The following is a 57,671-nucleotide window of genomic DNA, read 5'->3' as shown; positions in this document are numbered from 1 at the left end:
GCACCAAGTGACTTGAGTAAGTAAGGAGTTTCACCTTCACCGGATAGCTTGTAGACATACGCATTGCCCCAAGGGTCGTTTGGTATCGCTTTCGGAAGATAAGGGCCGTTCCAGCGTTTATTCGAACTACTCCGTAACTCTTCCAATTTTGAAGGATAACTTCCAACGTCTAACCTGTATGTATCTAATGCAGTTTCAAAAGCGGACATTTGAGCGGCAGCGATTTTCCGCTCAGACGAACTCAACTGGGCAAAAAACTTTGGTGCAACAAGTGACATTAAAAGACCTAAAATGACGATAACTATCAGTAGCTCCATCATAGTAAAACCAGCTTGTTTATTTTTCATAATTCACACTACCTAAAATTTATTTCGTTTATTGCGTAAATAGCCAACTCTTAGCTTTCTTACTGTTCTCGCAATGCGCCAACAATGCTGAAGGCACCAAGTATACCCCAAGAAAATTCCAAAGAAACCCGCAAGCATCAGACTTTCAGGTACAGCAAAAGTTTCCCCAATAATACCTAATGTGCTCATAACTACAGAAAAAGTGACTATAACGTATAAAGATTGTCTTGCGTTAAGACCAAATCGCAAAAAGATATGATGTAAATGGTCTCTATCAGCGGTGAGAGGTGATTGCCCTTTTCTGAGCCTGCGATAAATAATGGCGACCATGTCCATCAAAGGAACAGCTATGATCCACAATGCAGTAACAGGTCTAAAATCTTGCTCTGTTTTTTGGCTTCCCATCATTAAAAACCAGATCACTGAGAGGCCAATAAACATTGAACCGGCATCTCCCATAAAGATCTTCCTACGATTATGGCCAATAATACCAACATTAAATGCAAGATATGGAACTAAGCTTGAGACCAAGATAAGAGGAACATACTGTAAATCTTGATTCCCGTTCAACCACATCAATATAAATATCGAGCTGAAAGTAACAATACTTAAAGAGCCAGCTAACCCATCAATACCATCTATCATATTGAATGCATTGATACATGCGATAACAGCTACAACTGTAAAGGCAATTCCACCCCAGCCTAGATTCAGCTCACCTACAGTGAATAAGTTACCCAAATTCTCTATATATACACCAGAGCCATACATCATTGTGAGCGCAACAACTGTCTGGATCAATAATCTAAATTTAGCATCAAGATCTTTATAGTCATCCACAACACCCAAAACCACAATAACTAAAGCACTTATCAAATAGGCGGTTATTGATGATGAAATTGGTAAAAACAATAATATGCATGCCGCAGAAGCAAACGATATAGCGATACCTCCAATCAACGGTATCGCTCCTTGGTGCTTCTTTCGCTTAGTTGGTAAATCCACTAAACCGAACTTTAATGCTATGGGTGTTGTTGCAAATATGCTTAAATAAGACAATGCAACAGCACAAACAATAACGAGGTACTCTAATCCCATCACGTTGCTCTCCAATGCTCTACAACGAGCCTATCGCAGCGGCAGCGACACCTATTTGATATACGATTTGAGTTGCAGTACTCCATAACGTCAGTTGATCCATATACTCCGAGTCTAGTGGTACGACAATGGTATCACCTGCTTCTATTTCAGTACTATTACTCACAGCAAACCAAGACCCTCTATTTGGTACTTCTACAGACCCATTTGCTTTTATAATGTATATACGTTCAGAATCTGCTCTTTGTTTTAACCCTCCGCTAATACGCAGATAGTCATCAAGTGTCAAATTTGCATTAAATAAGTGTGCTGTGGCGACATTAACTTCACCAATAACACTGACAGTGTGTTGTTGTGTCGGAACATATAAAGTGTCGTTGTTACGGAGCTCAATTTGTTGCTTTTTAGCAAGTACTTTTTCTAGGTCAATAACCAGTCGACCTAAAGCATCAATATCAGCGAGGTCATTTAGCAATTTATCCATATCAGCATAGCTTAACTTTGAACTCGTGATTGAGCTTTGGAAGCTACTCGAAGCGATATCCCTTCTTAAGCGTTCTGACAAGTCCTTTATCTGCTTCTGTTCATTTTCGCGAATAGATTCCCTAGTGAAAATTGCTCCTTCTGTAAAAGCAAAATTAGTTACGCCACCGGCTCTTTCAATCACTTCAGCAAGCGTCTCACCGCGTTTAATTGTGTAAACGCCAGGAAATTTCACTTCCCCGATAAGATTAACCTTGATGTTTTGGTGCCAATTAGGTTTGGGCATTATATTGATAGAGTCTTTGCTTTTTACCGCAGTCGAGTTTATACCTTTACTTAATTCGGCCTCTAAGTTTAGTTGTATATGTGAAACTTCTGCATCTACATCTGATGTTAAGCGAGTTATTTCTGCTTTTTTCAAGAAAGCAGATTCTTTTAGACCTCCGGCTGCAGCCACCGCATTTCCTATACTTGCATTAACGGGTAAAGGGTAGATACCTGGGTGCTTTACTTCGCCGTTAATATCAAATATTTTCAGCTCATTATAAATGCTAGCTTGTTGTTCTAATCTTAAAATCAAAGGCTCTAACAATCGCTTGCGACTGAAAACACTATAATCTTCATCCTCTAGCTCTTTTTTCTGGCCTTTAAGAATTGCTTCTACACTGCCGAGTACCACTTCCTTCTCATTTGCTTTTTCTAATTCCTTTTCTAACATTGAATCTAAGTTTATAAATTCATAGAATTTACTTCTCTCATACTCTTTCCAAAGCTCTATTTTTTCATTTAGCTGAAGCTCTTCTTTAGTTAGCGCGAGTTTTGACAGTTGTTTTTCCTCAAGCGCTTTTTCTTCAAAGCGACTGAAAACAATTATAGTATCCCTTGGTTCTAGCTTTAGGTCATGTAAGGGATTTTTTTCAACCGCTTCTGTCGGCGAAAACTGATAAATTTCAATTTCCCCAGCTTGGCTTTTTTCTCTCAAAACCAGTGCGTAAAAGTAATCAGCAATCGGTAATAGATCAGCTCGAAGTGAAGAAATGACATTTGAGATTGTTTTTTCTGGAGACCAAGCGTAGTGGCCTGGGTGAGTTACAGCCCCGAGTAACGTTATCGCATTATCAAACTCACTAGATGAATTTGGGATAAAAACTTCATCTCCAGCTTTCAATTCGACCAGTTGGTTGTTTAAGTCTGCTTTAATTACTGTTTTAAAGCTTTTTCCTGTGAAACGCTCAATAACTCCTTTCGATAATAACGCACCAGGTTTCAATCCGCCTGACATTACTAACAGGTCATCTAAGTTATCATTGTCTCGCAATTCATAAATGGCAGGTCTACGAACAGCACCAGAAACACTGACTTGCTTTCCTACAGGAGGTATAAAAACAACATCACCGTTTTGTAATGCGATATCACTAGTGCTATCGCCAGCAAGCAATAGCTTATACAAATCAAGGTTTGATACAACCTTTGAGCCGCGCTTTAACTGGATATCACGCAATGATCCTATCTGAGAAATTCCACCACTACTAAAAATTGCATGTGTTATAGAAGAAAGGGCTGGCAAACTGTAAGAACCAGGGTATTTTACTTCTCCAACAACAACAACTCTTACTGTTTTTAGCTCAGAGATTGAAACATGAGCGTCAACACCAATAAACTTCTGCGCAACCTTTTTCCTAATCACATCTTTCATTTCAGAGAACGTCATTCCAATCACACTGATTGGTGTTAAATTAGGTAGCGGTAACTTTCCTTCAGAATCAATTTCAATTTCTCTATCAAGGTTTTCTTTTCCAAAGTAGGAAATGTTGAACTTATCCCCCACGCCAACCTTGTAGTTACTCGGAACAATAGGAGTTTCAGATGGCTGAAAATCATTTACCACCTCGGAGAATAACTCGTAACCAAAAGGCTTTAGTTCTTCTTGCTCAGGTTTGAATTTCTCTTCATCTGTCTTTTCTTCGGTTTCAGAAGCTCTCCGAGAGTTATTCCTCTCATTTTTTTTTGATTTGTCGGCATCTTTGTCTGAGTCATCTTCCTCAAGCAATGAAAGGTCAATACCGTACTTTTCAGCCAACATAACCTGCTGGTTTTTAGGAAGCTTTTTAAATTGCTCAATCTGCTGTTTTGTAGGCTCTAAGGCTAAAGTTGGAGCTGAGAACACAAAAACTGCGATCAATAAAAGTAATACATGGCGAGATAGAGACACAAACAAACCCTTTCAAATACTATCCAGTTATAACCGATGAATAATACAGCATTTAAAAGCTAAAAAAAATGGGGTTTGACACCCCATTTTTGTATTACTTTGTAAATTTAGAAACTGTAAACCAAAGTAAGTGAGGTTTCCGTATCAGTATTTTCTTTATCGTCTGCTACGTCTGAGTTGTGGATGATGTTGTATGCCACTTTCATCTGGAGAGAGCCGTTGATTTTAGTCAACAATGCTGTTTCAGACGTTGTCTTGGTGTTGGTATCACCATATTCAATCGCGATAAGCTGCGTAAAGCGTGCGTTTTCTGAGATCTGCCATTGGTAGTCTAGTTTGCCAACACCGATGAACTCGCTTTCAGAAGTACCAGCAAGTAATTCACCGTCATCGTCAAGTTCAGTGCTATCGTCTTGGTGCTCAAAACGTTTTACACCAGGACCGATTTCAGCGTTAAGATACATGTCATCATTTTCGAATAAACGTTGACCGTAACCCACTGAAATAACAGCTTCACTGCGGTAAGCACCAAAGTAGTCTGAAACATAAGAGCCAAACACGAATAAATGGCTGTTATCTTCATTTAACTTGTAGTTACCTTGAACTGATGCTGAGTATTTTTCGTTAGTACGAGATGTAACATCTACACCGGCATCGTTTTCACGCGTGTCTTCTTTGTAGAAGCCATCTAACTTGTACTCATTATTCCAGTTAGTTAGGTTGTGCTTAGCTTTGATCCCACCTTTTAGGGTTGTTGTTTCTGTGTTACCACTGGTGATAATCGCACCCACTTCACTGGTTACATCCCAAACTTTCTTTGGCTTCTTAGCTTTGCTTTCTGCCGCTGCATTAGCGCTTGCTGCAACAAGAATACAACAGGTTAAAACCTTTAATTTCATTTCTAACTAACCTTTTACTGATCTTTGTGTAGGTGAACATCCATTTGCGGGAATGGAATGGTGATATCGGCTTCGTCTAGCGCAATTTTAATATTTTCCACAAGAGTGAAATACGTTGGCCAGTATTCTTCTGTTTTAACCCAAGGGCGAACGACAAAGTTAACACTTGAATCCGCAAGCTCTAGTACCGCAACATTGTATGCTGGTTCTTTAAGAATTCTTGGTTCATTGTCTAGTACAGACTTTAATACTGCTTTTGCTTCTCTTAGATCTGCGTCATAACCAACACCAATAACAAGGTCAATACGACGTGTTTTTTCACGCGAGTAGTTAACGATTGCACCAGACATAATCGAAGAGTTTGGCATTACAATCACTTTGTTATCAGGAGTACGTAGCTCAGTAGAGAAGATTTCTATCTTTTGTACGCTACCCGCTCTACCGCCAGCTTCAATATAGTCACCTGACTTGAATGGGCGTAGCATAATAATAAGTACACCAGACGCAAAATTAGAAAGTGAACCTTGCAGCGCAAGACCAACAGCCAAACCTGCTGCACCGAGAATAGCAATGAATGAGGTGGTTTCGATACCAACCTGAGATAATGCCATAAGCAGTGTCGCGGCAAACACAATCGCATAAGCAATATTGGCAACGAATGAGCCTACCGCTTTATCTACTTTGCGTTTACCAAATGCTTTTTCGGTGAGATCAGCACTGAGCTTAGCTAGTTTTAAGCCAACGAAGAAAATTATTAGTGCAATAACGCCTTGAAGCACATAGTGTAAGATTAAATCTGAGTTCTCATTAACCCATTTCCAAACAGCTTCCATACTCATCCCCCTTTTTATATTAAGCAGTGATTTATCATTAGATCGGCTGGATCATACATAGGATATATGAATATTTGCTGTATGCGGAAATAATCTCCGAAAAAAAACTTTTATTAAGTTTTTTCGATATTTCCCTTTGCATTTGGAAAAAACTTATGTATTATGCGCGCCACACCAGACAAGGTGTTCAAGTCTTTTGTGGCGGCTGTAGCTCAGTTGGTAGAGCCCTGGATTGTGATTCCGGTTGTCGTGGGTTCGAGCCCCATCAGTCGCCCCATTCTTTCTATAAATGTATTCCACATTTTTTATTTTTACGCACATAGCCCCCCTACACACTAAACAGCAAGCACCAGACATCTGCGTAGCAGCAATTTTACATCGCGACTGAGAATAAAACCCTCGCTACATAAAGTAGCTCCTACCAAACTACAAGCACCAGATTCAACGTAGCAGCAATTTTACATCGCGACTGAGAATAAAACCCTCGCTACATAAAGTAGCTCCTACCAAACTACAAGCACCAGATTCAACGTAGCAGCGATTTTATATCGCGACTTAAGAATGAAACCCTCGCTACATAAAGTAGCTCCTACACGACAAACACCAAACAACAAACAACAAGCACCTGACATCTGCGTAGCAGCGATTTTATATCGCGACTAAGAATAAAACCCTCGCTACATAAAGTAGCTCCTACACGACAAACACCAAACAACAAGCACCAGACATCTGCGTAGCAGCGATTTTATATCGCGACTAAGAATTAAACCCTCGCTACATAAAGTAGCTCCTACACGACCAACACCAAACACCAAACACCAAACACCAAGCAACAAGCACCAAACATCTGCGTAGCGGCGATTTTATATCGCGAATAAGATCTCAGCATTAAGCCGGTTTTGCAGATAAGGGAGTGATTTAGGCATAAAAAATGCCACCTTATTCAGGTGGCATCACACACGGGATTATTTCTACATACATAGAAATTCTGTATTACTTCCAGCTTCTCATTTTATGACCCTTCAATGCATAGAAGAGAATAAATAAGTAGCTAGGTAGCATTAAACTGTACGCACCTTGAGCACCTAGTCCAGCAACGTTGCCTAAACCGATAAGCAATGGTCCAAGTGCGCCACCGGCAATACCCATAATAAGTAGGCCTGATGCAGTGCCTGTTAAGCGCCCTAAGCCATCAAGTGCTAAAGGCCAAATTGCAGGCCATACCATGGCATTAGCAAAACCCAACAACGCAATACACAATAGCGGATCTGGTAAGTGAGGTCCACCAAAAGGTACCAATAGTATATTCGATAGGAAGTATGACTCATTACTGCCTAAAACAACAGCAAAAACGGTGATTATACCTGCAATAGCTGACATCACGAGCGCAGTTTGCTGTGACATAAAGCGTGGAATAGTCGCGATCCCGATCGCATAACCGATTAACATACAGCCCATGGTATATGACGTCATCACAGAGTAATCAGCGATCCCCAGCTGCAATGCATATGAACCTATTGTATCAGCAGCAATAACTTCCACTGCAACATATAGTGCAATACCAATGACACCTAATGCTAAGTGAGGGTGACTAAGCGCTTCTTTTACTTCACCCTTGCCTGTTGAAGCTTCTTCTTCAAATACGAGATCTGGAAGTGGTGATACTTTTGCAAATAAAGCAAATAAGAAGATTAAACCTGCGATACTCATATAAGGAGCAATCAAGCTGTTTGCCATCGCGTCCTTTTGAACTTGTGACAGTGCTTCACCTTCGTTTACTACGCCGCTGACCACAACAGCTGCAAACACGATAGGTACGATTACACCCGCCGACTTATTGAGTAAACCCATAATACATACGCGTACAGCCGCTGATTCTTCAGAGCCCATTTTTACCACATATGGATTTACAGCGGTTTGCAACACAGTTTGACCAACACCTATCATTAACTGAGCAAATAGGAAGATTTCGATCATTTGCATTTTTGCAGCAGGAATATACATCAATGCAGATAAAGCCATAATCGCGCAACCGATAGCCATACCATTTTTGTAACCGACTTTTTTGATCAGCATCGCTGATGGGATACCTGCGATCGTCACTGCAATATAGAAAGAAGAAATGATAAATGAAGCTTGGAGCGGTGATAGCTCCAACATCTGTTGTAAGAATGGCGTAATAGCCCCATTTAACCAAGTAATGCAGCCCAATATGAAAAACATTGACCCTGCGAGTGTCATAGGTAGCCAGACGCTTTGTTTGGCGAGTTGTTCTTTATCCACTGTCGCTTCCATAAAACTCTTCTTGTTGCTAGGAGTACATTGCAGTTTTGAAGCAAACTCAGCAATGTACAAAGTTAATTTGGATTATTATTTTTTGCGCTTTATGTGCTCAATTTGGCATAGATCCAGAAAAATGACAGCGCTGACATTTAACTTTACGTTAAAATCTATTTCATTACCAGTTAGAATTTGAGCAAAATTATCACCAAAAAAGGGCCATTGCCCTTTTTTGCGATAAACTGAATACGAGGGTTTATTTCAACCCTGTGACACGGCTCGTATTTTTTTCTCCGGCTCGCGTTCTCAACAATACCTTACTTTCATCTGAGATACTCATCTGATCAGTATAAGGCAGCCAAGATTCACCATTGTCTAAGCTCACTTCAATTGCAAGATAAGGGAACGCACTATTCGCTTCAAGTTTACCCAACACCACCTTGGCACCAGGAACCGGAAGGTTTGGCTTAATGCCATCGTTTTGCAACTTTGCAATTTCTTTTAAAGACAAGGCTGCGGCAAAGGTTGAGAAGTCCTTATTTAACTCTTTTTGGTTAATACGACGCCCTTCCCAATCCGCTTTATGCCAAGCGCGCTCCGCAAGCGAAAGCAAACGAGGGAAAATCAATCGTAGCACTTGGTCTTCCGAGCGAATGGTCTCACTCCATATTTGCCCTTGCATACCAAGGATATTTTGCGGTCTTTTAAGCGCAGGTAACTCTCGACCAACTAAGGCTTCTAGATTCACGATAGGCTCACGGTTTCGCGTGAAGTCCGCATTTGCATAAATATTATCTGGCATATACGAAAATGCTTTTTTCGTATCTGTGTAACGAGTTGCCCAATAATAGCCGCGCTCTTCAGGGTGTGCTTCATAAGGGTGATCAAAGTACAAATGTGTACCGTGAGACAAAATAACTTGGTAATTGTTGTTTGCAAAACGGTGAGCTCTGTCTGCAACACCCCACTCCCAAATGTTATCCCAAGTATTTACCAAAAACTGTGGATTTGGGAATTCATCACGTTTAAAGGTCGTCGTGGTGTTATACATTAAACCATCTTCCCAAGCGGCAGGGGTGATCCCACGCTTAGCAAGCAATTTCGCAACTTTTTGAGTAAAGTATGGTTTTAAATCATTGGGTCCAGCCACTCCGTTGTCGGCGACCGCAAATAGATCATTACATGCAGGTGATTCAGTCCATGATCCCTTTCCAACCTCGTCGCCACCAAAATGGACTGTCGTTAGCATAATACCAGCATCGCGATACATTTCTTGCAGCTCATATACCACCTTCTCCATAAAGGCATAGCTTGAGTCCAAGCATACATTAATAGAGTTATCAGTATAGAGTTGCACGGTTAGATACTTTGAAGTGTCATCAATATCGTTCAGGAGATAGGCTTTGGCCTCTTGCACTTTACCTGCTTCCATCAATTTGTGATAACGCGCTTCCATCGACTTAATCGCAGCACGAGCATGCCCGGGACTTTCGATTTCTGGAATGATCTCGATATGACGCGCAGTGGCAAATTTAAGTAACTCGACAAAGTCTTCGCGAGAAAGGTAACCATTTCCACTTCCCGTTTTGAAAGGACCTGTGCCCAGTTGAGTCAGTAAGCACTCACGCTCTTGTAAATCAAAACAACGGAATGCGCCGACTTCTGTTAACTCCGGAAGTCCTGGTATCTCCAAGCGCCAACCTTCATCATCTGAAAAGTGCCAGTGGAACTTATTTAATTTATAACGCGCCATCTGTTCAATTAATTTAAATAACGCATCTTTACCATGATAGTTGCGGGCATTGTCGTAATGCATACCACGCCAGCTAAAGCGTGGAGAGTCTTTGATCTCTACGTGAGACAAGGTAATTTCATTTTTACTATCGGCTGGAAATAGCGCAAGCAAACTTTGAATACCGTAAAACACACCGGCGTTATCAATACCCGTGATTTCAATCACGTCATCATCAATATCTAATGTATATGATCCGGCTTGGTTGTAGTCATAATCGCGCCCTAGACTTTTCGCAACTTTAAGGCGGATCGTCGGGATATTCCCTTCAGGCACGTGATTAGCTTCCGCTTTTAAATCCAGGCCATACTCTGATAAGTCTTCTTGAAAAACGGCGACTTCTGACTTCAAACGTCCGGCAAAACGGATCTGCCAGTTTTTGTTAAGGGTGATTTCGCCACGACTAAAGTCGATATGCTCAGGCTTTGGAATGATACGTCTTAGCGCATCTTCTTTTGAGACCGAAATATTGCTTTGATTACGTTCAAAACGCAGCGCTGCGTTCGCTATCTGCGTGTAATCGGTAGGTGTATTGTATCTTTTCAGCTGGTTCTCACGCTCAAATGGCGCAACGAACTGCGTCATGTCTTCTGTATCAGTATTTGCAAAAATGACCGGTTTATTTTTACCTGACACAATAAAGGCACGCGGCATAAAGTCGCTGTATGCAGCAACCCAAGCCGAACCATCAAAAGCTAACTTGAGCTTTTCACCGGCTTTTAAGCCAGCAAACGAATCGGTAGGAGTTATACGATGAAGGTCGCCATTAATATGCTCAAAGCGCAAACCTTCAGCTGTTTCCGTTGAAATATGACGAACTGAGTGCAAATAGATTTGCCAATCGCTTTGTCCTTTTGGTAGATCAACTTTTGAATTGTTAGTCAGTGTAATAGCACCGCTAAAGCCCCCAGCACCATTACTGAAGTTATTTTCTACCGCAAATTCAAAATGCGTGTCACTTGCAAATTGCGCTAACTGCTGCTGCGTAAATGATGCGTGTGTATAGAACGAGCACCCAGCAATTATCGCCCCAAGCAAAGTCGTTTTTATTCTCATCTTTTGCTCCCAGTCTTCATGTTCAATTCAAAATGAACATCATTTAATCACTTATTGTTCCTAAACATCATATAAAAGTTAAAATGACAGCGCTATCATTATTTTTTCATATCCTTGTGTTAGACAAAATGAAGCTACTCTGATTTGGCTGTAAATACCATCAAATAGCGATGAACTTGACCTTGGAGATAGCGAGTGCTTGTAGAAAGTGCTGAATTGAGTGTGATATTTTGTCGGAAGTTTAGAGGGTTGCAATTGGATGTCGTAAAAAAACGGCGGCTTTACTGAAAAAACACAATAAAACCGCCACGAATTCAAAATGTGAAATTACCAGATTTTCACTCTGTCTTCTGGTTTAAGATACATCTTATCGCCTTCTTTCACATCAAATGCCTTATAGAATTCAGGCATATTCGGCAGCACACCAATCACTCGATAATGACTTGGTGAATGCGGATCTGTCATCAGACGATTACGCAGCTCTTCATCGCGGTATTTGCGACGCCAAATTTGTGACCAGCCCATAAAGAAGCGCTGCTCTCCAGTGTAACCGTCAATAACAGGCGCTTTTTGATCGCCTAGTGAAATTTGGTACGCTTTATAAGCGACAGTTAATCCGCCTAGATCACCAATATTTTCACCCAGTGTCAGTTGACCATTAACACCCGCATCTTCAAATGGTTTAAAACCATTAAACTGCTCAACCAGCTTTTGGCTACGCGCTTCGAATTGTGAAAGGTCAGACTCACTCCACCAATTACGTAGGTTACCATCACCATCGTACTTCGCACCTTGGTCGTCAAAGCCGTGACCTAATTCGTGACCGATAACCGCACCGATTGCACCGTAGTTTACTGCATCATCCGCTTCTAGGTTAAAGAATGGTGGCTGTAAAATCGCAGCAGGGAATACAATCTCGTTATTCACTGGATTATAGTATGCATTCACCGTTTGTGGTGTCATCAACCACTCGCTACGGTCCACAGGCTTGCCTAATTTATCGATCATTTCCTGATTAGCAAATTGGCTATAGCGTACATAGTTACCGACTAGATCATCAGGGCTTACTTCAAGTGCTGAATAATCTTTCCATTTGTCAGGATACCCAATCTTTGGCGTAAACTTATTGAGCTTGTCTTTTGCTGCTACTTTTGTTTCAGCACTCATCCACTCTAGGCCGTCAATTGCTTGATCAAAACCTTTAATAAGGTTAGCAACCAACTCTTCCATACGCGCTTTCGCTTCTGGTGGAAAATAAGACTTTACGTAAATCTTGCCTAACATTTCACCTAGCACAGAATTACTTGCATCTACCGCTTTTTTCCACGTTGGCGCTTGTTCCTCTACACCCGTTAATGTTTTACCAAAGAACCCAAACTTAAGGTCAACTACATCTTTACTTAGTAACTCAGCGTAGTCATTGGTAAAGTGGAACGTTAAATAGTCTTGCCAAGCTTCTAGCTTTGAATCAGCAATGATTTTTGATAGCCCTTCAAAGAAACTAGGTTGGCTTACAATAAGTGAATCTGCTTTGATACCAAGCGCAGTTAGAAATGCTGACGTATCAAAGTCTGGCATTAATTGATTAAACGCATCATTGCTTAGCTTGTTATAGGTTTTAGTCGCGTCGCGGCTTTCAACACGTGTCCATTGCGCCTCGGCAATTTGCTTCTCTAACGCTACAATATTCAGTGCAGCTTGGCCTGGATTTTTATGACCAGCCTTTGCCAACAACTGTTCAATGTAAAGCTGATACTGCTCACGGATCTTACTGAATTTTTCGTCATCTTTCAGATAGTAATCGCGATCTGGTAAACCAAGCCCTGACTGGAACATATAAAGTGCATTTTCGCTTGAATTTTTGGCATCATTATTAACGTACCAACCAAACGGTGTACTTGCCCCCGTTAAACGCATTTTAGCAAAGATAGCTGGTAGCTCCGACTTACTCTTCAAGTCTTGAATTTCTTTCAGATAAGGCTTAACTGGGTTTAAGCCCAGCTCGTTTCTCGCCCCTTCATCCATATAGCTTTGATAAAACGCACCCAGCTTCTGTTCATCGCTACCCGCTTTTGCAGATGCATTATTTGCAGCATCTTCCAGTACTTTACGCAGTGCTTTTTGCGACTCATCATAGAGCTGCGAGAAAGAGCCATAATTTGACTTATCTGCAGGGATTTTGGTTTTTTCTAACCAGTGACCATTCACATGAAAATAGAAGTCATCTTGTGGGCGCACTGATTTATCAATATTTTCTAATTCGATACCAGAATTCATAGCAGCCTTTTGTGCTTCGGCTTGTTCCGCTGGCTGTTGTTGTGTTTGCGGTTGTTCACTACAACCAATCAATCCCAATGCAAGTGCAACACTTGCAGCAGTCAGTGATAATTTCTTCATTTTATTCCCCTGATAGAGTTTCGCTTGTAAACGTCGAATTCCATTCATCTAGATAAAATAATGCTCAAATTACTTATCCAAACCTCAGCTTAAATAATCAAGCAGGTCAATTGCATCATAGATGAATGTAATATAGACATATCCTTTGTGGCTTGAAAAGAATTCCTTCTAGCTGTGTTTCCTATCAAACCTCAGAGTAACGAGAATCGTTGGCTGATGTTTATTTACACGTAAGCGGTCATTCACTAGTCTACCTATGCGCATAGTGAATGACTATGACTCAGAGTGCTGAATTTAGTAACAAAGTTTGTCACTTACTTTAGCGGGCTTGTAGTAACTCAACGATTGCTCTATTGGCCTCAGGAAACGCGAGCTCATGTAACTGCTCGACTGCAACCCATTTAGAAGGCTGCCCTTCTGCGCCATGAGCTTCACCGGAAAAATCCTCAACATGATGAATGTATAAGCATACCGCCTTATCAGCATAGTCATGCTCAATGCGCATTAGCTCAGATGAGTTATAGATCTCAATGCCAACCTCTTCTTGTAGCTCACGTTTCAATGCCGAAAACACATCTTCGCCCACTTCCATTTTCCCGCCTGGGAATTCCCAAAGTCCACCTTGATGTTGCTCTTCACCTCTTAAGCAGACAAAGATTTGCTGATTTTTTTCAATCACACCAACAGCGACTTCAACACGTTTTTTTTGCATCATTTTCTCCATAAAAAAAGCGACTTAGCGTCGCTTTTTATACAAATTTAGATTTAGCCAATTATTTTAGTTTGCCGCAACACTGCTTAAACTTCTTGCCTGATTGACAAGGACAAGGATCGTTACGACCTACTTTTGGCTCATTTCGATGGGCAACAGACACGCCTTCCGGTGCATCACCACCTACGCGCTCAACCTCTTCATGTTGATATTCACGCGGTGCTTGCTCACTCTTACGATGTTGTTCTTCAACCTTCTCAACATCTTCCTCCGCACGAACCTGAACTTTACTTAGTACGCCAACAACGTCAATCTTCAAGTTTTCAAGCATTTGTGAGAATAACTCAAACGACTCACGCTTATATTCTTGCTTCGGATTCTTCTGCGCATAACCACGTAAATGAATACCTTGGCGAAGATGATCCATTGCCGCTAAGTGATCTTTCCAATGCTGATCTAGGCTTTGTAACATAACCGCTTTTTCGAAGTGACGTAGCACATCTGGACCTACCATCTCTTCTTTTTGCTTGTACGCTTTATCCACGTCTTCTACGATACGATCGCGTAGCATTTCTTCATATAGTTTGCTGTCTTCTTCAAGCCATTTAGCAATCGGAAGCTCAACATGGAAGTCGTTTTTCAAGCGTTCTTCAAGTGCTGGGATGTCCCACATTTCCGCCAGACTTTGCGGTGGAATATACTGATCAATAGTCGCATTCAATACATCTTCACGAATAGCGGTGATAGTCTCTGAGATATCGCCTTCTTCAAGTAGTTCGTTACGTTGTTCGTAAACCACTTTACGTTGATCGTTCGCAACGTCATCGTATTCAAGTAATTGTTTACGAATATCAAAGTTACGCGCTTCCACTTTACGCTGGGCGTTTTCAATTGCACGGTTAACCCATGGGTGTTCAATGGCTTCACCACGTTGCATACCTAGTTTACGCATCATGTTAGTCATACGCTCACCTGCGAAGATACGCATCAATGCGTCATCCATTGATAGGTAGAAGCGGCTTGAACCAGCATCACCTTGACGACCTGCACGACCACGTAGCTGGTTGTCGATACGACGCGATTCGTGACGCTCTGTACCAATAATGTGTAAACCACCAGAAGCCAGTACTGCATCATGGCGCGCTTTCCAAGCAGCTTTAATTTCTGCTATTTGCTCTTCCGACGGGTTTTCTAATTTTTCAACATCCGACTGCCAGCTGCCACCCAGTACGATATCCGTACCACGACCAGCCATATTCGTCGCAATCGTTACTTTGCCCGGTAGACCCGCATCCGCGATAATATCTGCTTCTTGGGCGTGGAATTTCGCATTCAGTACGTTATGGTCAATTTTTTCTTTGCGAAGGAAGTGAGAAAGATACTCAGAACTTTCGATAGATACCGTACCCACCAACACAGGCTGACCACGTTCTTGGCAAGAACGAATGTCTTCAAGAATGGCTTCAAATTTCTCTTCTTGTGTCAAATATACAAGATCCGCACGGTCATCACGCACCATAGGTTTATTGGTTGGGATAACGACCGTATCTAGGCCATAGATTGACTGGAACTCGAATGCTTCAGTGTCTGCAGTACCTGTCATACCTGCAAGCTTGTTATATAAACGGAAGTAATTCTGGAATGTGATTGAAGCCAAGGTTTGGTTTTCGTTTTGAATACGAACCCCTTCTTTCGCTTCAACGGCTTGGTGAAGGCCCTCAGACCAACGACGTCCTTCCATCGTACGGCCAGTGTGCTCGTCAACAATGATAACTTCGTTATCTTTTACAACGTAATCAACGTCTTTTTGATATAGCTTGTGAGCACGAAGTGCTGCGTAAACATGGCTAAGTAATGAAATATTACCTGCCGAGTAAAGCGAGTCACCCTCTTCAATCAAACCACGTTCAGTCAGTAATTCTTCAACTTTGATTTGACCACGCTCGGTAAGGTGAACTTGTTTACCTTTTTCATCAATGGTGAAATCACCATCGCCTTCCACGCCTTCTTCATCTTCTTTTTCTTGTTGCACAAGATCAGGAACAATTTTATTGATTTCGGCATAAAGCTCAGAGCTATCTTCAGCAGGCCCAGAAATGATAAGTGGTGTACGCGCTTCATCGATTAGGATTGAATCCACTTCATCCACAACCGCATAGTTAAGTGGACGTTGTACACGTTCATCGACACTAAACGCCATGTTATCGCGCAAGTAATCGAAGCCGAACTCGTTATTGGTGCCGTAAGTGATATCCGCAGCATAGGCTTGTTTTTTCTGCTGTGGCATCATGCCTGGCACGTTACAACCTACAGTAAGGCCTAGGAATTCAAAGAGTGGACGGTTGGTCTCAGCATCACGCTTAGCTAAGTAGTCGTTGACGGTAATAACGTGAACACCCTTGCCTGAAACCGCATTTAAATACGCAGGCAATGTTGCTGTTAGTGTTTTACCTTCACCCGTTCTCATTTCTGAAATACGACCTTGGTGAAGCACCATACCACCAATCATTTGCACATCGAAATGACGCATTCCAAATACGCGCTTAGATGCTTCACGCACCGTAGCGAACGCCTCTGGTAATAAGTCATCTAGCGTTGAACCTTGCTCAATACGCTGTTTAAATTCAGCCGTTTTTGCTTTTAGTTCATCATCGCTTAATTTGCCGTACTGTTCTTCTAACGCATTGATTAAAGCGACTGTTTTTCTTAGGTTTTTGATGGTGCGATCATTACGACTACCAAAAATTTTGGTAAAAATATTTGCTAACATGTTTAAACCGTTTCACTCTGTGTATTGGCTGACCCATCTCTCTAAGCCAATGTTGTTAAGGTTGGGTCGCGCTTGTCCTGTTGGCGACAAAAGCCTTCCTAAATTACGGTTTTCACTTTGCCAATTTAGGAGTAAGCATTTTGTATCTTGCCGAGTTAAAATTATGCCCTATCATACCAGACTCTTTGTTTCTGCAAACCTTATTGGGTAAATAATACCAAGTTCAATTGCAAGAAACCTTTACTGTTGGAGCGTAAGCGTACCGTTGCAAGTGATAAAGTTTAGTTAGCACCTAACTCGACTCATTTATTCGAGTACTGAGCTAAGCGCTTTCGACAACAAATGTTGGTACTTTTGGATTTCTCAAAAATTTGTCTCTGATATACTTAGAAGACTGAGAAACCACCAGTACGGAGTTATTTGACTCCGTATTATCCCGATATGGCGGTTATTTTTTATTTTTCAACCTATGGGAAGTAAGTCATTGGCTAAAAATCGCTACAATCCAAAACCGCTTGATGAAGTGATGGGGGGGTGGTCAGATAAGCTCAATCAATATGGCCAAAAAAGTGCCCAAGCGGCACAATTACAGAGCTGTTTGGAAGACACGCTAGGCCCTATTTTGAGTAAGAAATGCCGTGTCGCTCACTACAAAGAGGGAACACTGACGATAGAAGCGGCTTCTGCAACGCTTGCTACTCGGCTAAACTTTTTGAAAATGGATATTCTCAGTGCATTTAGAAAAGTTGGGTTACATGACTGTGCATTGGTTAAAATTACCACTAATCCAGAAGCCCAACAGCGTCTCACCAACAAGGTGGAATCCCAATCTTCGACCTATCAAGCCAATCGAAGTATGAGCCAAGCCACTGGCGAGCATTTGCTAGCGCTGGCGCAGTCCGCACCACCATCGCTTAAGGCGAAACTAGAAAGACTCGCTAAACACGCAAACACAACGCAAAAAAAAATGACGCCTTAGCGTCATTTTTCATCAAACTGTATTAGCCTAAAAGCCTTATGCCGTTGCGGTATTGATACCCGCTTCCATTCCTGGCGCTGGCATACTGACTGGCTCTTCGAATGTTGCCCACTCCCATGCTGACTCAGTTGCCATGATTTCACGAAGCAACATATTGTTTAGGCCGTGGCCTGATTTATAGCATGAGATCTTACCTAAAATGTTGTGACCTGCCATAAACATATCACCCACACAGTCTAAGATCTTGTGTTTAACAAACTCATCCGCATAGCGTAGGCCATCAGGATTTAATACTTTAAACTGGTCTAAAACAACCGCATTATCCATGCTGCCACCTAAGGCTAGGTTGTTTGCATGCATGTATTCGATATCACGCATAAAACCAAAAGTACGAGCACGACTGATCTCTTCAGTAAAGCTTTGAGCTGTAATGTCTAATCCAATACGTTGGCGGCTAGCGTTGATCGCTGGGTGATTAAAGTCGATTTCAAAGTCGATGTGGAAACCATCGTAAGGCTCAATTTCAGCCCACTTATCGCCATCTTCAACACGCACTTTTTCTTTGATGCGAATAAAGCGCTTGGCAGCGTTTTGCTCTTCAATACCGCCTTTTTGAATTAAGTAGATGAATGGCAATGCACTGCCATCCATAATAGGCACTTCGGCGCTGTCTAGCTCTACGATGAGGTTATCAATCCCAAGCGCAGCCACCGCGGCAATCAAATGCTCGGTAGTAGACAAGCGAACGCCGTCTTTATTTGTTAAACACGTACACAGTTGCGTGTCGCCCACAGCTTCCGGTGTTGTTTCAAAATCAACAACAGGGTCTAGATCAACGCGGCGAAATACAACACCTGTATTCACACCAGCTGGTCGGAGAGTGATCGTGACCTTTTCACCTTTGTGTAAACCTACACCTGTGGCTTTAACGACTTGTGCAATCGTACGTTGTTTAATCATATATTCGCCCACTTAAATTCTAGATAGGCGGCGGAGTATAACATAGTTCCACCAAACTGCCAATCTTTGTTTATTTTTCATACCAACTTTAGTCTGACTGCTTACGTAAAAAAGCCGGAATATCGAAGTAGTCACCTTTTTCTTTACTGTCGCTGCCTTTTGCACTTGCTGAACTAGAAGCTTGTTGTGGCTTCTGCTCTTGTACTTGTGGTGCAGGCGCTTCAGCTGGTTGCTCAGGTTCTGCCGCTGACGTTTGTGGTTGCGTAAAGCTTGGCACATACATGCTCGTTTGTGAGCTAGTTTGTGTTCCACCTACCGCATCTGAGCCTGAAGCTTGTCTAAAGCCATTGTCTACAATACCAAATTGCGGACGACGGTCACCACCTAAGCCTGTAGCAACCACGGTCACTCTTAGCTCTTCGCTCATTTCAGGGTCAATAACAGCACCTACTACCACAGTCGCGTTCTCTGACGCTAACGCTTTAACATGGTTACCAACGACCTCAAACTCTTCGATAGTAATGTCCATGCCAGCGGTGATATTCACCAAAATACCTTTCGCGCCAGTTAGGTCAACATCTTCTAAAAGTGGGCTAGAAATCGCGGCTTCCGCAGCTTCTTGTGCACGATCAGGACCTGTTGCCGAAGCTGTCCCCATCATTGCAGTACCCATTGCCGACATCACAGTTCTCACATCCGCAAAGTCAACGTTGATTAGACCTGAACGTGTGATCAACTCTGCAATACCTTGTACCGCGCCATAAAGCACGTCATTTGCTTTTGCGAAGGCATCTAGCAGTGTAGTCCCTTTACCAAGAACTTTAAGCAATTTGTTGTTTGGAATTGTAATAAGTGAATCTACAATTTCTGACAACTCAGCAATACCTTGCTCAGCCGCAGCCATGCGCTTTTTACCTTCAAGATCGAAAGGACGCGTTACTACAGCCACAGTTAAAATACCTAGTTCTTTTGCTGCACGAGCAACTACAGGTGCGGCACCGGTACCTGTACCGCCGCCCATACCGGCTGCGATAAATACCATGTCTGCGCCTTCAAGGCTGCTCTTGATTGTTTCTAGATCTTCTTCTGCTGCGCTGCGGCCCACTTCTGGGTTTGCGCCAGCTCCAAGACCTGAGGTGATCTGAGTACCCAGCTGTACGGTAATATCCGCAGACGACCGACGTAACGCTTGTGCGTCAGTATTCGCAACGATAAAACGTACACCTTCAATTTCTTGGTTTACCATGTGTTCTACGGCGTTACCGCCGCCGCCACCGACACCGATGACTTTAATGACAGCTTCTTCGCTGTGCTGTTCCATAATATCAAACATCTTCACTCTCCGACTTGAGTATTAAAACTCGCCTTGGAACCATTTTGTAACACGGTTCCACCAACTCCCCTCTGCATCTACTTTCGACTTCTGTGCATTCATCGATTGTAGTGAACGGCCGTATTGTAACAAACCTACCGCCGTTGCATATGCAGGGTCATCCACATAATCTGTTAATCCCTTAATGCCAATTGGTTTCCCTATTCTTACTGGCATTTGGAATATATCTTCTGCGACTTCTTGTGCACCTTGCATCTTGGCACTACCGCCAGTGATAACAAGACCCGCCGCAATTTGATCTTCAAAACCTGAGCGACGTAATTCTTCTTGTGCAAGCTCAAACAGTTCTCTAAATCTTGGCTCTACCACCTCAGACAAAGTATGACGAGACATTACCCGCGCAGGACGCCCACCAACACTTGGTACTTCGATAGTTTCTTCACTTGATGCCATTTGGCTCGACGCGAAGGCATATTGTACTTTCAGAGACTCGGCATGCGAAATAGGTGTTCTAAATATTTTTGCTATATCGCCCGTGACCTGATTACCCGCAACCGGGATCACGGCAGTATGACGCAGCGCCCCATTCACATAAATAGCAATATCCATGGTGCCACCACCAATATCTAATACCGCAACACCAAGCTCTTTTTCGTCTTCAGTCAACACCGAGTAACATGACGCCAAGGCGTTAAACGTTAATTGGTCTACCTGTAAACCACAGCGTTCAACACACTTTTCAATATTCTTTGCCATGTCATTCGAACACGTGATGATATGTGCTTTCGCTTCCATCCTTACGCCACTCATACCTAGCGGGTTTTTGATCCCCTCTTGCATGTCGATGCTATATTCTTGCGGCAATGAGTGCAGCATTTTGCGTTCGGCAGACATAGGCACAGAGCGTGCAATGTGAATAACATTGGCAATATCATCGTCTGTAACTTCAGCATTATTTATTGCCACCACGCCACTTTCGTTTTGACACTGAATATGTTTGCCTGAAATCCCCAAATAAACCGAGCTTATTCTGCAATCAGCCATTAGCTCTGCTTCATCTACAGCGCGTTTAATAGACTCAGAAACGAGGTCTAAATCGTTTACCCCGCCCTTATCCATGCCGTGAGACTCCTGGCGTCCGACACCGACAATACTAAGTTGATTGTCCACAGTGATCTCCCCAACTGTGGCGACGACCTTTGATGTGCCAACATCTAATCCAATCACTAAGTTTCTTTCTGCCGACTTTGTCATGCTTCACTCTTGTTATTTTGTTGTTCTTGCTGCTCAGTAGGTTCTTTCCAACTCACTGCCAGTCCCGTGTCGTAGCGTAAATCAATGACATCGATTACTTTACCTTCAGGGCGTTCCATACGTGGATACACGTCGATAAAACGTTGTACTCGTTTGGCTTTATCTTCACGCCCTAAATTTAAGCGGATCCCATTGTCCAGCCATAGCTGCCAAGCAAATCGTTCTGAAAGCGCTAAACTTTCCAACGTAAACTGATTTACCGCCAACAAAGCTTTAAACTGCTTAAATGTTTGCCATGCTTCTTCAGCACTTCCTTCAGGGCCATATAATTCAGGTAGCCCTTGCGGCAATTTGTTACTACTCGCTTGGAATACTTCGCCATCATCATTGAGTAATGAATCGCTATTCCAATGCGCAACCGGCTTATGTTCCACTACATAGACTTGCAGCGTATCCGGCCATTGTTTTCTGACTGACACTGTCGCAATCCAAGGTAAAGACTTTACTGCTTTGTGGACTGCTTTTACATCAAGCTCAAAAAAACTATTTAAATCTGCGGTTTTAATTGCCGCCACAATGTCATCTTCATTGGTATAATGCGGTTTACCGAGCACTTTGAGTGTTTTTATTTGCGCATCATGATGTGCAACTAACCAATCACTTACCCAGTATGTTCCTCTTACCAATGTAAAAATCACCACAAAGAAGAAGCTAAGTCCCCAAAAAAGGGGCCAGTTCACTCTTGAACCGATCAGCTTCAACCCTGCCAAAAATGCTCGCATATTAAAGCGTTTGCTCCAAAATGCGAACAACTAATTGTTCAAAACTTACACCCGTTGCTTTTGCTGCCATCGGCACCAACGACTTTTCGGTCATACCAGGTACGGTATTTACCTCGAGTAGATAGAAATGACCTTGCTCATCTTGCATGGCGTCAACACGTCCCCAACCAGTGGCACCAACCAATTCAAAAGCGTGCTTTGCCATCACTTGTAATTGCTCAGTGTGTGCAGCGCTAATATCCGCCGGACAATAATACTCTGTACTGTTAACTTGGTACTTCGCTTCATAATCATAAAAACCACGAGGCGTACGCATTTCAATAACAGGCAATGCCTCTTTACCGAGCATAGACACGGTAAACTCGCGTCCAGTGATCCATTGTTCAACGAGAACTTGATCGTCAAACGTAAAGGCATTATTTAATGCCCCAGTCAGGGTCTCTTCGCTGTCTGCCTGAGCCATACCTATGCTTGAGCCTTCGTGACTTGGCTTTACCATGACTTTGCCAAACTCAGCGATTAGCGCCTTAGCATCAAAACCCATCTCTTTGCTTACAACAGCATAAGGTGCCGTACTTAACTTGGCAGACTGAAATAGATGCTTACAGCGAACTTTATCCATTGCAAGCGCACTACCAAGTACACCGCTTCCTGTATATGGTATTCCCATAAACTCAAGCGCACCTTGAATAGTGCCATCTTCACCGCCACGGCCATGTAGTGCAATGAATACGCGATCCACACCTAGGTCTTTAAGTTGCCATAAATTACGTTCTGCGGGATCAAAAGCAATCGCATCTATACCTTGATTGACGAAGGCATTTAACACTGCATTACCGGATTTTAGCGACACCTCTCGCTCTGCTGAACTACCGCCAAGTAATACGGCTACTTTTCCAAACTGACTACTCATAATTCACTCTGTTTTAACTGCGCTATCGATAGCCCGGTAGCGGCTAACTGCTTCACGATCTGACCTATATTGCCGGCCCCTTGCGTCAACACTAAATCACCATCTGCCATGGTGCTTGCCAACACTTTCGCCAATTCACCATGGTCACTGATATGGATCGGCTCAACGCCACGTTGACGGAGACTACGGCACAAACTTTTACTATCCGCACCAACGATAGGCGCTTCACCGGCACTATATACATCTAACAGCAGTAGTTTATCAACATCGCAAAGCACTTTTACGAAATCTTCATATAAATCGCGTGTTCGACTATAGCGATGTGGCTGATAAATCATAACCAAACGCTTATCAGGCCAACCAGATTTAGCTGCTTTTATCGTCATCGCAACTTCAGACGGATGGTGACCATAATCATCAACCAGCATCACCTCACCCACTTCATTATTGAATGAGCCGTAATGCTGGAAGCGACGTCCTACACCTTCAAAATTGGCTAGCGCCTGATAAATCGCTTCATTTTCAATATTGTGATCTTTTGCAACCGCAATAGATGCCAGCGCGTTCAATGCATTGTGCTTACCTGGCATATTTAGCTTCACTTCAAGTAACTCACCGTCTTTGGTTCTGACTTTAAAGTGTGATTCACTTTGTGTTTGCTTGAAGTCCAGTAACTGATAATCCGCATCGTTAGCCTCACCATACGTGATTGTCGGCCTTGCAAAACGTGGCAATAATTCTCTCACGACTGGCGAATCGATACACACCACCGCTAGACCATAAAATGGTAAGTTATGGATAAACTCGATGTAGGTGTCTTTCATTTTTTCGAAGTCACCGTCGTAAGTATCCATGTGGTCTTCTTCGATATTTGTTACCACCGACACCATCGGCTGCAAATGCAAAAACGATGCATCGCTCTCGTCCGCTTCCGCGATAAGGTATTCACTGCTGCCCACTTTGGCATTACTGCCAGCACTATTGAGCAAGCCACCAATAATAAAGGTTGGATCCAGCTCAGCCCGCGCAAAAATACTCGCGATTAGGCTCGTCGTTGTGGTCTTACCATGTGTTCCTGCCACTGCAATCCCGTGACGAAAGCGCATCAACTCGGCGAGCATTTCGGCGCGACGAACGATTGGCGTACGGTTTGCCTTCGCCGCTTGGATCTCTGGGTTTTGGTCGTTGATGGCACTTGATACCACAACCACATCAGCCATTTTTACATTTTCAGCTTGGTGGCCGATAAAGATCTCGGCGCCCATATTTGTTAATCGCTCTGTCATCGTACTTTTAGCGATATCTGAGCCTGTAATTCGGTAACCTTCAAAGGCCAGCACTTCTGCAATCCCACCCATACCAGCACCACCAATCCCGATAAAGTGGATGGTGTTGATACGTCGCATTGCTCTTCTGCTTGAAGCTTCCATTTAATATCCTAGTTCGATAATTCTGTACAAATTTGGGCAACTTTCGCTGTTGCCTCCGACTTACCGCATTGTCTCGCTTTTGCTGCCATGGTCGCAATTTTTTGCGGCTCAATAACAAGTGGCTGCAGTGTAGTTGCTAGCATTTCTGGCGTCAGTGCAGTTTGCTGCAATATAAAAGCTGCCCCAGCCGACACTAAAAATTGCGCGTTAGCCGTCTGGTGATCGTCAACGGCATGTGGGAAAGGCACAAAAATCGCCGTTTTCCCAGCTGCGGCTATTTCACTCACGGTAAGCGCACCGGCACGGCAAATAACCAAGTCAGCCCAAGCGTATGCGGCATCCATATCATGAATGAACTCGCTGACCTCAGCATTAATGCCTGCACTTTCATATCGTTGTTGTGTATCGTCTTGGTTATGTTTACCGCTTTGATGACGAATATTTAATCCGATACTGGCCACCTGTTGCTGAAGTAACTTAAGTCCTTCTGGCACGGTTTCATTCAGTGCTTTTGCTCCCAATGAACCACCGACAATTAATAGATTTAACGGCACTGAAACCGGTTTATCGCTAATCTCAGCAACACTTGCACGTACCGGATTCCCCACAACCTGAGCGAGCTTTTCACTGAATGCGCCGGGAAAACCAGCCAGTACGCGACTTGCAATTTTCGCCAGCAACTTATTGCTCATACCCGCAACCGCATTTTGCTCATGGATCACCAAAGGGATCCCAAGCAGTTTCGCAGCAACACCTACCGGGCCAGTTACATAACCGCCCATGGCTAACACCACATCAGGTTTACGCTGTTGTAAAATACGCTTTGCTACAAGTACCGCTTTTAAAACCATAAATGGCGCGGTTAGTAATCGTTTGACTCCGTTACCACGTAAGCCTTTCATGGCAATGAAATCAATTTCAAAACCGTAACGCGGCACCACATCCGCTTCCATTCTGTCCGCAGTGCCAACCCAGCTCACTTGCCAAGCCTGCGCTTGTAAAAATTGTGCCACTGCAATACCTGGAAAAATATGTCCACCTGTACCGCCCGCGACCACTAGAAGACGTTTTGTCATCGTCTACCTCCACGGGATGTTGCCTGCCTTGTCGACATTTTTGTCTCAAAATCTATACGTTGTAGAATGCCCGCCGCAATTGTCATCACCCAAAGGCTAGAGCCACCGTAAGAAACAAATGGCAGTGTTAAACCTTTAGTGGGTAAAATGCCAGCGCTCGCACCAATATTAACGACTGCCTGAAAGGCAAACCAAATACCAATGCCCAAGGCAAAATACCCTTCGTATTCTTTGCCTGCTTTAAGGGCCTTTTGCCCGATAAAAAGCGCTCGAGTAACCAATATTCCGAGTACAATAATTATGCTAAATACACCAATAAAGCCCAGTTCTTCCGCTATTACAGCAAAAATAAAGTCATTATGTGCTTCCGGCAAATACTGTAGCTTTTGTATGCTATTGCCCAAGCCTTGACCAAACCAGCCACCTTGGCCGTATGCCATTAATGATTGTACCAATTGATAACCAGCGCCAAATGGATCTTCCCAAGGGTTTAAAAAGCCCACGACACGCTTCATACGATATGGCTCAATGATGATAAGCAGTACCACCAAAGAGACACCAGTAAGCATTAAGGTAAAAAACTGCCAAAGCCTTGCACCGGCTAAAAACAACAGGCCTACGGTCGTCACAAACATGACCACCACAGTACCTAAATCCGGCTGCATCAAAATTAAGAACGCATACACCGCAAACACAATCATTGGCTTAGCGAAACCTTTGATGTTTTCTTGTACTTCATCGCGTTTACGTACCAAGTAGCCGGCAATATAGCTGAAGAAAAATAGCTTAGATGCCTCCGCTACTTGCAAACCAAAAGGACCAAGCGGGATCCAGCGCCTTGCACCATTTACTTCGCGACCAATAATGAGTACCGCCACTAACAGTACCAAACCAAAAAGCAGCAAATATGGATTACTGCGTTTCCACCAAGTCATTGGCACACTCGTCGCAAACCAAAAGAGAATAAACGAGCCCACTAAAAAGATAACGTGGCGAATGGTAAAGTGAAAAGGGTTATCAAACAGTCGCTCGGCAACCGGCATAGAAGCACTTGTCACCATCACAAATCCCACTCCAATAAGCATGAGCATGCAGTACATCAAAGGTACGTCAAATAAGCTTTCGGACTGGCGAGGCGTTAGCGCCTCTTTGATATCAGCGACGTTAATCAAGCATGTTCCCCCACTAAACGGACGAACTCATCCCCACGCGCCATATAGTTTGGATACATATCTATGCTGGCACAGGCTGGTGCTAATAGCACAATATCACCATTGGTCGCTATCGTTTTTGCCGCCAACACGGCTTCTTCTAAATTGTTGACCTGATGGCTATTGCGCAGCAGTGGCATAAACTGTGCGCCGTCTTGTCCGAAACAAAATAGCACTTTGCAATGCGTAGTGAGTGGTGTCTTGAGCGGTGAAAGGTCTGCCCCTTTCGCATCACCACCCACAATCAAAATAATGTTTTTTCGGCCTGAAGCCAAAGAATCAATAGCGGCGACCGTCGAGCCAACATTCGTTGCCTTTGAATCGTTGAAGTAACGAACCCCTGCAACATCGGCAACTAACTGACAACGATGAGGTAACCCCGTGAAACTCGCAAACGCGCTGGCAAATGCCTGCATAGGTAATTGCATCGGCGCTAATAACGCTAATACCGCCAAGGCGTTAAATTGATTATGTCGCCCCACCATCGCCAACGTTTTTACCGCTAGCAGTGGTGTTTGTTTGTGTGCAAAATGCGGTTCACCGTCAAAGGTCATTAAGTGATAATCCCCCTCAGTGAGGGATACACTGCTGCCTTGCCCATGCTGCGCAAAGGTATAATGATCTTCAGCATTAAAGACAATATGTTCAACATGCTGGTAAATACGTTGCTTCGCTTCAATATAAGCTTGAAAATCAGGATAGCGATCCATGTGATCTTCAGTAATATTGAGGATCATTGCCGACAAACAAGCCAAGCTATGCGTGGTTTCAAGCTGAAAACTAGACAGCTCGAGCACATAAACATCATGCGGCTGCTCTAACAACGACAGCACAGACGTGCCAATATTGCCGCCAAGCCCAACTTTTAAGCCTGCGGCTTTCAATACTTCTGTCGCGAGCGTAACAACGGTGGACTTACCGTTAGAGCCCGTAACGGCAATTACAGGGCGGGTATTAAGGCGTGCAAATAGCTCGATATCGCCGATGACTTCAACGCCTTCGGCAATGGCTGCGGCAACGCTTTGTTCAAATAACGGGATCCCTGGGCTGATGATAATCAGATCCGTTTGCGCCAAAGCGGCATCAGCAAGATTGCCAAATACCGCTTCACATTCAGGTGCGTTGTGACTTAGCCAATCCGAGCCCGGAGGCACTGGACGACTATCAACCACTTTTGGATTAATACCGTGCGACAGCAGAAAACGCACAATCCCCTGTCCTGTGACTCCAAGTCCCAGTACCGTGACATGCTTTTTCTGTAATTGCTCAATATACGTCATTATCTAATCTTCAACGTCGCAAGACCGGCCAGAACCAAGATAATCGAGATGATCCAAAAACGGACTATCACGCGTGGCTCAGGCCATCCTTTTAATTCGTAATGATGGTGAATCGGGGCCATTCTAAAGATCCGCTGACCTCTGAGTTTGTAAGACCCTACCTGTAAAATCACGGATAATGCCTCCATCACAAATACACCACCCATAATGATCAGCACTAACTCTTGGCGTACTAAAATAGCGATGATCCCGAGTGCACCACCCAGCGCCAATGAACCAACATCGCCCATAAAGACTTGTGCCGGATAGGTGTTAAACCATAAGAAACCAAGACCTGCGCCAACAATCGCCGTACATACCACAACCAATTCACTTGTGAGTGGCAAATGAGGAATATGAAGGTAGCTTGAGAAATTAGCGTTACCAGTAACGTAAGCAATAATAGCGAGTGCTGAGGCAACCAAAATGGTCGGAACAATGGCAAGACCATCCAAGCCATCAGTCAGGTTAACTGCGTTTGACGTACCCACAATCACAAAGTAACTCATGACTAAATAGAACAAACCAAGTTGTGGTAATACATCTTTCAAAAATGGCACGACTAACGTGGTTTCCGCAGCGCTGGTGGACGTAAAGTACAAAAATGCCGCCGTAGAGATCGCAATAACCGACTGCCAGAAGTACTTCCAACGTGCAATTAGGCCTTTACTGTCTTTTCTGATCACCTTGCGGTAATCATCCACGAATCCAACAATACCTAAGCTACCAATGACAAATAACGTCACCCATACATATTTGTTGCTAAGGTCGCCCCACAGTAGCGTACTGGTAAAGATCGCAGCCAGAATTAACAGTCCACCCATAGTTGGCGTACCCGACTTGGACAAGTGCGATTCAGGACCATCATCACGTACGGTCTGACCAATCTGCATGCGCTGTAATGCAGCAATAAGTTTAGGGCCAAAATACAACGAAATCATTAAGGCCGTTAAAATGCCTAAAATCGCCCTCAGGGTAAGGTAAGAAAATACGTTAAACCCAGAATAATATTGGGTAAGATACTCGGCTAGCCAAACTAACATGATACTTCTCCTGTCTCGCTATCCGACTGGCCAGCGTTTACTAATTCTTCAACGAGCAGTTCCATCCGCGCACTACGTGATCCTTTAACGATAACGGTGCATTGTCCTGATTGCTCGGCCAATACAACCCGTAACGCCTTCATTAAATTCTCGCGAGTCGAGAAATGACGATTTGGCTTTTCAAATACATTGCTAGCGCTACTACTCAGCACCCCCAATGAAAACAATTCATCAATGCCTTGCTGCTTAGCGTACTCGCCGACTTCACGGTGATATTCGCGGGCATCTTCACCCAGTTCTGCCATATCGCCCAACGCCAATACTTTATAGCCAGACATAGACGCCAGTAAATCAATCGCCGCGTTGACAGATTTCACGTTTGCATTGTAGGTGTCATCGACGACACGCAGTGTGTCCGAGACTTGGATCATGTTGACACGGCCCTTTACTTCAGCCATTTGTTCAAGACCCGTTACCACCTCACTTAAGCTTGCGCCCAGTTCAGTTGTCAATGCTGCCGCAATCAACGCATTGCCAACGTTGTGCTGGCCACTAAGCGGTAAACTAATGGTGGTACGCTCTTCACCTTGGCATAGCGTGAAGGTCGGGCGAGCTAGCTCATCCAACTCAATTGCTTCCACCCAAATATCAAGCTGAGCATTTAAGCTATAACGTTTCACTTTAGAAACAGCTAAGCTTTCCTGCCACATCTGAGCATAATCACTATCCGCATTGATGACTGCGACACCGTCAGCTTTGAGGCCTGAGAAAATCTCACCTTTCGCTTTTCCTACGCCATCAATTGAACCAAACCCTTCGATATGGGCTGGTGCGACGTTACATACTGTCGCCACGTCTGGACTTACTAATGCAGTGGTATAAGCAATTTCACCCAAGTGGTTAGCGCCGAGTTCTATCACCGCATATTCATCATCTTCACTTAAGCGCAATAGCGTCAACGGTACCCCGATGTCGTTATTAAAATTACCTTTCGTCGCAAGGACTTTGCCTTTTTGCGCCAAAATCGCCGCACACATTTCTTTCACTGTGGTTTTACCGACACTGCCGGTAATTGCAATGGTTTTAGGGGCAACGGTTTCAATTACTGCTCGGCCAATTTGGCCTAAAGCAATGCGCGTATCTGCAACCACAAACTGTGGTAAATCGATATCTTCATCATGCTCAGAAACAATAGCTGCAATAGCACCTTGCGCTTTGGCCACATCCAAGAAGCGGTGGCCGTCAAAGTTAGGCCCTTTAAGTGCTAAAAATACCTCTCCAGACTGTATTGTTCTGGTATCAGTATTAATATTGGCGACTGCCAAATTCTCCCCGTCATAAGGGGTTTTTAAGACTGCTGCAAGCCAAGAAAAATCCATCTTGATCATGCCTTTTCCCCTCGTAAAATCGCTGCAACGCATTGCCTATCACAAAAATCAATGCGCTCAGTACCTATAATTTGATAATCCTCATGCCCTTTCCCCGCGATCAGCACCACGCTGTTTTCATCAGCTAGGCCTATCGCGTGTTGAATGGCTAGCCCTCTATCAGGCTGGCAGACAGCATACTCAGGGTGGATGAGTCCTGCCTTAACGTCATCAATGATTAAATTGGGATCTTCACTTCGTGGATTATCGCTGGTGATCACCAGTTTATCTGCATATTTCTCTGCTGCTCGCGCCATTTCAGGACGCTTACCTTTATCTCTATCACCACCGCAACCAAACACACAGATAAGATTACCTGGTACATGTGCTCGCAAGGCTTGTAGTGCAAGTGCCAAAGCGTCTGGGGTATGGGCATAATCAACAATACATGTAGGTTTTTCAGGGGCACTAAATGGCTGCATGCGGCCTGCAACTGGCGAGAGCTGGCTGCAAGCTTCGCTTAATGCTTCAAGACTTGCGCCTTGTAATAGTAAGGTCGCAATCGCAGCAGCTAAATTATAAAGATTAAACTCACCATACAGTGGCACACTGACTTCACATTCACCCCAGCTGGTTTTTAATGTCGCTGTTAAACCATTTGGGTGTGCCGACACGGCATCAAAGAATACATATTGTTGGTAGCTATGCGCTTCACTCCAGCGACCGTAAACAACCACGTTGTCGTCGTTGAATTCAGCGGCCCAACTTGCCCCCACTTCATCGTCAATATTGATGACTTTGTGATTTGGCGCACAGCGAGTGAATAGTAGTTTCTTGGCTTCTGCATAGCTTTGCATATCACCGTGATAATCTAAGTGATCGCGCGTCAAGTTGGTGAAAACAGCCACATCGAAGTCGCATTCGTCAACTCGACCTTGCACCAAGCCATGGGAAGATACCTCCATCGCGACTTGGTCATATTGTTGCTGTAAAAACGCCAAAATACGTTGTAAATCTACGTTTGACGGCGTGGTGTTTGCCAGCGGAATAAGGCTGTCTGGTTGACCATAACCAAGCGTACCTATCACAGCCCCCGCACTATCGGTTAGGCTCGCTAAATTGGCAATCATTGCTGTCGTGGTAGATTTACCATTGGTGCCAGTAACGCCTGTGAGTTTGAGCTTTTTACTCGGGTATGCATAAAACTGCGCTGCAATTGCTGCCAACTTATCAGCAAGATTATCGATAAAAATCGCTTGCTCTGGTGCAACATTAAGCTCGCTTCCCGTTTCTGCAAGCACACATTTAGCGCCTTGCGCAACGGCACTGGCGGCATATTTAGCACCGTCTTGGGCATGACCTTGCAGTGCAACAAAACAATCACCCGGCTCAATCGCTCGACTGTCTATGCGTAGATGCTCAACCTCAACAGCGGCAATATTGACACCATAATCACTGAGTACCTGAGCCAGATCACGCATCGTTATCTGCTCCAGAAATATAAGCCACACGCTCTTTATCAGGTGCTACGTTTAGAATTCTCAGTGCATTAGACATAATTTCAGCAAAAGCAGGCCCTGCGGTTTGACCGCCATAGTAAACATCTCCCGCTGGTTCATTGACCATCACCACAACCGCAAGCTTTGGGTCACTTACCGGTGCAACGCCCGCAAAGTAACCAACGTACTCATCACCATAGCCACCCGCAACCGCTTTTTCTGAAGTACCTGTTTTACCAGCGGCACGGTATCCATCAACTTTTACGTTGTGGGCAGTACCACCACGTTCAAATACTGACTCCATCATCTCTACCACGGCATGTGTATCTTGCTCGCTAAAAATACGCTTGCCTTCAGGAATTTCATCTTGCTTCACAATAGTGAGTGGTCGCAAGATACCGCCGGCTCCAAACATGGCGTAAAGTCTCGCCATTTGTGCAGTGCTTACAGATACTGCGTAACCATAAGAGAGTGTTGCAATTTCAAAGTTAGACCAACGGCGGTTTGGATAAAATAAGCCAGCGCTTTCACCAATCATGTTTGAGCCCGTTGGCTCACCAAAACCCACTTCTTGGTATAAATTGATAAAATACTCTTTTGGCAGCATTTGTGAGATCTTCGCAACCCCCATGTTACTGGAGATTTTAAGAATTTCTCTTAAGCTCAGCTCACCATTGTTGCGAGTATCTTTCACCAAGCCACCGCTTAAGTTCATCCAGCCCGGATAAGTATCTATCGTGTCTGTTGCCTTAACAGCACCATAATTTAAACCAGCCAATACCGCTAAAGGCTTTAAGGTTGAACCGGGTTCAAATAGGTCAGTCATAGCACGATTACGACGCTTATAAGGTGCAGCAGTACTTAGATCGTTAGGATTAAAGCTTGGGCTATTCACCAAAGCTAAAATCTCGCCAGTGTGTACATCAACAACTATCGCCGAACCAGAGGTAGCTTTATAGCTCAGTACCGCCGACTTTAACGCGCGATAGGCAATAGCCTGGATCCGTAAATCGATACTCAAGTAAACATCTTCTGGCTCAACACGCTGTTCTTCTGAAAGTACTTGTACTTCACGACCCTGCGCATCTTTACGAATGGTGCGTTTACCAGCCGTACCGGTTAATGCAGAGTCGAACATACGCTCAACGCCTTCTATACCTTTGCCATCAATATCGGTAACACCAATCATGTGCGCCGTTACTTCGCCGCTTGGGTAAAACCGTTTGGACTCGTCAAGCAAGTGCACGCCCGGCAGGCGCATTTGACGAATATAGTTGGCAACAACCGCCGTCACTTGACGCTTCAAATAGACAAAACGACGGCTTGGGTCTCCCCTAAGCCGTTCATCGACATTTTCTGGTTTAAGTCTGAGCACATCCGCAAGCTCTTTCCACCTGAGCTCATCATCGTACCAAGCTTGTTTCCGTATTTTCAGCTCAGCATCGTTTTGCTCCAACGCCTTATAATCTTCACCTTCTTTACGGGCTTTACGTAACACTTTTTTGGCAAGTGCCTTATCAATGGCAAGAGGATCTGCATAAACACTCACAACCGGCACACTCACAGCCAGCTCTTTGCCATTGCGGTCGAAAATCATGCCTCGTTGGACATTGAGTTTCTCAACCCGTACGGTGCGCTTATCGTTTTCTTCAATGGCCTTATCAGGCTCAATTACTTGCAAAAATGCAGCGCGTGCAACAAGCGTCATAAAAACGGTGAGCATTACGCCGCAAACTAGAGCAAAGCGCCAGGTGATAATAGATTGAGTTTTTTGCTTTTGTTTATTCATGGCAGCACAATCACCTGTTCATCTTTACTGGTTGGACGTTTCATCTCTAACTGCATCTTGGCTATCTCTTCAATCCTTGCATGCTGGGAGTAAAACTCTTCTTCCACAACGAGATATCTCCATTGTAAGTCTAACTCATCGCGCTGTTGCAATAGCTCATCCTGCTGTATCAATTGTTGGCGAGTTAAATGGGTAATTTGCACTACCGCGAGTGCAGAAATCAAAATCGTAAGTAGCAAGAATGCCGTCAACTTATTAGCAATAATGTAATAGCCTATTTCTACAAATAGATTCGGTTGACGTTGCTTACTTGCATTCATTAGAGCTTCTCCGCCACTCTTAATACTGAGCTTCGCGAGCGTGGATTTTGTGCAATCTCTGCATCGCTAGGCTTAATGGCTTTACCCACTGCCTTTAAGGTGAGATTTTGTTTAAGTTGTTCATCCGTTAAAGGCAGACCTCTGGGTATCGCCTCTCCCTTACTCTGCTTCTTGATAAACTGCTTTACAATGCGATCTTCTAGAGAATGAAACGAGATCACCACTAACCGACCACCAGGTTTTAATACCTCAAGTGACGCTTGCAATGCAGTCTGAATTTCTTCTAACTCGCTGTTAATATAAATACGAATGGCTTGGAAAGTACGAGTTGCAGGATGCTTGTGTTTGTCTTTGACAGGCACAGCTTCATCTATCAATTGCGCTAATTGCGCTGTGGTTGTAATCGCGGTGTGCTCACGTACTTCAATGACTTTACGAGCAATACGAGTGGCAAACTTTTCTTCGCCATACTTTTTGATCACGAATACCATTTCTTCAAGCTCTGCTTCTGCTAGCCACTGTGCAGCGCTGCGACCGGAATCAGGATCCATACGCATATCCAGTGGCCCGTCTTTCATAAAGCTAAAGCCACGGTCTGCATCATCGAGCTGAGGTGAAGACACACCAATGTCCAACAAGATGCCATCTACCTGACCTAAGATACCGGCTTGTTCCGCGACAGATTTAATTTGCGAGAAGCGGCTTCGCGCTATAGAGAAACGTGTATCATCGGCAAACTTTTCAGCCGCCTTAATCGCTTGAGGGTCTTGATCTATGGCTTGTAAACGCCCAGTCGACAATCTTTTGAGGATTTCACCTGAGTGCCCACCACGACCAAACGTCCCGTCGATATATATACCTTCAGGGTTAATTGCTAGGGCATCTAGGGTTTCGGTCATTAATACCGAAATATGCTTAAACTCTTCGCTCATTAATTTGTTTACCCCTACAAGGAAAAGTTTTCCAATTCAGGGCTTTCCTCAAAGTTTCCTGAGTGTTCAATTTCGGTATCTGCCTGCATTTGCTGATACCAGCGTTCTTCGTCCCAAATTTCAAATTTATTGAGTAACCCAACTAGCATGATCTTTTTGCCTAATTGCGCATGGGATCGCAATGAAGGCGCCAGTAAAATTCGGCCATTTTTGTCTAGTTGGTATTCTGTAGCATGACCTAGCAACATCCGCTGCCAACGTCTCACTCTGGGATTGGTATTAGAGATGCGACTTAGTTTGGTCTCAATTTCTAGCCATTCGGAGAGTGGGTAGAGCCACAAGCACGGTTCGTTGATCGCAATAGTACAAATAACAGTTCCCTGATCTTCGGACAGCAGCGGTTGACGGTACTTAGTCGGTACCGCAAAACGCCCTTTGTCATCCAAAGCTAGCGAACTTGCACCTCGAAACATGCGTGATCCTATTTCTAAGTTGGTTGATCCAGTTTGATCCACTAAAACCCACTTTTTACCACAGAAGAACAGTCTAGGGCTTGACAAGCACTTTTGTCAAGCTCAGTCGGTACCTTTAACGCCTTTGAAAGCCAGAAAAATCGCGGGATTTGTGGAAGATCATGAATTTTGTGGAAAAAAGTGGAGAGATGAAAAAATGCCATATTTTTTGGCCGGATAATCACGTCATACTTTCAAATTAGAAATTAAAAATTCCATTTGTTAACCCTTGCTTAAGGATGCTTTTGCAGCTGAATTATTTATGCAAATTAGCTTGGTTGTCCCTACTCGATTCGGTATCATTCGCGCTCTCTGATCAGCTCCATAGGTGGGATTATTCTGAAATCTTCAATACAGTTTCGATTTTATCGCTTACTCGTTCTACTGTGCTTGCCATGTCTGATCATTATTTTATTTCTATTATGTGAGCAACGTCAGCAGGCATTAACACAACAGTCACAACAGGCGCTGCATTACGCCAAACAAGTTGCGGCGATCCAGCAGGTAGAACTCGCAGATACAGAACAAGTGTTACAGCAACTGTCGACCCGTATTGATCACCTTACTGTAGAGCACGGTAAATGTCCGCCGCTGCTTTATCACGCGATGCTGCTCAGCCCCAACCTAGCTAACCTTGGCATAGTTGACGCACAAGGGAAGGTACTTTGTACTACGCATCAAGCAGATCAACGCGAGATCAATATCGCCGATCGTGGCTACTTTAAAACCGCAATGCGCACTGCCCAGTTTAGTATTGGTGAGTATCAAATTGACCGCAGCATGCAGCGTGCAACAGTCAACTTCGCGCTACCAATTTACGATGATCAGCAACAATTTTTATTTATGCTTGTTGCGGTGAAAGGCTTAACGCATTGGAGCCAGACCCTTGCAAAACTGCCTCTTCCTGTTGGTACTCGGGTAATGATTGCCGACGCTAAAGCGCAAATCATTGCGCAATATCCAGCAGCAAATACAGAGCTTGGTCGTGCTGTTAGCAGTTCTTGGCCAAGCAATTTAAGCACGCAGGCGACGCTACTAAACACCCCAGAAGGCAATCGCTTGGTGTATGTAAAGCAATCACTCAATAACAGCAACCGAGCGTTACAAATCTACTTTAGTTTCGATTTTGAGTCCCAGTTGAGTAGCATAGACAAGCGTTTTGCGCTCTTTTTAGGGATCTTCTTTGTGCTTGTATGCATTTTGTTTTGGCAAACCCATTGGCAATTAAAACAACAGCTTTTAAAACCGCTTAGTGCACTCAAGCATGCTATTGCAAAGCTTGAGTCGGGCAAGCAAGATCCCCGTTTTGATGCAACCAAAGTACCCAGTGAATTTGAGCATATCGCCGAACGTTTTGCTCATATGGCACAAACACGCCTAGCCGCTGAAGACAATGCAAATCATAGACTTGCAGTTGTAAAAGCCTTGATTAATGCACTCCCCGATAGCTATGTGCGCTTAGATCAACAGGCTCAGGTCTTATCTCGCTATGGTGATTATACCGATAAGGCACAAACGCTGAGAGAGTTGCTACCAGAACATATTTATAAGCGGATCCGAGCAGAACTGGCACTGCTAAACGATAAAACCTATGTGCAACTCGAGTTTTCTCCAACCAGCAATCAAGTAGTTGAATGTCGCCTGTGCGCCATTGAATCCCATCCTCAGGCGTTGCTGATTTTCCGAGATATTAGTCAACGTAAGCATCAAGAAGAGGCACTAAACCTTGCAGCATTGGTGTACAACAATAGTAGCGAGTGCATGATCATCACGGATGCTAATGGCTTTATCTTGGACGTCAACCTCGCCTTTACGCGTGTAACTGGTTACTCACGCTCAGAGGTGCTGGGTAAGTCCACTGCCATGTTAGGATCGGGTCAACACGACCGTAGCTTTTACGAATTAATGTGGCAGCAGCTTAACGAACACGGCCGTTGGCAAGGTGAGATTGTCAACCGTAAGAAAAATGGCGAGCTTTACACCGAATGGCTAACTATTGATAGCGTTTATGATAGCAACCGTGAGATTTATCGCCGTGTCGCGATCTTCACCGATATTACCGAAGTTAAGCGTAAAGATGCGCTGATCTGGAAACAAGCACATTTTGATGAATTAACCGATCTTCACAACCGCGTAGGACTTAAAAAGCACTTAAAAAAGCAGGTTGCCAGCGGACAACAGCAAACCGCCGTGTTGTTACTCGATCTCGACAATTTCAAAGATATTAACGACACTTTAGGCCATTATTACGGTGACTTACTCTTAAAGTTAGTCGCGCAACGTTTGAAGGGTATGGCTCCGCACGCGTTTTTATCTCGCATTGGAGGTGATGAGTTTGTCTTTGTGTTGGAAGATGACGAACACAAAACAACATGCAAAGCATTGGCCTCCCAGATCCAATCAGCACTTAAACAACCGTTTGAGATCAAAGATGAGCAGTGCCATATCACGGCAAGTATGGGGATTGCCACCGCACCAACAGATGGTAATGGCGCAGAAGCCCTATTAAAGGCCGCCGATCAAGCAATGTATCGAGCAAAGCAACAAGGTCGCAATGGCTACGTGATTTTTGATGACACCTTACGCAAAGTCGCGGAATCTAGAATGCAAATGCTCAAAGGTATTCGTACTGCACTGCATAACAATCAATTTGAAATGCACTACCAGCCAATCGTGTCACTTGACGATAATCGCGTCGCCAAAGCCGAGGCCTTGATCCGCTGGCGACACCCAGAGCAAGGCATGGTGAGTCCAGCAGAGTTTATTCCGTTAGCCGAAGAAACTCAGCTCATTCACCATATTGGAGATTTAGCCTTTGCGCAGTCTGTTGACACGTTGACGCAACTACAGCACTTAGGCCATACAACACAAATTAGCATCAATGTGTCACCGGTCCAATTTGCCGCTAAAAATTGCACCTTAGCAAGCTGGAGTGACAAACTCACGACGCTTGCGATCCCCCCTGAACACGTGGTTTTAGAAGTTACGGAGGGAATGATGATGCACAATGATAGCCGCACAAAACAACGAGTTGAACGCTTAAAGCAGCAAGGTTTTCAATTTGCGTTAGATGACTTTGGCACGGGTTACTCATCACTTGCGTATCTAAAGCAATTAGATTGTCACTTTGTGAAAATTGATAAGCGCTTCGTCGATGGCATCGCAACCAATGCAGACGATTTAACCCTGTGTGAAACCATTATTTTGATGGCTCATCGCCTAGGCTTAAAAGTCATCGCTGAAGGCGTTGAGACCGCGACTCAGCATCAGCTATTAAAACAGGCTGGATGTGATTTTGGTCAGGGTTATTACTATTCAAAACCGCTACCACAACGCGAGTTTCTAACCTTAATGACAGAAAAAAGCCACATTGCTGTGGCTTAACTGAAGTTACTTAAATCTAGGTGCTTGGTTTATTCAGTTAAACCAAGCGCAGTCATCATTTTGTTTGCAACATCCACATGGTGCTGCATGGTTGAGAACTGCTTAGTTACGCCCGCAGGACCGAAAGTATAAACTGGTACTGGCGCAGCCGTATGCGTACCAGTACCCCACACTACGCTTTGCTCTGAAGCAATCGCGCGAGCGATTTTTCCGGTGTAATCTTCTTTGGCGTATACATAAAAGTCACCGAAGTCCTCAAACGCAGGGATCATCGTTGCATCATTATCGTCATAGACACTTTGACCAACCTTCTCTGCATTATCTAGCGTCACCGTGTAAGCCGTCATATCTTCAATAGTCGCTTTCCAAGTTGGGCCCGATACATTCTCATAGGCTTCATCAGGCGCAGCTTCTGCAAGGATATCGAAGAAGGTGCCTGTTTGCGCGTAAAGCTTGTCTAGTTGCGCAAGTGGACCAAAGTTAAAGTTAGGATGATATTCTTTAGCAACACCATTTACATACATACCATCGCCAGACAGCGTTTGTGCTTCAGGACGCTCATGCTTTGAATAACTAAAGCCAAAACTACCCGTTTCATGGTCCGCAGTCACAACGACTAGCGTATCGTTACGGTCTTTTACCCACTCATGAACAGCTTCAACGGCTTCATCAAATTTAAGCAGCTCGTTTAGCATCCAACCTGCATCGTTTGCGTGACCCGCCCAGTCAATTTGACCACCTTCAATCATCAAGAAAAAGCCATCTTCATCTTTAGACAAGATATCAAGCGCTTTCACCGTCATTTCTTTTAATGAAGGCTGAGTACAGCTGTTGCTTTGTTGACAAGCTTTGTAAGCAATTGCGTCACTCATACCAGAGTTTGCGAATAGACCTAGTACTTTTTCGCCTTCAAAACTGCTTAATTGTGCTTTATCAAAAGCAAGGCCATAACCATGTTGCTCTTTTGCTTCAACAACTAGGTTAGTTTCATCTCCACGCTTTGAACTTTTATATACGCTACTAGGCATGCCAAGTGCGTCAAGTTGTGCTTTTACTTCAGCATTGTCAGGCGTGCTCTTTGGTACAAATACGCGAGCGCCACCAGATAACATCACGTCAACGCTGCCAGAGCGAACTAATTGCTCAGCGATTTCAGCTTCGTATGAACGGTGCGGCATATGAGCAGCAAATGCTGCTGGCGTCGCATGCGTAATACGCGTATCTGAAACAAGACCCGTCGCTTTACCCGCGGCTTTGGCTTTTTCTAAGATAGTCGCTACTTTATTGCCATCGGCATCAAGGCCTATCATTTCAGAGCCTGCGGCAAGGCCGGTTGCTAATTGTGTTGCCGAACAAGCAGAGTCGGTCACTAGACTGCCAGTCGCGCCATGTGGTGCGTTCATGGAAAGGCCTAAGTGGCCACCCGCAGCAAGTTTAGACAGCGCAGTTTGATTGCCTTTGTTTTTATAAGTTGAGTTTGGCGCGCGCTGAGCATACTCTTCAAGTAAGCCAACTTGCTGTGGTCCCATACCGTCACCGATCATAAGGATCACATTTTTTACTTGTGTCACTTCTTGCACTGGTACTTCTTTGATGACTTCAACTTCTTTGATCACCTCAACGGTTTTTGTATCGTCATCACACGCGGTAAGTAGAATTGCAGAGATAGCAACTGTAAGTAACTTTTTATTCATTGTACTGTTCCTGAAACGTAATATTTGTCTGTAAGGCGGGCACAGTCTAGGCGCGTTACATGACTTTTTTATTTCAGCAAAGTGACAAAAAATATTTTATTTCACAATAAGTTACAATATAACAGTACAATTCAGATACGAAATCACACGCTACTCCAGTTGTGATTTAGAGTAATCACTCTCGACCTGAAGCACTGGTAAATAATTTAGAAATGGGTCGACTGGATAATCCAAATACAAAAATGCTCAACAGCACCGTTGCCATTGCCACTTGAGTAATTTGCAAACCATTTGGCAACTCTTCGCTGAGTAGCATTAAGGTGAGCACCACCGAAGCCAATCCCTTGGGGCCAAACCAAGCTAACGTAAAGCGCTCTTTGGTTGTCAGTTCACCACCTAACAAGCAGAGGAATACCGGGATCAATCTAAACATGGCGGTTGCTAACACTGCGTACACCCAAACCTGCCATTGGGTAACATTTAACAGCACTACACTTGCCGACAAACCAAATACTATCCAGATCATAAAAGCCGCAAATTCGGCGAGGTGCTCGCCTTCTTCGATAAGCTGATCTTTAAACTCATCACGATAATACTTATCAAACAGTAAACCGCTGACAAATGCAGCGATAAAACCGCTGCCATGCAAAGCTTGGGTTACCGAGAAAACTAAAAAAGCGATGCCAACAAAGAGAAAAGGGCTGGTTTTAGACGCAAAGTAATGATGTTGATAGGCGCGTTTAAGTAACCAAATGATCACCCCAGTCAGTAACCCCGCGACAACGAGTGCAATCCCCACTTCACGTATAAAAATCCAAGCAAATGATTCAGTCGTCGCTTGCATTCGCTCAGCTAATACTCCCAGTAAAAACAGAAATACCGGAATACACAGGCCATCATTCAAGCCACTTTCCACATTAATTGCCTCACGTAATCTCGTGGGCACAGACTTATCCTGAATGAAGGTTTTGCATAAAGTGGCATCGGTTGGAGTGATGATCACCGCAATTAAAAAGCAAGCCAACCAAGATAAATGAAATAGCTCATGGGCCACCCAAGCGCCGAATACCATGGTTAATGGCAGCCCGAGTAATAATTTAACCGGTAACTGAAAGCTGTGAGATAACACCCGTAATCGCGTTTTTGCAGCATCGGAAAATAAATAAATAGCAAGCGTCAGCTCAATAATCGGCAACCAAGTCTGTAAGCCATTAATATCTACCGCTAAAGCTTGTTGCCCTCCTTTAATATTACCAAGCACAAAGCCTATCGCCCCGCCCGTTAGCACAAACCACATAGGTGCGGTGAGCTCCGCCCTATCTAGTTGCCGAGCTGTAATGCTATAGATAAAAAGAGAAAGTCCAATCGCCGCAATCAAAGCATAAATCACGTTGCCATTCCTTTACTGAAAACTTGCTGCTGATAACGCGAGTATGACAAATCTTATTCAGTTAAGCCAAACATCTAACAACATCCTCCTATCTCCTATAAAGCGAATTAAACAACAAAGAGCTGCAGGCACTAATTAATTTTTCACCTTTGTGTCATCGGAATGTAAAAAACCGTCATTACTCTATCTGCAACAAACTGGACTAGACCAGAAAATTAACCCAAACTTTTGAGAAAAGAGCAATGAAAAAACTAACCCAAATCGCTGCTGCCGTGTTACTCGCCACCAGTCCCAGCTTATATGCTGCGACAGGTAAACTTGTTGGTGTTATAAAAGACCCACAAAGTAATCTGTCTGGCGCCGTTATCTCGGTAAAAGGCCAAGATGTATCCACTGTATCTGATTATCGTGGTCGCTTTGAACTGCCAAAACTAGATGCCGGTCGCTACACCTTAGTCGTGAAATATATGGGTTATCAGGAAACTGAACTTCAGGTTGAGGTAACTGATGGCAAAGTCACTACCTTGTCTCCAATCTTATTAAACCAACAACAAACGATGGAAGAAGTGGTCACGGTTGGGCAAATCTTCCGTGGCGCAATGGCCGCAGCAAATAACCAAAAAAATGCCAGTAATATCAAAAGTATCATTTCTGCCGATGGGATTGGTAAATTACCAGATAGAAATGCCGCTGAAGCCGTGCAACGTATTCCAGGTGTGTCGATAGAGCGTGACCAAGGTGAAGGCCGCTTTGTTGCAGTGCGCGGTTTACCGTCACAATGGAGTTCGGCCAGCATCAACGGTAACCGCCTTCCAACCGCTGAAGAGGAAACCACCAGCCGCGCTACTGCGTTCGACTTTTTTCCAAGCGAATTGATTGAATTTGTGGAAGTGTCTAAGGCTATCCCCCCTGACATGGAAGGCGATGCGATTGGCGGTAATGTTAATTTCGTGACCAAAAAAGGCGCTGATGATTTTATCCTCAAAACTAACTTCGCTGTGGGCCAAAATGAACTGGCCGATGGCACAAACTATTCTGCCAATGTGGTGTATGGCGACCGTCTACTCGACGACAAGCTGGGTTTTATTATTAACGCCACAGCTTGGCAGCGTGATTGGGCAACCGATAACTATGAGCCGCGCCGAGGTAACGATGGCTTAGGTATTTACCGCTTAGAGCTGCGTGATTATACGGGCACCCGTGAAACTTATGGCTTAAATGGCTCGCTGGAATATCAACTTGAAAACGGCACGCTGAGCGCCAGCGCGCTGTATGGCACACTGATTGATGATGAAACCCACTATAAGCACAGGCTGCGTTTTGATAAAGACCGTGCTGAGCTGCAGCATATTCGCAACGAACTCATCACCGAAATGCAAGGCTTTGAAATTGCAGGTGAACATGACTTTGGCTTTGATAAAACGCTCTCTTGGCAACTAGCCACGTACGAAAATGAGTTCCGCTATGGCGACAAACCCAACAGTGAAGACAACAGCTATTTTGTCGCCCGTTTTGATCAAAAAAATGTGGGATATGTTGGACTTGAAGACCGCGATACCGGTAAAAATTATGCTTACAACCAAGTAGACGGCGGCAGCGATCCTTGGAATGCCATTAGTAATCACTTCCCCTCGGGCTTTACACTCGATCCAAGCAAAATGGGTTTGTCTTGGGTTGAGCTATACAAAGTCTACGTCAACGAAAAAGACAGACTGGTAGCCAATGCCGACTTTGACTGGCAATACAATAACCAGCTAGCCGTTAAATTTGGGGCAAAATACCGTGACAAAGTCCGTAAAGCTGACTTTGCCGACGAGTTTTACGCGTGGGACAGCGAACAATATGGCGCAGCGCCAACGCTTGCAGACTTTGCTCTAAGCGATCAACCCGGTCGCAGCGATTACTTAAGCGAAGCCAAGTTTGATTATCGCACGCAGTTGTCGCAGGTGGCTTCCACCGATGCTCTTGCCCAGTTTTGGACGCAAAATCGCAATAAGTTCAAGCTAGATGTGGGTGAATCAGCACTCATCAGCAACGGTGGAGCGCTGGGCAGAAACTTCGATGTTGAAGAAACCCACACCTCGCTCTACGGTATGGCAACTTACCAAGCTAACGACAACTGGGAAGTATTAGGCGGCTTACGCGTTACCCGCACCGATACCGAAGTGTCTGGTTACACTTATTTAGCCGACGAAGACAAAGTTGTTGATACCACCAACAGCAATGATTATTGGTCAATATTACCCGCACTACATGTTACCTATCGCGCCAATGACGATACCAATTATCGCCTTGCACTAACTCGCACCTTTGCCCGTCCTGACTTTGGCTCATTAACACCAGGGGCAACTTACCTTGAGCAAGACAATCAGCTTAACTCAGGAAATCCAGCGCTCGACCCTACGTACTCAAATAATCTCGACTTGATGGTGGAACATTATTTTGACCGCGTTGGCTTGGTCTCTGCGGGGGTATTCTACAAAGATATCGAAGACCCTATCTTCCAAGCCACCAGCGTTGGCAATTACAACAACAAGCAAGGCGTGACCATCATCCGTCCTGAAAACGGCGATAGCGCTTGGCTTGCGGGCATTGAGCTGGCATTTAACCGCGACCTTGGTTTTATTTCTGACAGTTTGAGCAACTTTGGGGTAATGACCAATGCGACCTTTATGGACTCTGAAATGCAGATCCCAGAGCGCATAGAAAAAGTAGCCATTCCACGTCAGGCCAATGAGCTTTACAACTTTACGCTGTATTACGACGACACCCGTTTTGCCGCTCGAATAGCACTTAATCATAAAGGTGCTTATATCGAAGAGCACGGCGGCGATAGCCAATCGGATAGCTACTATGGTGCCAATACCAGCGTCGACTTTACAACGTCATACCAACTTAACGAACAAACGTTAGTTTACCTAGAGCTGAGTAACCTCACCAATGAAGCATTGCAGTACTACCAAGGTGAGCAGGGCCGTCCATTACAGGTGGAATACTATGGTATCCGCGGCATGGTCGGCATTAACTACCAATTTTAATACCAATTCACTTGATTAAGCCGATTGGTATACACCGGTTGACGGGCAATCCACAAAGGATTGCCCTCGAATTACCGAGGATCCTATGATGTTGCAGATCACCCTATTTAACGCCCGCCCACGCTGGCTAAAAGACGCCCAAGGTATCGGCTTTGTACTATTTGCCGCGACCAGTGCGTTTATGACTTACTTTTGTATGTACGCCTTTCGTAAGCCATTTTCGGTCAATACCTATGAAGCCTTTGATGACCCAAGTTGGGTTGTTAGCTTTAAAATTGCCTTGATCCTTTCGCAAGTGTTTGGCTACCTATGCGCGAAATTTATCGGCGTTAAAGTGATTGCTGAAATGCAGCATCATTATCGCGGCCGTGCGATTTTGGCCATGATTTTAGCCGCCGAGCTCGCACTGGTGCTATTTGCCATTACTCCTACGGGCTGGAATCTGGTTTGGCTGTTTGCCAATGGCCTCTCCCTTGGGATGATCTGGGGTTTGGTTTTTAGCTTTTTAGAAGGTCGTAAAACCACCGAAATCTTAGGTGCGGTACTCAGCGTGACTTTTATTCTAGCCTCTGGATTGGTCAGAACTGTGGGCAAATGGCTGGTGAGTGAACTCAATGTGCCTGAACTATGGATGCCAGCGGCAACCGGGGCGATTTTTCTGCCGCTGCTTGTACTTAGCGTTGCTTGTCTCAATAGCATTCCTGAACCTACACAAGAAGATGAACAATTACGACAAAAGCGCGCGCCAATGGATGGCAAAGCACGGCTGGCGTTTTTTAAACAGTATTGGTTTGGAATAACCGTGCTGGTGCTTAGCTTTTTACTCTTTACCGGCTTTCGTGACTTTAGAGATAACTTTTCAGCCGAGATCTGGCAGGCCTTAGGGTATGGGCAAGAACCCGCCATTTTTGCTTATGCCGGGATCCGCATCGCCTTTATCGTGCTCATTGCGCTTGCCGCTTTGGTGTTAATTAAAAATAACCGCATCGCATTTTTTGCCAACCATGGCTTTGTCTTACTCGGGGCTGCACTGCTGGCTGGTAGTACGTATTTATACCAAACCCAAAGTCTCGATCCTAAAACTTGGATGGTACTACTCGGGGCTGGTCTTTATATCAGTTATATCCCCTATAACTGCTTTTTGTTTGACCGCATGATCTCAGCAGTTGGCTCGACTGCGAACGCCGGTTTTTTGATTTATCTGGCGGATTCGGCGGGCTACATCGGCTCAGTGGGCATTTTGCTCTATAAAACTTTTGCCACACCTGAGCTCAGTTGGCTGCACTTTTTTACCATGGCCTGCTACTGGGTAGCGTTTATCGCAAGCGCCCTCGTAGTGAGTTCAATTATTTATTTTGCCGTGAAATTAAAGCGACCACGTAAGGCGTCAACGCAACTACGCGCCACGGCACTTTCATCACATATTTCCTAGCTAGGAGTCTTAGCAACATGAAACACATTGAAGCATTAATTTTGGATTGGGCTGGTACTGTGGTCGACTATGGTTCGATTGCCCCTACCAGTATTTTTGTTGAAGCATTTAAGCAAGCGTATCAATTTGATATTTCCTTAGCTGAAGCGCGCGGTCCGATGGGAATGGGTAAATGGGATCACATTAATACCTTGCTACAAATGGACAGCGTCCGCACCCGCTGGAAAACACAGTTTGGTCAGGCACCGAGTACGGCAGATGTTGACCATATTTATCAAACCTTTATGCCGCTCCAACAGGCAAAAGTCGCCGACCGAGCAGCCCCCATTCCGGGCGTGCTTGCGGTGATCAAACGATTACAACAACAAGGCGTTAAGATTGGCAGTTGTTCTGGATATCCCAAGCCTGTGATGGACGTGCTAGTGCCTGCCGCTGCCGACTATGGTTATCAACCAGATTGTGTGGTTGCCAGTGATGAATGTGCGGCAGGCTCTCGCCCAGGCCCTTGGATGGCGTTAGAAAACGTGCAAAGACTTGGCATTAATCGCGTATCAGGATGCGTAAAAGTCGATGATTCCGCGCCGGGAATTAGCGAGGGATTAAATGCCGGCATGTGGACCGTAGGACTTGCGTTAACGGGTAATGCCGTGGGACTTAGCGAAGAAGAATGGACTGCGCTTGGTCACGAAGAGCAAAAAGCACGTTCCCTTAGTGCTTATCAGCAGCTTGGCGAGGCCGGTGCGCATTATGTGATTGACTCACTAGCCGACATCGAAATGGTCTTGGTGGATATTTCTGCTCGTATTGCCCGTGGAGAGCGCCCGTAATGCGCTTTCAGCCTTTTTGGTTTGATGAAGCAATCACTCAAGCCGATATTGAAGCCGCAGCAAGCGCGCCGTCTCATGGCGCGTTAGATACCCAAGTTTGTATCATAGGTGGCGGCTTTACTGGCCTTTGGACAGCCATAACGCTGAAAAAGCAAAAACCTGAGCTGAATATCGCCATCATTGAAAAGGACCTCTGTGGACAAGGTGCTTCGGGTCGTAATGGCGGAGCTATGCTGACATGGTCGACTAAGTTTGCCAGCTTAATTAAAGAGTTTGGCTTAGAACAAGCCTGCTTTTTAGTGCGCCAGTCGGAGCAGGCCGTTCATAACATTAAAGCCTTTACCAGTAAACACGGGATTGAATGTGATTGCCGCGTTGATGGTACTTACTATACGGCTTCTAATCACAGCCAGCGTAATGCCTTTGGCCCCATTACCACCCTACTCGAGCAACACCAGCTTAATGCGTGGCAAACACTGGATGAAGCGCAGTTGCAAGCAACCGGCTCTAATGCCAACCTTGCTGGAATTTACTCCCCCCATGCCGGTAGTGTTCAACCCGCCAAGCTTGTGCGTGGACTGATGAAGGTGGCAAAAACCCTTGGGGTCAAAGTATTTGAACACACCCGCTACCTAAAGCATCAAGGCCAAGACACGCTAACCATTACCACAGACAAAGGCGAGATCAGAGCCAATCAGCTGGTATTTGCCGTTAACGCTTGGCTACCAAGCTTATTGCCGCAGTTTTCTCGCAGCGTGGTGTTGGTTTCGAGCGATATGGCGATCACCACACCAGCGCCTGAAAAGCTTGCAGCAATGAGGCTGAACCACGGTGCTCCGGTGATTGATGCACGCATTTTTGTGAATTACTACCGCACCACCTCAAGCGGTCGATTAATGCTTGGCAAAGGCGGAAATTATTTTAGTTTCAATAACCAAGTGAGAGACACCTTTCACCGTGCTAGCCGTTATCAAGCCATTCTTGAACGCTCATTTAGCCATTTTTTTGCACATCACCAACTCGAGATAGACAGAACTTGGACCGGCCCCTCAGACCGAAGTGTCTCTGGTATGCCTTTATTTGGTCACTTAAATGGTCAAGCCAATGTGTTTTATGGCAGCGGTTACTCGGGTAACGGCGTGGTGCAATCCTATTTAGGTGGACAAATCTTAGCAAGTCTTCTGCTTAATCAACATAACGACTGGCGTCACTGCGCCTTGGTCAACCAAACGCTTAAACAGTTTCCCGTCGAGCCATTTCGCACCGCGGGAGCCTTAATGGTGAGAAATGCCATTCGCCGTAAAGAAAGCGCTGAGGATAACAACACGCCACCGCATAAACTCGATGTTTGGCTAAGCAAGCTTAGTGGCAGCGCAGCAAAATTAGATCCGAACGTGAAGCAGGAGTATATAAAGTGAATGCCATCGCACAAATAAAACAGCTATTCGAGCAATATGGTCATGCCACCTATGACGAGGCATGTAGCCAAATTTACCATGCCGAGCAATGCGCCACCCTCGCGAAAGAAAATGGTTATGATCAAGCGACCCAAATCGCTGCATTTTTACATGATATTGGCCATTTTGTTGCTCAGTCTCAGCATAACCCCGACTTTACCCCACAAGGGTATAGCAATCATGGCGATTTAGGGGCGGATCATTTGACTCAACTTGGTTTTGATCACGCGGTGACAATGCTAGTACGCAATCACGTAGATGCGAAACGCTATCTGGTCAGTATTGATGAGAAGTATCACCAAACCCTCTCTCCAGCCAGCCAACTAACGCTAACAAGACAAGGCGGAAAAATGAGCCCCGAAGAACTTGCGGCATTCTCCAAGCTGCCTGAATTGGACGCCATTATCGCGCTGCGTCGTTTTGATGATTTAGGGAAAGATCCGAGTTTAGCCGTTTTGCCGAGTAGCTATTGGTTTAGCCAAATAGAAGCCTATTTGGCGAGTTAGGCCAATCTGAGTTTACAAGTCTATTTATCCTGTCATAAAACGATAGTAAGCTTGTCACAAAAGGTTTTATCGACTCAATTATGCTGCTTTATCAACGTATTCGAAACCATATCCAAGCGCTGCTAGCCGCTGGCAGCATGACGTCCGGTGCCAAGTTGCCTTCAGAGCGTGCGCTGCAAGAAACATTTAGCTCAACACGGATCACCGTCCGTGAAGCCCTAGCGCGACTAGAAGCCGAAGGACTTATCTTTAGCCAAAAGCGTCGTGGCTGGTTTGTCACACCGGAAAAACTCAAATGGCATCCAGCTAAAAAAGTAAACTTTAACCACCTTGCCATTGAACAAGGCTTTACACCAACAACTCAAGTAGTGGCAATTAATGCCCCTTCCACAGAGCCTGAGTTTAGCCACTCTCATTTTGACGGCCAGCCGGTGTATAAACTAACCCGAGTACGCGCGTTAGATGGTCGCGCAATAATGATGGAACAGATCTATTGTGCAGCCAAACGTTTTGCCGACTTACACAACCAACCGCTGGATGGTTCAATCACAGAAGTGATGTCGACCCACTACCAAGTTGACGTCAGCTTTGAACAGTGTGTGATAAGCGTTACCGTACTACCCGATGATGTTGCCGACAAATTAGAAAAGAACAACGGCGCACCTTGTTTAAAGGTACTGCGCGCCCGCTACGACGCCGAGCAAGCATTGGTGGATTACAATATTGAATATTGGCTCCATGACGCCATAGAAATGATTGTTGAAGGCGTGTAACCTCCATACCCGTAGGTCGTGCTTTAGCACGACAACCTTTCCGCATATATCGTCGCGTCTAAAGCACCTCCATTAATTCTATACCCTATGTCTAAATACAATTTATTGGTGGGATATTGGGTTTAGCATGCCATAACTGACTATTCCAAAATCCAAATAGGTATACACTTATGAAAACAACTAGTTATTAGATTTGCATGGAGAGTTAATTTGAAAATACGTAAACTACCAACGGATCTTGAGATTCTAGGGTTCATTTACAAGCATTATTATTATGAGTTCGCCACTTATGATGAAAACAACAAAAGTAGGCGATGCAAGGTTTTTGTTAGGGTCGATTGCAAGTTAATAGGTGATCATTTCGGCGTAGATAGAGATATTATCTTTGGCAGGCTGTATTATCATCTAAACAGTGTTTACAGCTACAAGAAAGAGAATGGCACATCAGTCGATTTTTACCTCAACGAATTAAAAAGTGTAAATTTCCCTTACCTTGCATCAGTTCTTGCTGAGCTACGCCAAGCTGATAGACGCTTCAAATTTTCACTTGTGGTCTCAATCTTTGCGGCCTTGATTGCTTTAACATCTCTCGGCATGAACTTTTATAAGCTAGGTGAGCAGAGTACTCAGATTGCTCCCAGTAAAGCCAAAGACGTGTCAAAAGATGTAAGGTAAATGCGAACACCCGATATTGGAAAAAATTATGTCACAGCAACAAAGGCAAGTACCGCTAGTCTTCCAAGATTTACCAGAGGGGTTGGCTATTGCAACTGGTAACAATGCTGCATGGCTTTGCCATTGTTCTCGAACACTTCCGCTACTTGGTAAAGCGGGCCAGATAAAAGGGGCGAGTGATAATACCAAAGTAACCTGTGAAGAGTGCAGTGCGTCATATTTTGTGGTGCCTGATGGTGGAGACTACAAAAGGGCTGTTGCAGTAAAAGAAATATGAACGATGAATTTTTTAGACCTACAAAAATAAATGTTGTAATGCATATCATTGCTTACGCGGCGTTTATTACATACACCAGAGACTTTCCAGCTTCTGTTAGCACAGCGATGATCTGTGATTTGGTAAAACGTGATTTTTCTTAGTTAGCCTCCAGCTTTAATGAGTGCAGAATCATTTTATGGGAAGGTGATAGCCCAGATTAGGCCACCGTTAACACAATTGAAGATTCCCTACTCATTTATTTAGCTAAAGGGGTGTAACCCCCTTAACCCATCGCCGCGTAAAGCGGCTCCTACTCTGACGGTTTACCAGTATTTTGCTTGTGCGATAGCTTCTAGTAGCCCGCTAATATCTGCGGCATACACTTCGCCAATATTACCGATCCTAAAGCAATCTGCGTTTGATACTTTGCCGGGGTAAATCACATATCCTTTTTGCTTCAATGCTTCATAAAAGCGCTTAAACTCATAGCTTTCGTCACTTGGTGAATAAAAAGAAGTGATAATAGGTGAATGCATGGCTTCTGGTAACAAGGCTTCAAAACCAAGGGCTTTCATGCCGCTAACGAGCTGTTTTTGATTTTCGCTGTAGCGCTTAAATCGCGCAGAAGCGCCTCCCTCTTGCGCCAATTCTTCCAGTGCTTTGGCAAAAGCCCTGACAACATGCGTTGGCGAGGTAAAACGCCATTTACCATGATGATTTTCCATGGTTTTCCACTGGGCGTGAAGATCCAACGAGAGTGAACGTGCTTGTCCTTCAGAGGCAACCAGCAGCGCCGTTTTCGCGATCACAAAGCCAAAACCTGGGACACCTTGAATACATTTATTTGCTGAGCTAATGAGGATATCAATTTGCCACTCGTGCATATCCATCTCAATGCCGCCAAAACTGCTCATGGCATCAAGGATCATTACTTTATTGTGATGTTTCGCAAGCTCAGCTACGCGCTTAACCGGATTCAGCATCCCCGTTGTGGTTTCGCAGTGTACCATTGCTACGTGGGTGATCTCAGGGTGTTGCTCAAGCGCTTGTGAGATCTGCTCTAGTTGCGGCAATTCGGTTTCAACAAAGTTGAGCGCTATCACATTAATATTAAGATAATTGGCTATCTCAATAATACGCGCACCATAAGCACCATTATTGATAACCAGTAAAGTGCCAGACTTAGGAATAAAAGTCCCAATAGCCGCCTCTACACTTGCTGTACCACTGCCCTGCATTAAGGTTGCACTGTAGTCACTGCGATACTGCGGATCTGCAACCGCAATTTCACAAAGCTGCTTGCGAATAACTTGCACCACACCTTGGTTATATTCATCATCCCAAGTACACCAGTCTTTCAACATGGCTTCTTTCACTGTGTGGGAGGTACTGAGCGGGCCTGGTGTCAGGAGTAAATAATCGTTGTTCATAACTTGCCTCTAAACTGGTCTATACCAGATTATTTAACCGAGTTTAGGTGACAACGGCATGACAGTTTTATGAAACTAAGATTGATGTCGTAATGATGTTCAATGAAACCTCGCCTTTACCCTAAATGGCAAAGGCGAAGAGAAGCAACAGAGGCTCTGATTGTTATCCCGAGTTTAGGTTATTTAACCTGAACTCAGGATAAGAAGTTAGTTAATATTTATACCCGTTTGGATTATTGCTTTGCCAGCGCCATGTATCTTGCATCATGGCATCCAATCCTCGCTCTGCATGCCAGCCTAATTCAGATTTGGCTTTTTCAGGCGCAGCGTAACAAGCGGCAATGTCGCCATCGCGACGCGGTTTAATGTCATAGGGTATAGCTTTGCCCGCTGCCTTTTCAAACGCGGTAACCATCTCTAGTACCGAGTAGCCATTGCCGGTGCCTAAGTTATAGATATGTGTGCCTGCTGCTACTGCGATTTTCTCAAGTGCTTTTAAATGGCCAATAGCAAGGTCAACCACGTGAATGTAATCTCTCACGCCCGTACCATCTTTGGTGTCATAGTCGTCGCCAAAGACGCCTAAACTCGCCAGTTTACCAACAGCAACCTGTGAGATGTAGGGCAGTAAGTTATTGGGAATACCATTTGGGTCTTCACCAATTAGCCCCGACTCGTGTGCACCAACCGGATTAAAGTAACGCAAAATAGCAAAGGCCCAACGCGGGTCTGATTTAGCGACATCCTGTAGTAGCATTTCAACCATCAGCTTTGACGTACCATAAGGATTGGTTGTGCCACCAACTGGGAAATCTTCACGAATAGGAAGACTGGCAGGATCTCCATAGACCGTCGCTGACGAGCTAAAAACTAGCTTAAATACATTGGCGTCACGCATTGCATCAAGGAGCGTCAACGTGCCTTGGACGTTGTTTTGATAATACTCGATTGGCTTTTGAACCGACTCTCCAACGGCTTTTAAACCAGCAAAGTGGATCACTTCTTCAATATCATATTGCGCAAATACACTATCAAGAAATGCCTTATCAAGAATATCACCTTGATGGAATGCGGCTTCCTTTCCTACTATCTCAGCAACTCTATGTAATGAAGTCTGCTGAGAATTGCTTAGATTATCTACGACCACTACCTTTTTGCCTTGCTGTAGCAGCTCTAATACAGTGTGAGAGCCAATATAGCCTGCACCACCTGTTACGAGAATCGTCATACCTATTCCTATGGTTGTTGTCTATGCACTGCGTTTAACATGCAATTTAATATATCGCTATCAATCTTCGCTGTGGCATACAAATGCCAGCTTGTTATCAAAAAAGCTCAAGCGAGAAATTGAAGTCTGACAGTAACTTCTTAAGTTTCTTAATAAGTGGACTTTTTTGGGCGCATTTAAATCTCGGTAATAAATTTTATTATCTAGTGCATACGCCACTTTATTATCATCCAACCAGGTATAATCTTGCACTTGACTGGGAAGAGCAAAAAATCGCTGAATATGATCGCTCTCTCTGTGGTAGGTTGCGAACCACATCAAGCCATTGACTTGATAAGTAAAAGCAAACACGTCACGCGCACGGTTGTAAGACAAAGTTCGGCCAATATCTTCGGCAAGAATTTGTGGTAAATGACCGTTAATATCTGTGTATTGTAAGGTATGCGGAGCAGTTTCAGTCGCACCTAAAATAAACATAATCAGATCTTGGTTGCTCCCCCAAGCATGATATCCAACAGGTTCAATATGCTCAAAAACACGACTTGGTTTTGCCGCCTGATCAAACGGATAAAACCACAGTTTTTGCTTACCGGATCCCTCAACCACAATCGTCGTTAACCCTTCCCCATTGGGATGTAGTGTGGGTGAATACTCGGAGACAGGGGATTGCGTGAGGTTGGTTGTGTTTTGGCTTTGAAAGTCATAAAAAAACAGGTCCGTTTGGCTATTGCCATCAGCGCTTACTTCCGCGGTATAGTAAACCCCAGAGTCAGTCACTAGCGGCTGATTAAAATACGCGGTGTTTTCGGTAATTGGTTTAGCACTGAAATGTTCACCTAATTCAGCTAGCCATATTTGGCTTTTGGGCATGGCTGAATAAGCCGGTAAACAGGACGCGAAAGCGAATAGACAAACTGCGAGCTTCACACGCATTGAAATGGGCATGGACGTTCCTTTGATTTTTCATTGTAGTTATATCACCCTGCTATGATACCCAACACTCGCCCTCAAGCAAAGCTTGCCAAAAACTTTGCTTCGCGTAACATCGAATTAACGGATGATGAAAGCTAAGGCAGATTTATGTCAGACAAACACCCTATTATCGCCATTACTGGTAGTTCAGGCGCAGGTACTACAACAACGACAAGCGCGATAAAACACATATTCCGCAGTCTTAATACCAAAGCCGCCTATGTCGAAGGCGATAGCTTTCATCGCTACACTCGCCCTGAAATGGATAAATTGCGTCGCGAAGCGCTGCAAGAAGGTAAGCACATTAGCTACTTTGGTGAAGAAGCTAATGACTTCGGCGCATTAGAAAGCCTGTTCAAAAGCTATGGCGAAACCGGCAATGGCAAAGTCCGTCGCTACCTTCATACGTTTGACGATGCCGTGCCATTTAATCAGCTACCTGGTACTTTTACTCCTTATCAAGAACTGGAACAAAACACCGATATGCTGTTTTATGAGGGGCTGCACGGCGGTGTCGTGACCCCCGAATATGATGTGGCCAGCAATGTTGATTTATTGATTGGCATGGTGCCTATCATCAACCTTGAATGGATCCAAAAGCTCATTCGCGATACCAATGAGCGCGGCCACTCCAAAGAAGCGGTTATGACGTCAATTGTGCGCTCAATGGATGACTACATTAATCACATTACTCCCCAGTTTTCTCGCACGCATATTAACTTTCAACGCGTGCCTACCGTGGATACTTCTAACCCATTTAGTGCTAAAGACATACCATCATTAGACGAAAGCTTTGTAGTTATCCGCTTTCGTGGCATCGAAGATGTTAATTTCCCTTACTACTTACAAATGATCGAAGGCAGCTTTATGTCTCGTGTAAACACGTTAGTTGTGCCGGGCGGGAAAATGGGGCTGGCAATGGAATTAGTACTGACTCCACTTATCAAAGAATTATTAGTAAAGAAACGCGCCCTTGAGAATATGGCACCAGTCGATTTACCGATTTAACCCAGCTTATGTTTTGATTAGGAATAATAGCTTCCTTGCATCGCTCCATATCACACTTTACACTGACGCCTTTTAGGGCATCACGAGTAGTTGTTATATGGACGTGCTTACCATTTTAGTGGGGTCTAAAAACCCAGTAAAAATCAATGCTGCAAAAACCATCTTTGCGCAGTACTTTCCCAATGCAAAAATTGACTGTCAGGGTATCTCAGCGCCGAGTCTCGTTGCGGATCAGCCTTTAGGTGAACAAGCCACCCGCGAAGGCGCAGAGAATCGTGTTACTTACTTACAGCAACATCATCAAGCCGATTTTTATTGTGCTATGGAAGGAGGCGCTGCCAAATTTGAATACGGTGCAGCTACTTTCGCTTATGTCGTCATTGCGGATAACCGTCGTACGAGTGTCGGCCGTAGTTGTAATTTGCCGCTACCGGCATCGGTCTACGCGCGTCTTGAACAAGGTGAAGAGCTAGGACATGTAATGGATGACCTCTTCAATACCACTAATATCAAGCAACAAGGCGGTGCTATCGGTTTACTAACCAACCATCTTGCCACCAGAGAAAGTAGCTACACGCAAGCCTTATTGCTCGCAATGGCGCCCTTTAATCACCCAGAGATGTACTTATAATGCCGAACTACACACATATTTTATTTGATGCGGATGAAACCTTATTTAGCTTTAATGCCAAACTTGGATTACAAACGCTGTTTGCTCAATATGACATTGTGTTCACTGACGAGGACTATGAGCAGTACAACAGCTTAAATGCGTCACTTTGGGTGCAGTATCAAAATGGTGAAATTGACGCAAAAACACTTCAGGTAACGCGCTTTAGCCACTGGGCTGAAAAACTCGATATCGCACCTGAAACACTCAATGCGGGATTCTTGGCAGCGATGGCAGAAATTTGCCAACCATTACCGGGAGCTAAAGCCTTGCTCGACAGCCTGAAAGGCCAATGTACTTTGGCTATTATTACCAACGGATTTGCCGCGCTTCAGCAAAAGCGCTTAGAGCACACCGGCCTTGTAGATCGTTTTTCTGAAGTGGTGATCTCTGAGTTGGTAGGTAAAGCAAAACCAGATCCGAGTATTTTTGCGCATACGTTAGCGCTGTTGGGGAATCCCGACAAATCCAAAGTATTAATGGTTGGCGACACACCAGCGAGTGACATTTTAGGCGCAAACCGCTTTGGGATTGATAGCTGTTGGTTAAAGCATGATGGCAAAGTCTGCCCCGAGCATATCAAGCCAACCTATACCGTAGGGTCTCTTAAAGAGTTGCAAGCGATTTTAATGGGGTAATACCCTGTACAATTGTGTGGGAATAAGCTGACCTTGCAGGTTTTAAAAGCTCGCCGAGCAAATCAGCTCCTACCAAAGGTAGACCTGAGTAGGAGATGTATGGACTCCCCCCCCCTTAACGGGAGAGTACGGTATAAAGATATTGCAAAACACTTTTACCAAATAAGGAGTCCATACATGACACAGTCTAATTTAATTGCTATCGACTTGGCAAAAAACATTTTCCAGGTGGCACAGCTGAAAGGCAATAAACTCAAATTTAATAAGCCAATGAAACGCGAACCTATGCTTGAGTTGCTAGCAAAAGCCGAGGGTTCAAAGGTCGTGATGGAAGCTTGCGGTAGCGCCCAGCATATTGCTCGCAAAGCCCTGTCGTTGGGGCATGATGTCATGTTGCTTCCCCCTAAGTTCGTAAAAGCGTTTAGGCAAGGCCAAAAAACTGATGCAAATGATGTCCTCGCTATTGCCAGTGCAAGCCAAGCATATAACGTAAAGCCCTGTAAAATCATGACAGTTGAAGAGCAAACGTTGCAGTCATTGAGCCAAGCGAGAACCTTAGTAGATAAACAAAAGACTCAGCTTTCAAATCAAATACGTGGATTGCTATTAGAGTTTGGTATTGTCATTAATCAAGGCGATGCAGCGTTAACACAAGTCGTTCCAGATATTTTAGAAGATGCTGAAAATGCGCT

At 44.5% G+C, this 57,671-nt stretch carries 46 protein-coding genes and 1 tRNA gene (1 of these 47 running past the window's edge); 16 read left to right on the top strand and 31 right to left on the bottom strand.

What is annotated here, in order from left to right:
• The 5 genes from gspG to BB427_RS11235 form a co-directional block, all read right to left on the bottom strand.
• Window positions 1-347, bottom strand: partial view of a type II secretion system major pseudopilin GspG gene (gene gspG, locus BB427_RS11255; RefSeq protein ID WP_069020776.1) — the 5' portion only. The gene continues 52 nt to the left of window position 1, outside the view; the window shows 347 of its 399 coding nt (coding positions 1-347); its start codon is at window positions 345-347; its stop codon lies off the left edge, out of view.
• A 12-nt stretch (window positions 348-359) separates the two neighbouring features.
• A complete protein-coding gene (gene wecA / locus BB427_RS11250; protein WP_069020774.1) occupies window positions 360-1,445 on the bottom strand; it encodes a UDP-N-acetylglucosamine--undecaprenyl-phosphate N-acetylglucosaminephosphotransferase in 1,086 nt (361 codons plus the stop codon).
• 19 nt (window positions 1,446-1,464) lie between these two features.
• On the bottom strand, window positions 1,465-4,140 hold the full coding sequence (locus tag BB427_RS11245) for an SLBB domain-containing protein (protein ID WP_069020772.1): 2,676 nt from the start codon (window positions 4,138-4,140) through the stop codon (window positions 1,465-1,467).
• A 107-nt stretch (window positions 4,141-4,247) separates the two neighbouring features.
• Window positions 4,248-5,039: a DUF481 domain-containing protein gene (locus BB427_RS11240; protein WP_010368621.1), complete on the bottom strand. Its 792-nt coding sequence runs from the start codon at window positions 5,037-5,039 to the stop codon at window positions 4,248-4,250.
• A 14-nt stretch (window positions 5,040-5,053) separates the two neighbouring features.
• Complete coding sequence (locus BB427_RS11235) at window positions 5,054-5,872, bottom strand: mechanosensitive ion channel family protein (RefSeq protein WP_010368624.1); 819 nt, start codon at window positions 5,870-5,872, stop codon at window positions 5,054-5,056.
• 201 nt (window positions 5,873-6,073) lie between these two features.
• Between BB427_RS11235 and BB427_RS11230 the strand changes: the two genes are divergently transcribed.
• A tRNA-His gene (locus tag BB427_RS11230) sits at window positions 6,074-6,149 on the top strand.
• 716 nt (window positions 6,150-6,865) lie between these two features.
• Here BB427_RS11230 and nagP read toward each other — a convergent pair.
• The 5 genes from nagP to secA all read right to left on the bottom strand — a co-directional run bounded on the left by nagP (window position 6,866) and on the right by secA (window position 16,879).
• Window positions 6,866-8,167 (bottom strand): N-acetylglucosamine MFS transporter NagP, encoded by a 1,302-nt coding sequence (nagP, locus tag BB427_RS11225; RefSeq protein WP_045987925.1) that lies wholly within the window; start codon window positions 8,165-8,167, stop codon window positions 6,866-6,868.
• A 241-nt stretch (window positions 8,168-8,408) separates the two neighbouring features.
• On the bottom strand, window positions 8,409-11,000 hold the full coding sequence (locus BB427_RS11220; protein ID WP_069020770.1) for a family 20 glycosylhydrolase: 2,592 nt from the start codon (window positions 10,998-11,000) through the stop codon (window positions 8,409-8,411).
• A 327-nt stretch (window positions 11,001-11,327) separates the two neighbouring features.
• Window positions 11,328-13,397, bottom strand: coding sequence for a M13 family metallopeptidase (locus BB427_RS11215; protein WP_069020768.1), 2,070 nt, complete (start codon window positions 13,395-13,397; stop codon window positions 11,328-11,330).
• Between the two features lie 319 nt (window positions 13,398-13,716).
• Window positions 13,717-14,109, bottom strand: a complete 393-nt coding sequence (mutT, locus tag BB427_RS11210) for an 8-oxo-dGTP diphosphatase MutT (RefSeq protein ID WP_069020766.1) — start codon at window positions 14,107-14,109, stop codon at window positions 13,717-13,719.
• 61 nt (window positions 14,110-14,170) lie between these two features.
• Window positions 14,171-16,879, bottom strand: coding sequence for a preprotein translocase subunit SecA (secA, locus tag BB427_RS11205; RefSeq protein WP_069020764.1), 2,709 nt, complete (start codon window positions 16,877-16,879; stop codon window positions 14,171-14,173).
• Between the two features lie 484 nt (window positions 16,880-17,363).
• Here secA and BB427_RS11200 point away from each other — a divergent pair, with 484 nt between their 5' ends.
• Window positions 17,364-17,858 carry a DUF721 domain-containing protein gene (locus BB427_RS11200; RefSeq protein ID WP_254663620.1) on the top strand — a complete coding sequence of 165 codons (495 nt, stop codon included), beginning with the start codon at window positions 17,364-17,366 and terminating at the stop codon, window positions 17,856-17,858.
• A 36-nt stretch (window positions 17,859-17,894) separates the two neighbouring features.
• On the opposite strand, the gene lpxC is transcribed toward BB427_RS11200, so the two are convergent.
• The 16 genes from lpxC to mraZ all read right to left on the bottom strand — a co-directional run bounded on the left by lpxC (window position 17,895) and on the right by mraZ (window position 35,559).
• Complete coding sequence (gene lpxC, locus BB427_RS11195; protein ID WP_010368639.1) at window positions 17,895-18,818, bottom strand: UDP-3-O-acyl-N-acetylglucosamine deacetylase; 924 nt, start codon at window positions 18,816-18,818, stop codon at window positions 17,895-17,897.
• An 88-nt stretch (window positions 18,819-18,906) separates the two neighbouring features.
• Window positions 18,907-20,151, bottom strand: a complete 1,245-nt coding sequence (gene ftsZ, locus BB427_RS11190) for a cell division protein FtsZ (protein ID WP_045987929.1) — start codon at window positions 20,149-20,151, stop codon at window positions 18,907-18,909.
• A gap of 21 nt (window positions 20,152-20,172) precedes the next feature.
• The gene (gene ftsA, locus BB427_RS11185; protein WP_010605798.1) at window positions 20,173-21,405 is read right to left on the bottom strand and encodes a cell division protein FtsA; all 1,233 of its coding nucleotides are present in this window, start codon (window positions 21,403-21,405) and stop codon (window positions 20,173-20,175) included.
• Window positions 21,402-22,187: a cell division protein FtsQ/DivIB gene (locus BB427_RS11180; protein ID WP_069020760.1), complete on the bottom strand. Its 786-nt coding sequence runs from the start codon at window positions 22,185-22,187 to the stop codon at window positions 21,402-21,404. The genes ftsA and BB427_RS11180 overlap by 4 nt, the downstream gene beginning before the upstream one ends.
• 1 nt (window position 22,188) lies before the next feature.
• Window positions 22,189-23,100, bottom strand: a complete 912-nt coding sequence (locus BB427_RS11175; RefSeq protein WP_069020759.1) for a D-alanine--D-alanine ligase — start codon at window positions 23,098-23,100, stop codon at window positions 22,189-22,191.
• On the bottom strand, window positions 23,097-24,530 hold the full coding sequence (gene murC, locus BB427_RS11170; protein WP_045962936.1) for a UDP-N-acetylmuramate--L-alanine ligase: 1,434 nt from the start codon (window positions 24,528-24,530) through the stop codon (window positions 23,097-23,099). The genes BB427_RS11175 and murC overlap by 4 nt, the downstream gene beginning before the upstream one ends.
• Window positions 24,531-24,538: 8 nt before the next feature.
• Window positions 24,539-25,606, bottom strand: a complete 1,068-nt coding sequence (murG, locus tag BB427_RS11165; protein ID WP_069020758.1) for an undecaprenyldiphospho-muramoylpentapeptide beta-N-acetylglucosaminyltransferase — start codon at window positions 25,604-25,606, stop codon at window positions 24,539-24,541.
• Entirely contained in the window at window positions 25,603-26,778 is a 1,176-nt protein-coding gene (gene ftsW / locus BB427_RS11160) for a cell division protein FtsW (protein ID WP_069020757.1), read from the bottom strand. Before ftsW ends, murG begins: the two co-directional genes overlap by 4 nt.
• Window positions 26,775-28,097: a UDP-N-acetylmuramoyl-L-alanine--D-glutamate ligase gene (gene murD, locus BB427_RS11155; RefSeq protein ID WP_069020755.1), complete on the bottom strand. Its 1,323-nt coding sequence runs from the start codon at window positions 28,095-28,097 to the stop codon at window positions 26,775-26,777. The genes ftsW and murD overlap by 4 nt, the downstream gene beginning before the upstream one ends.
• The gene (mraY, locus tag BB427_RS11150) at window positions 28,097-29,179 is read right to left on the bottom strand and encodes a phospho-N-acetylmuramoyl-pentapeptide-transferase (protein WP_010368649.1); all 1,083 of its coding nucleotides are present in this window, start codon (window positions 29,177-29,179) and stop codon (window positions 28,097-28,099) included. The genes murD and mraY overlap by 1 nt, the downstream gene beginning before the upstream one ends.
• The gene (locus BB427_RS11145; protein WP_069020753.1) at window positions 29,173-30,567 is read right to left on the bottom strand and encodes a UDP-N-acetylmuramoyl-tripeptide--D-alanyl-D-alanine ligase; all 1,395 of its coding nucleotides are present in this window, start codon (window positions 30,565-30,567) and stop codon (window positions 29,173-29,175) included. The genes mraY and BB427_RS11145 overlap by 7 nt, the downstream gene beginning before the upstream one ends.
• Window positions 30,564-32,027, bottom strand: coding sequence for a UDP-N-acetylmuramoyl-L-alanyl-D-glutamate--2,6-diaminopimelate ligase (locus BB427_RS11140; RefSeq protein ID WP_069020751.1), 1,464 nt, complete (start codon window positions 32,025-32,027; stop codon window positions 30,564-30,566). The genes BB427_RS11145 and BB427_RS11140 overlap by 4 nt, the downstream gene beginning before the upstream one ends.
• The gene (locus BB427_RS11135; protein WP_069020749.1) at window positions 32,020-33,834 is read right to left on the bottom strand and encodes a peptidoglycan D,D-transpeptidase FtsI family protein; all 1,815 of its coding nucleotides are present in this window, start codon (window positions 33,832-33,834) and stop codon (window positions 32,020-32,022) included. Before BB427_RS11135 ends, BB427_RS11140 begins: the two co-directional genes overlap by 8 nt.
• The gene (ftsL, locus tag BB427_RS11130; protein WP_010368658.1) at window positions 33,831-34,154 is read right to left on the bottom strand and encodes a cell division protein FtsL; all 324 of its coding nucleotides are present in this window, start codon (window positions 34,152-34,154) and stop codon (window positions 33,831-33,833) included. Before ftsL ends, BB427_RS11135 begins: the two co-directional genes overlap by 4 nt.
• Window positions 34,154-35,086 carry a 16S rRNA (cytosine(1402)-N(4))-methyltransferase RsmH gene (rsmH, locus tag BB427_RS11125; RefSeq protein WP_039494187.1) on the bottom strand — a complete coding sequence of 311 codons (933 nt, stop codon included), beginning with the start codon at window positions 35,084-35,086 and terminating at the stop codon, window positions 34,154-34,156. Before rsmH ends, ftsL begins: the two co-directional genes overlap by 1 nt.
• 14 nt (window positions 35,087-35,100) lie before the next feature.
• On the bottom strand, window positions 35,101-35,559 hold the full coding sequence (gene mraZ, locus BB427_RS11120; RefSeq protein ID WP_010368661.1) for a division/cell wall cluster transcriptional repressor MraZ: 459 nt from the start codon (window positions 35,557-35,559) through the stop codon (window positions 35,101-35,103).
• A gap of 429 nt (window positions 35,560-35,988) precedes the next feature.
• Here mraZ and BB427_RS11115 point away from each other — a divergent pair, with 429 nt between their 5' ends.
• On the top strand, window positions 35,989-38,982 hold the full coding sequence (locus BB427_RS11115) for a bifunctional diguanylate cyclase/phosphodiesterase (protein WP_069020747.1): 2,994 nt from the start codon (window positions 35,989-35,991) through the stop codon (window positions 38,980-38,982).
• A 29-nt stretch (window positions 38,983-39,011) separates the two neighbouring features.
• Here BB427_RS11115 and BB427_RS11110 read toward each other — a convergent pair whose 3' ends face one another.
• Together BB427_RS11110 and BB427_RS11105 are read right to left on the bottom strand one after the other, a co-directional pair.
• The gene (locus tag BB427_RS11110) at window positions 39,012-40,676 is read right to left on the bottom strand and encodes an alkaline phosphatase (protein WP_010605809.1); all 1,665 of its coding nucleotides are present in this window, start codon (window positions 40,674-40,676) and stop codon (window positions 39,012-39,014) included.
• Window positions 40,677-40,851: 175 nt separating this feature from the next.
• Entirely contained in the window at window positions 40,852-42,066 is a 1,215-nt protein-coding gene (locus BB427_RS11105; protein ID WP_069020745.1) for a cation:proton antiporter, read from the bottom strand.
• 242 nt (window positions 42,067-42,308) lie between these two features.
• Between BB427_RS11105 and BB427_RS11100 the strand changes: the two genes are divergently transcribed.
• The 9 genes from BB427_RS11100 (at window position 42,309) to BB427_RS24470 (ending at window position 51,194) form a co-directional block, all read left to right on the top strand.
• On the top strand, window positions 42,309-45,104 hold the full coding sequence (locus BB427_RS11100) for a TonB-dependent receptor (RefSeq protein ID WP_069020743.1): 2,796 nt from the start codon (window positions 42,309-42,311) through the stop codon (window positions 45,102-45,104).
• A gap of 85 nt (window positions 45,105-45,189) precedes the next feature.
• Window positions 45,190-46,536, top strand: coding sequence for a DUF5690 family protein (locus BB427_RS11095; protein ID WP_226899329.1), 1,347 nt, complete (start codon window positions 45,190-45,192; stop codon window positions 46,534-46,536).
• A gap of 17 nt (window positions 46,537-46,553) precedes the next feature.
• On the top strand, window positions 46,554-47,363 hold the full coding sequence (gene phnX / locus BB427_RS11090) for a phosphonoacetaldehyde hydrolase (RefSeq protein ID WP_069020739.1): 810 nt from the start codon (window positions 46,554-46,556) through the stop codon (window positions 47,361-47,363).
• A complete protein-coding gene (locus BB427_RS11085; protein ID WP_069020737.1) occupies window positions 47,363-48,781 on the top strand; it encodes an FAD-dependent oxidoreductase in 1,419 nt (472 codons plus the stop codon). The genes phnX and BB427_RS11085 overlap by 1 nt, the downstream gene beginning before the upstream one ends.
• The gene (locus BB427_RS11080) at window positions 48,778-49,326 is read left to right on the top strand and encodes an HD domain-containing protein (RefSeq protein WP_069020735.1); all 549 of its coding nucleotides are present in this window, start codon (window positions 48,778-48,780) and stop codon (window positions 49,324-49,326) included. The genes BB427_RS11085 and BB427_RS11080 overlap by 4 nt, the downstream gene beginning before the upstream one ends.
• A gap of 80 nt (window positions 49,327-49,406) precedes the next feature.
• A complete protein-coding gene (locus tag BB427_RS11075; RefSeq protein ID WP_069020733.1) occupies window positions 49,407-50,099 on the top strand; it encodes a UTRA domain-containing protein in 693 nt (230 codons plus the stop codon).
• Window positions 50,100-50,309: 210 nt separating this feature from the next.
• Window positions 50,310-50,774: a hypothetical protein gene (locus BB427_RS11070; protein WP_069020731.1), complete on the top strand. Its 465-nt coding sequence runs from the start codon at window positions 50,310-50,312 to the stop codon at window positions 50,772-50,774.
• Between the two features lie 28 nt (window positions 50,775-50,802).
• Window positions 50,803-51,051: a hypothetical protein gene (locus BB427_RS11065; protein WP_069020729.1), complete on the top strand. Its 249-nt coding sequence runs from the start codon at window positions 50,803-50,805 to the stop codon at window positions 51,049-51,051.
• Entirely contained in the window at window positions 51,048-51,194 is a 147-nt protein-coding gene (locus tag BB427_RS24470; RefSeq protein ID WP_175401274.1) for a hypothetical protein, read from the top strand. Before BB427_RS11065 ends, BB427_RS24470 begins: the two co-directional genes overlap by 4 nt.
• A gap of 162 nt (window positions 51,195-51,356) precedes the next feature.
• On the opposite strand, the gene phnW is transcribed toward BB427_RS24470, so the two are convergent.
• The 3 genes from phnW to BB427_RS11050 form a co-directional block, all read right to left on the bottom strand.
• Complete coding sequence (gene phnW, locus BB427_RS11060) at window positions 51,357-52,463, bottom strand: 2-aminoethylphosphonate--pyruvate transaminase (protein ID WP_069020727.1); 1,107 nt, start codon at window positions 52,461-52,463, stop codon at window positions 51,357-51,359.
• Between the two features lie 211 nt (window positions 52,464-52,674).
• On the bottom strand, window positions 52,675-53,691 hold the full coding sequence (gene galE, locus BB427_RS11055) for a UDP-glucose 4-epimerase GalE (protein ID WP_069020726.1): 1,017 nt from the start codon (window positions 53,689-53,691) through the stop codon (window positions 52,675-52,677).
• A 60-nt stretch (window positions 53,692-53,751) separates the two neighbouring features.
• Window positions 53,752-54,636 (bottom strand): hypothetical protein, encoded by an 885-nt coding sequence (locus BB427_RS11050; RefSeq protein WP_069020725.1) that lies wholly within the window; start codon window positions 54,634-54,636, stop codon window positions 53,752-53,754.
• 135 nt (window positions 54,637-54,771) lie between these two features.
• Between BB427_RS11050 and BB427_RS11045 the strand changes: the two genes are divergently transcribed.
• From BB427_RS11045 to BB427_RS11030, 4 genes are all read left to right on the top strand, one after another.
• Window positions 54,772-55,671, top strand: a complete 900-nt coding sequence (locus BB427_RS11045) for a phosphoribulokinase (RefSeq protein ID WP_010368692.1) — start codon at window positions 54,772-54,774, stop codon at window positions 55,669-55,671.
• Window positions 55,672-55,768: 97 nt separating this feature from the next.
• Complete coding sequence (gene yjjX, locus BB427_RS11040; RefSeq protein WP_010605825.1) at window positions 55,769-56,302, top strand: inosine/xanthosine triphosphatase; 534 nt, start codon at window positions 55,769-55,771, stop codon at window positions 56,300-56,302.
• Window positions 56,302-56,979: a pyrimidine 5'-nucleotidase gene (gene yjjG / locus BB427_RS11035; RefSeq protein ID WP_069020724.1), complete on the top strand. Its 678-nt coding sequence runs from the start codon at window positions 56,302-56,304 to the stop codon at window positions 56,977-56,979. Before yjjX ends, yjjG begins: the two co-directional genes overlap by 1 nt.
• 177 nt (window positions 56,980-57,156) lie before the next feature.
• Window positions 57,157-57,671: IS110 family transposase (locus BB427_RS11030; RefSeq protein WP_175401273.1), on the top strand; the 515-nt coding region annotated here is incomplete at its 3' end.

The organism is Pseudoalteromonas sp. BMB (genome assembly GCF_001709235.1).
In the GTDB taxonomy this organism is placed as follows: Bacteria; Pseudomonadota; Gammaproteobacteria; order Enterobacterales; family Alteromonadaceae; genus Pseudoalteromonas; species Pseudoalteromonas maricaloris.
The sequence above is the reverse complement of the archived record's forward strand: the minus strand, read 5'-3'. Positions and strand labels throughout refer to the sequence as shown.

Coding starts and splice junctions, on each gene's coding strand:
- wecA (WP_069020774.1), bottom strand. CDS start 1,445: ATGGGATTAGAGTACCTCGTTATTGTTTGTGCTGTTGCATTGTCTTAT.
- BB427_RS11240 (WP_010368621.1), bottom strand. CDS start 5,039: ATGAAATTAAAGGTTTTAACCTGTTGTATTCTTGTTGCAGCAAGCGCT.
- BB427_RS11235 (WP_010368624.1), bottom strand. CDS start 5,872: ATGGAAGCTGTTTGGAAATGGGTTAATGAGAACTCAGATTTAATCTTA.
- nagP (WP_045987925.1), bottom strand. CDS start 8,167: ATGGAAGCGACAGTGGATAAAGAACAACTCGCCAAACAAAGCGTCTGG.
- BB427_RS11220 (WP_069020770.1), bottom strand. CDS start 11,000: ATGAGAATAAAAACGACTTTGCTTGGGGCGATAATTGCTGGGTGCTCG.
- BB427_RS11215 (WP_069020768.1), bottom strand. CDS start 13,397: ATGAAGAAATTATCACTGACTGCTGCAAGTGTTGCACTTGCATTGGGA.
- mutT (WP_069020766.1), bottom strand. CDS start 14,109: ATGCAAAAAAAACGTGTTGAAGTCGCTGTTGGTGTGATTGAAAAAAAT.
- secA (WP_069020764.1), bottom strand. CDS start 16,879: ATGTTAGCAAATATTTTTACCAAAATTTTTGGTAGTCGTAATGATCGC.
- lpxC (WP_010368639.1), bottom strand. CDS start 18,818: ATGATTAAACAACGTACGATTGCACAAGTCGTTAAAGCCACAGGTGTA.
- ftsZ (WP_045987929.1), bottom strand. CDS start 20,151: ATGTTTGATATTATGGAACAGCACAGCGAAGAAGCTGTCATTAAAGTC.
- ftsA (WP_010605798.1), bottom strand. CDS start 21,405: ATGACAAAGTCGGCAGAAAGAAACTTAGTGATTGGATTAGATGTTGGC.
- BB427_RS11180 (WP_069020760.1), bottom strand. CDS start 22,187: ATGCGAGCATTTTTGGCAGGGTTGAAGCTGATCGGTTCAAGAGTGAAC.
- BB427_RS11175 (WP_069020759.1), bottom strand. CDS start 23,100: ATGAGTAGTCAGTTTGGAAAAGTAGCCGTATTACTTGGCGGTAGTTCA.
- murC (WP_045962936.1), bottom strand. CDS start 24,530: ATGGAAGCTTCAAGCAGAAGAGCAATGCGACGTATCAACACCATCCAC.
- murG (WP_069020758.1), bottom strand. CDS start 25,606: ATGACAAAACGTCTTCTAGTGGTCGCGGGCGGTACAGGTGGACATATT.
- murD (WP_069020755.1), bottom strand. CDS start 28,097: ATGACGTATATTGAGCAATTACAGAAAAAGCATGTCACGGTACTGGGA.
- mraY (WP_010368649.1), bottom strand. CDS start 29,179: ATGTTAGTTTGGCTAGCCGAGTATCTTACCCAATATTATTCTGGGTTT.
- BB427_RS11145 (WP_069020753.1), bottom strand. CDS start 30,567: ATGATCAAGATGGATTTTTCTTGGCTTGCAGCAGTCTTAAAAACCCCT.
- BB427_RS11140 (WP_069020751.1), bottom strand. CDS start 32,027: ATGCGTGATCTGGCTCAGGTACTCAGTGATTATGGTGTCAATATTGCC.
- BB427_RS11135 (WP_069020749.1), bottom strand. CDS start 33,834: ATGAATAAACAAAAGCAAAAAACTCAATCTATTATCACCTGGCGCTTT.
- ftsL (WP_010368658.1), bottom strand. CDS start 34,154: ATGAATGCAAGTAAGCAACGTCAACCGAATCTATTTGTAGAAATAGGC.
- rsmH (WP_039494187.1), bottom strand. CDS start 35,086: ATGAGCGAAGAGTTTAAGCATATTTCGGTATTAATGACCGAAACCCTA.
- mraZ (WP_010368661.1), bottom strand. CDS start 35,559: ATGTTTCGAGGTGCAAGTTCGCTAGCTTTGGATGACAAAGGGCGTTTT.
- BB427_RS11110 (WP_010605809.1), bottom strand. CDS start 40,676: ATGAATAAAAAGTTACTTACAGTTGCTATCTCTGCAATTCTACTTACC.
- BB427_RS11100 (WP_069020743.1), top strand. CDS start 42,309: ATGAAAAAACTAACCCAAATCGCTGCTGCCGTGTTACTCGCCACCAGT.
- BB427_RS11095 (WP_226899329.1), top strand. CDS start 45,190: ATGATGTTGCAGATCACCCTATTTAACGCCCGCCCACGCTGGCTAAAA.
- phnX (WP_069020739.1), top strand. CDS start 46,554: ATGAAACACATTGAAGCATTAATTTTGGATTGGGCTGGTACTGTGGTC.
- BB427_RS11085 (WP_069020737.1), top strand. CDS start 47,363: ATGCGCTTTCAGCCTTTTTGGTTTGATGAAGCAATCACTCAAGCCGAT.
- BB427_RS11075 (WP_069020733.1), top strand. CDS start 49,407: ATGCTGCTTTATCAACGTATTCGAAACCATATCCAAGCGCTGCTAGCC.
- BB427_RS11065 (WP_069020729.1), top strand. CDS start 50,803: ATGTCACAGCAACAAAGGCAAGTACCGCTAGTCTTCCAAGATTTACCA.
- BB427_RS24470 (WP_175401274.1), top strand. CDS start 51,048: ATGAACGATGAATTTTTTAGACCTACAAAAATAAATGTTGTAATGCAT.
- phnW (WP_069020727.1), bottom strand. CDS start 52,463: ATGAACAACGATTATTTACTCCTGACACCAGGCCCGCTCAGTACCTCC.
- galE (WP_069020726.1), bottom strand. CDS start 53,691: ATGACGATTCTCGTAACAGGTGGTGCAGGCTATATTGGCTCTCACACT.
- BB427_RS11050 (WP_069020725.1), bottom strand. CDS start 54,636: ATGCCCATTTCAATGCGTGTGAAGCTCGCAGTTTGTCTATTCGCTTTC.
- BB427_RS11045 (WP_010368692.1), top strand. CDS start 54,772: ATGTCAGACAAACACCCTATTATCGCCATTACTGGTAGTTCAGGCGCA.
- yjjX (WP_010605825.1), top strand. CDS start 55,769: ATGGACGTGCTTACCATTTTAGTGGGGTCTAAAAACCCAGTAAAAATC.
- yjjG (WP_069020724.1), top strand. CDS start 56,302: ATGCCGAACTACACACATATTTTATTTGATGCGGATGAAACCTTATTT.